Raw genomic sequence first — 55981 nt, forward strand, 5'->3', positions numbered from 1 at the left:
GCCGGCCTCTTCGGCGGCCTGGCCAGCGCCGGCGCCACCGTCCGCTCCGTGGTCAACATCAGAAGCGGCGGCCGCACCGCCGTATCGGCCGCCACGCACAGCGTCATCCTCCTCGCCCTCGTCGTCGGGCTCGGCGCCGTCGTGCAGTACATCCCCCTCGCCGTCCTCTCCGGCATCCTGATCCTCACCGCGATCGGCATGTTCGACTGGGAAAGCCTGCGCAAGGCGCATGTCTCTCCGCGCGGCGACGTCGCCGTGATGGTCGCGACGATGGTCGTCACCGTGGTCGTCGACCTGACCGTGGCGGTCGCCGCGGGCGTCGCCCTGGCACTCATCGTCCACGTCGTGAAGGAGCGCCGCAGAGCCTCGGTCGTCCACGACGGCGACGACACCTACCGCATCGAGGGCCCGTTGTCGTTCCTCTCCGTCGACCGGGTCTTCACCACCCTGCGCAACGACCGGCCGAACCTGTCGCTGAGCCTCAAGGACGTCAGCTACATGGACATGTCCGGCGCCAAGGCACTGCTGACCTTCATCGACCACTCCCACAAGTCCGGCGTCGACCTCGACCTGAAGGACCTGCCGCCGCACGTCGAGGACAGACTGGTAGCACTCGCGAACGACGAACAACGCGACAAGCTCAAGACCGTCGTCGCAGACGCCTAGTTCGGCTGCCGCTCGCGTCGGCAGGAGGAAGAGCGACCTGCGTGGGCTTGAGGCTGCGGCTCTGCCGCTGCCGAATCGCGGGCCGCGCCACCCTCGCCCGCGGTCCGACGAACAGGTTCAGACGCTGGGGCGGAGGATGAGCGGTGGACGGGATGGATCTGAGCGCGCAGGTAGGCGTCCAAAGCGCGCGCGGGATCAATGGCCATGGTGGTTCTCCTACAGTGATGGATGCCGTCAATGAGCCGTTCCCGAAGATGGCGGGAGCCGGGCCGGTCAGCACCGCAGGATGCGATAGTGAGCGCGCGCGGCCGCGAGGACGGCGCGCTCGTGCCAGAGGATCTTCGGCTGATGCGCAACACAGGGGTAGTTGTGGCATACGGGGGTGGGACACGCCCGGCTGGCCTGGACTCCAGAAGGTGTGCTGCCGCCCCGTGCGGTTCGGCAGGTGCGTCGCTGCGCGGGGACGAACGCGGCGCTCTCACCGAGGCACAGTTCGGCCGTCGCCGTGCCGCCACTTTCCACGGGCCCTGAGCGAAGCGCTACGGCGTGTTGCGCGCCGCTGAGCACGAGCAGCACGGAAGTCAGCACGACAGCGGCAGCCCGAACAAGGACCCGAACAGCAGCACAGCACCAGACACTCACTCGCTGAACGTTTCCCTACGGCTACCCGGGGCGCATCCAGGATGAGCGAGCGGATAAGCCAGACAGGTGAGTGACGAACAGCCTTACCCGGCTTCCGACTCCAAGGGCACACTTCACCGCGGACGAGTTCCGTGCTCCAAGCGCCCGTTCTTGCGTGCGCGTCGCCGAGGAGGTGGGCGTGAGAATCCCACGATCACGCCTTCGTCTCCGTCTCCGTCTCCGGCGTCCCCGAACCCCCTCTCGTACCAGGGGACTCGGCGCCTATCTCGGCTTGGATCCGCGTGGTGGCGTTGTCCAGAGACTGGCTGTTGACGGCAGCGGCAGCCGTCGCATCGCGGGCGACGACGGCCTGCAGCAGACGTTCCTGGTAGTGATCGAGAGAGTCGTCGCTGCCCTTCTCCAGGGCGGCGCGCACACCGACGACCTTGTAAGGGCGGCAGCGTTGCCACAACGAGCGGACGGTAGCCAGGAGTACGGGGTTGCCTGCCGCCTCGTACAGGATGGTCAGCAGTCCCTCGTCGTGATTGAGGTAGGCGACGACCTCCCCGGCCTCGATGGCTTGGCGCATCTGCGTGAGCTGGGCACGCATGCGGGCGATTCCGTCGCTGTCGATCCGCTGAGTGCCCAGCCGGGCGCCTTCCGATTCGAGCAGGCGGCGGACGGCGTAGACGTGGATGAGTTCGGCCAGGTCGAGCCCTTTGACGACGGCGCCCTTGTGCGGGACGCGTTCGGCCAGGCCCGCTTCTTCCAGACGACGGATCGCTTCGCGCACGGGCATTTCGCTGGTGCCCACCTCGGCGGCCAGGTCGCGGATGCGCAGCCGGGCTCCGGCGGGGAGTTCCCCGTTCATGATCAACTCGTGGAGCACCGTATAGACCTGATCCGTCATCGACGGCGACGGCTCGACGCGCTTGGATATCACCACCACCGCATCCTAAGCAGCCTCGACCCCGGCGATGTGGGGTTGCGTCAGTTGGTCAGCAAGTCCCTCAGCACGTCGGTCAGCGCTGCGGCGCCGCGTTCCGCGTCGGGGTCCTCCACGTGCTCGCTGGGGGCGTGCGAGGTGCCGGTCGGGTTGCGGACGAAGAGCATGGCCGTGGGGACGTGGGCGCTGAGGACGCCGGCATCGTGGCCCGCCCCGGTGTCGAGCACGGGGGCGTCCGGGAGCACCGCGCTGAGCCGGTCCCGCAAGGCGCCGTCGAAGTGGACGGTCGGGCTGAGGGATTCCTCGACGAGCTGGGCCCGGCACCCTTCGTCGAGGGCGATGGTTTCGGCGTGCTGGCGGATCGTGTCGACGACTGTGGCGGTGACGGCGTCGTCGGGGTGGCGTACGTCGAGCCACAGGTCCACGCGGGAGGCGATGACGTTCGTGCCGCCCGGTACGGGGGTGATCCGGCCGATGGTCGCCCGTGCCCGCGGCTGGGCCCGGGCGGTCTCCCGTACGGCGACGACGGTGCGTGCGGCGGCCACCATGGGGTCCTGCCGGTCGGTCATGAGGGTTGTTCCCGCGTGGTTGCCTTGACCGGTGATGGTGAGCCGCCAGCGCCCGTGCCCCAGGATCGACGAGCCGATGGCGACGGGGTGCCCCAGGTCGATCAGGCCACGTCCTTGCTCCACGTGGAGTTCGACGAAGGTGCCGATCCGTGCGAGGGCCTCCTCGTCCCGGCCCAGGTGGCGCAGGTCGAGGCCGTTTCGGGTGGCGACGTCGGCGAAGGTGTTGCCTTCCGGGTCGGTGAGCCGGCCGGCCTGGTCGGGGGATATCTGCCCGGTCAGCAGGCGGGAGCCGAGGCAGGCGACGCCGAAGCGGGAGCCCTCCTCCTCGGGGAAGACGGTGAGGGCCAGTGGGCGTGTGGCTCTGATGCCCGAGCGGCTCAGCTGATCCACGGCGACCAGTGCGGACGCCACCCCGAGCGGCCCGTCGAACGCCCCGCCGCCGGGAACCGAGTCGAGATGGCTACCGGTGACGACCGCGTCGCGCAAGGGGGCGCCGGTCGGGTTCCACCAGGCCCAGATAAGACCGTTGCGGTCGGTCTCGACGTCCAGGCCCCGCTTGGTCGCGTGGCTGATGAACCATTCGCGGAGGTCCAGCTCCGCAGTGGAGTACACGGGGCGGCTGTAGCCTCCGCGACGCATGTCGATGCCGACGTCGGCGATTTCGGCGAGCAGTCCGCTCACCGTGTCCGTGGGCGAAGTGGGAGGTGTGCGGTGGGGCATGGGGAAGCGCTCCTGAGGGAGGTTTCGCGGGGTTCGGTGCGGGGGTGCGTAGAGCGTCGTGCTGTCAGGCCGGGAGGGCGAATCGTTCCGGGCCCGGCGCGGAGCCGGTGGCCACGTCGGCGGCGATCTCACCGATGAGCGGCGCGAACTTGGCGCCGTGTCCCGAGCAGGGGGACACCAGGGTGATGCCGTCGGCGCTGTCGACGAGGAAGTCCTCGGTCGGGGTGTTGGTGAACAGGCAGGTGGTCTCGGCGTACGGAACGGGGACCAGGCCGGGCAGATAGCGCTCCACGTAGGCGACCACCCGGGCGCGGTTGGCCGCTGCCATCACGCCGTCCTGGTCGGCCGCGGAGGGAAGGACCTTGCCGCCGTTGAACTCCGCCAGCTTCTGGCCCCGGAAGCCTGCGTCGCGGCCACCGGGCAGGCTGTACGTCTCGATCTGTTCGGTCTTGTGGATGAACGTCGGCCAGATGGTGCTGGGCTCGTGGCCGTCACCGACTGGTGAGCCGTCCTGGTAGGGGAAGTGGTACGCCTGTTCCTGGCGGACCTCGAGTGTGGGTATGCGGGAGCGGAAGATCTCCGGCAGGGGGAGTTCGGCGAGCAGCGCGTGAAGCCAGCCGCCCGCGGTGACCACGATCTTGTCGGCGTCGAAGGTGCGGCCGTCGGTGGCGGTGACCCGGTACCCGGGGCCGCGCGGGGTGACGGAGCCGACGGGCCAGTTGGTGAGGATCTGCGCGCCGTGCCGTTTGGCCTGGTCGATCATGGCATGCACCGACTGCTCGGCGTCGATCACGCCCGCCGCGGGATGCCACAGGACGTCGGTGTCGAAGGTGATCTGCGGCCAGCGCTCGCGGGCCGCGTCGGCGGAGAGCAGTTCGTGTTCGATATCGGCCTGGTCAAGGACACCGGCCAGCAGGCGGGGCGTGCGCCGCGCACCGAAGTCGAGCGCGCCGGAGGGGGTGATGAGCCGCTGTCCGTGCAGCCGCTCCAGCTCGTCCCAGCCCTGTCGTGCGGTGACGACGAGGCCGGTGTAGAAGGGGTCGGGGTAGGCGTAGCGGAAGATGCGGGCGGACCCGTGGGAGCTGCCGTCTTCGGCAGCCGGGTGGGACCGTTCCACGAGGGTGACCTCCTGGCCGCGTTGGGCCAGGTGCCAGGCCGTGGCCGCGCCGGCCAGACCGGCTCCGATCACGAGGTATTTCGACGAACTCATGGTCGTGAACTCCTGACGTGAGAGTGGTGAGGGCGGGGTGCGGTCAGGTGTGGGCGGCCTGCGTCGCGATGCGCACGCGGGCCACGGTTGCTGCCTGGAGGCTGAGACGCGTTCCATCGTTGCCGGGGAGGACGGTGTCGAATCGCGCCAGGCGCCGGCCGCCGAGCGAGACGGTGCCGTCGAGCACCACCAGGGCGGTGGAGGTCGCGGATGTGACGGGCAGTTGGGCGTCGCCGCGAAGCAGGTCGAGACTGCTGCGGATGCCGCGTCGTGTCATGAGGTTGAGCGCCTGGGCCCGGCCGTGAACGGCGGTCGTGGCCACCTCCGATTCCCCCGCGAAGGAGATGACTTGGGTGTAGCGCAGGTTGTGGAGGGTCCCGTCGACGGACAGGTGCAGCGGCACGGGAGCCGCCGACAACAGATGGCGGTCCATCTCCGGAAACTTGGAGAAAGGGCCGGTCTCCTCTATGTCCGCGAGGCTCAGCCGCCACAAGGCCGTGCTGGCTGAATCTGTGGCGGGCTCGCGGTGGATCTCGCGGGTCCAGCCTCGTCCGTTGGCCCACCTCTGGGGTTCGAGCGTGGTCATCCGGATGACGCGTGTGACGTCGTTCGAGCCGTTCTCCGGCTGTCGGCATGCGGTGAACTGCAACGGCTTCTCCTTCTCGCAGGGATGGGCGTTGTCATACGGGCACGGCGACCTCCACGTGGCTGCAGCCTTCTCGTGCCGCGAGTGGCCAGGGAGTGAAGCCTTCGTCGGGCGCGTCCACGAAGACGCGGTGCCGGTGGGCGACGACACTGGTGGCCGGCTGTCCCAACAGCCGTGCCAGCACGTACACGGCGGCCAGGCTGGTGACGTCACGGATGGTGCCCAGCGGCAGCAGCGAGCGGGTCTCGGCGATCGCCTCGTGCTCACCGGCCCGCAAAACGACACGGGTGCCGGGAGAAACACCTTGTGCGGCGATGGCCACGGCGATGTTGTCGAGGTCGTCGGAACCGACAGCGGCGAGCGCCCGTGCGCGCTCCAGACGCACTCGCTCCAGAACGGCTCGGTCGCCTCCGTGACCCGCAAGGACGGGAATGCCCAAGGACCGGGCCAGGCGGATGTTCGGGGCTTTGGGGTTTCTCTCCACGCCGACGACGGGGATTCCCAGACCTTTCAACTCGCCGCAGAGCCGCAGTCCGACCTGTCCCATGCCGACGACGATGACGTGGCCGGAGCGGGGAAGCGTGCGCGGACCGATCAGCCCGACGAGCCGTGGGCTGAGCATGCGGTCGATGATGCCGGCGGTGAACATGGCGCTGAAGACGACCGTGCTGAGCATCAAGGTGCTGGCCAGGATCGGGTAGGCCGTGGAGTGTTCGGGCGCGGCAGCAGGTCCGACCGTGGCCACGACGCGGGCTGCGTCGAACAACGCCTGGGCCGGGTGGTGCCCCGCGGCGAGCAGCCACGTCAGGTCACCGAGCAGAGCGACGAGCATGCCCAGGAGGCCGATGAACATGATTCGTGTTCCCGCGTCGTGCGGACGCAATTGCCCGGCCAGGCGGCCGAACCGGGCGCGCCTACGCACCCGTTGCGGCGCCCAGGAATCGAGCTGTGGCACGCCGGTGTCCGACCACCGGACTGCCTGCGTGCGGCCGCCCTTCCGCCGCAGAGCGATCATGCCGGCGTCGACGCACGGCCCGGCCAGGGCCGGGGCGACCAGATCGGCGGGCGAGGTGACATGGCACTGGGGCAAAAGGCGCAGGAGTTCGTCGGCCACGGTCCGGTCGAATATCGTCACGGTGATCGGGACCTTGGGCGCCATGTGCGCCACGGCGAGGACATAGCGCAGTGCCGCGACGTCCTCGTGGACGAGGACCGCCACGCCGTCGAGGGCGGGGGCCATCGCCGCACGGAGTTCGTCGTCGCGAGGCTCCGTCAGGTGTTGGACCGGGTGCGCGTCTCCTCTCAGAGATGCGCACACGCGCCGCGCGAGGTTCGTTTCACCGATGACGATGAACGAACCGTCACCACGTGACACGGAGACGTGTGTCATGGCGTGGGTTCAGCCCCCGTCGTGCCACAGTCCTCCGAGCGATACGGGTCGCAGCCCAGACACCGGGGGGTGCCGCATGTGATGCAGCGGACCAGTTCGGTGCCGCAGTGACATGCGGGTGCTTGCGTCTTGGGCGGTGAGGTCATCGTGCTGCCGCCTCCTCCTTGAGCGTGGCCTCGATGCGAGAACGTGCACTGAGCAGTGACCGGCGGGTCAGATCCCCGGCCGTGTCGGGATCGCAGGCCCGAGCGGCGTTCACCAGCAATGGCTGGTAGGACCACAGTGACGAATCGAGTTCCTGACCGGCGGCGCTCGCTCCCAGGACCTTGTACGCACGGCACTGGTCCCACAGCGTCCGGATCGTTTCCAGCAGTACGGGATTTCCGCCGGCCGCGTACAGGGTCGTGAGCAGGGCCTCGTCGTGGTCGAGCGCATCGATGATGCGGCCCTGGTCGGCGGCCGTGCGCATCGCGGTGCACTCCCTGGCCATGGTCTCGACCCGCTGAGTGTCCAGACCGGCGACACCCTGCCGTGCCGCTGCGGTTTCCAGCAGGAGCCGCACGTCGTAGACGTGGATGAGCTCCTGCAAGGTGAACCCCTTGACGACGGCGCCCTTGTGGGGTTCGCGAACGGCGAGTCCGCTCTCCTCCAGACGACGGATGGCCTCGCGTACGGGCATGACGCTGGTGCCCATCTCCGCGGCGAGGTCCCGTACGCGCAGCCGGGTTCCCGCCGGCAAGGCACTGTTGACGATCGACTGGTGCAGCGCGGCATGGACCTGGTCGGTCAGCAACGACGGTTGAACGGCCCGGGCCGGCTGATGCATCGGGTGGTCCCGACCAGATCGGGGCCCGGCGCGAACCGCCATGTCAGCGACCCACCACGGAACGAAGGAAGAACAGGAGATTGGCCGGGCGCTCGGCCATCCGCCGCATCAGGTAGGGGTACCACTGGGTTCCGAAGGGGACATAGACCCGCACCCGATAGCCCTCGCGCACCAACTGCCGCTGCACATCGCGCCGCACCCCGTACAGCATCTGGAACTCGAAGTCCTCCTTGCCGACGCCAGCGGCTGCTGCGGCCTTCTTGGCGTGCTCGATACACGCGTCGTCGTGGGTACCGAACGCGGGATCGGGACAGTGGGCCAGGACCCAGTCCGTCAGGTGCTGGTACTGGGCGGTGACTTCCTTGCGATCACGCAGCGCCCTGGTCAGCGGCTCGTCGTAGGCGCCCTTGACCAGGCGCGGACGCGGTTTGATGTCGGTGAAGGAGTCCAGGTCCTCGGGGGTACGGCGCAGTGCGGCCTGGATGGCCACGCGGGTGTGCGGATGACGGGGCAGGGCCTCGCGGAAGGTCTCGAGGGTGAGCCGCCCCACTGAGCTGTGCTCCATGTCGACCTCTACCAGGACGCCGACCTCCTCGGCAGCCTCCAGGAGATGGTCAAGGTTCTTGGCGCAGGTCTCGGGGTCCACGGCGATGCCCAGCTGGGACAGCTTCACGGACACCGTCGTCCCGGGGGCCTGCTCGGCGATGGCATGCACGGTCGCGATGTACTGGTCGGTCGCGCGGGCCGACTCGGCGAGGTCCTCGACCTGCTCACCCAAAAGATCGAGGCTCACGTCGATGCCCTCGCGCTGCATCTGCTTCGCCACGCGGATGGCTTCGTCACAGGTCACGCCGGCGACGAAGCGGCTGACCAATCCTCGGGTGAGCGGGTGCCCGCTCACGAGGCTTTCCAGCTTCTTGTTCTGAGCTGCACGCAGCAGCAGGTGACTCATCACATCGATCCCCTGATCACGAAGGGTCGGAAGAGGTTTCGGCTTTGCGGGGACAGCAGTTGTCCGGAAGTGCCCGGCCGTGCGGGCGGCGGGGCAGGACCTGAGAAAGCACCGGCCGGTGCGCGTCTGACGCGACACCCAGGGGGCGCTGATTCAGGACCGTAGGATGTGATCACAGATCACACAACCCCCCGCCGATACGCAACTCGGAATTCTCATAAGCAATCTCGGGCTTTGCGAGGCGTGCCGGGCGCGGACAGCCGGCCCGTCGCGGTGAGGTCGGCCACCCAGCTGCAGCGGTTGATTCCGGCACCCAGGATAACTAGTCTGAAATTTCAGTTCAATGGTTTTTGCTTCAGGAGGAGCCATGAAGCGCACGGATCACCTAGCCGGCACTCCGTTCACGGCGGACGCGGCGGTCGAACTGCTGGCCGCGGCGCTGTTCTGCACGACCGTGCGCCCGGAGGACCGGCCCACGGCACCGGCCGTACGCCGCACGGTGTGCCGACGCCTCGGACCGGGGCGGATCGAGGCCGCGACCTGCCTCGCCACCTGGTCAAGGGCGTCGGCCCGGTCCGACTCGGACGGCTCACGGATGACCTGGTGCCGTCGCACCGTGACCGAGGCGTTCCCCGTCGGCCTCGCCATCCCCCCGATCCGCCGGAACGGTCCGGGGACGGCGCCATGAAGCCGGACCGGACCGAGAAGCCCAGCGCCGATCCCACGACGGCTGCCGCGCCCGGCATGACCGCCGATGCGGTCATCCCCGTACCGCGCGCCCCGGAAGGTCTGGCCGCCGTCCGTCGGCACGCCGCGGAGGTGCTACGGCAGTGGCAACTTCCGCCGGACCGAGCGGACGACGCGCTGCTGGTCACCTCCGAACTGCTCACCAACGCGGTCGCCCACGCCCTGCCCCCGGCGTCACTGCGCCTGTCGCGGCAGGGCGTGGACGACCGCGCGGTGCGGATCGAGGTGACCGACGCCGGCCCGGCCCCCGCGGGCAGCCAGAACGGCAGCCGGTTGCCGCCGGAGGAGAGCGGCCGCGGAAGCGTCATCATCGCCGCCCTGTCCGCGCGGTCGGGAACCAGGACATGGCAAGGCGGTGCCGCCCGGTGGGCGGAGATCCGCACATCCGCGCCCTGATCCGGGACGACACCGCCATCCCGCGGCACGCGGACCTCAACCCGCCTGCCGCTACTGCCCGTTGTGCGCTACAGCAGGGCACGCACCTCTGCGGAGAAGGCCAGCAGATGAGCCTGGGCGGCCTTCCGCGCCGCCTCCGGCTTGCGCGCGCAGATCGCCTCGACGACCTCACCCTGGGAGCAGGAGCGCGGCGTCCTCGGCCGCATCCGCTGGATCCCGTAGTGCCAGATCCGCAGGGCGAGGTTGGTGTACTGGTTCAGGCTGGATTCCAGGTAGGGGTTGTGGGCGGCGGCGTAGATCGCCCGGTGGATCTCGCCGTCGACAGAGATGTAGTCGAGCGACATGTCCGAGGCGTCCTCGAGCGTGCCCGCGAGCGCGGTCAGGGCGGCGCACTCCTCGTCGGTGGCGCGCTCCGCGGCGAGCGCGGCAGACAGTCCTTCCAACTCGATCCGCACCTCGGTCAGCCATCGCTCGTCGCTGATGCTGATGTCCGCGACGAAGGTTCCCCGGCGCGGGTAGATGACCGCGAGCTGCTCCAGCGTGAGGCGCTTGAGCGCGTCCCGTACTGGCGTCAGGCCCACCCCGAACCGTTGGCTGAGGACCTTCTCGTCCAGGGGATCGCCCGGCTGCAGCCGCACCGAGACGATCTCGTCCCGGATCCGCAGATACGCCTGGTCAGCCAGGCGCACGCCTCCGGCCGTGCCCGGCTTGCCCACGGCGGCTCCGCCGACGGCCCTGCCCACTTCAGTCGCTTGACGCATGTAGCCAGTGTAAGTACGGTCGCTCTAAAATTTCAGTACAACTTCTAGCCGACCGCCTCAGCGAGGCGGGCGGTGCACACCCCGGAACGAGCGAGGAAAGCAATGGCAAATCCGAACGCCAGCATCACGGGCAGCGTCCGCGTCCCCGCACCCGCCAATGAGCCCGTGCGCGACTTCGCGCCCGGCTCCCCGGAAGCGATCCGGCTGCGGACCGAGATCGACCGGATCGGTGGCCAGGAGCGCGAACTCCCTCACGTGATCAACGGCGAGCGACTCTTCGCCGGACAGCAGACCGCGGTGGTCTCTCCGCACCGGCACGCGCACGTCCTCGGCCACCTCACGTCCGCCGAGGACAAGCAGGTCCAGGCCGCGATCGACGCCTCGCTCGCTGCGCGCGGCGACTGGTCAAGGACCCCGTGGTGGGAGCGGGCCGCGATCTTCCTTCGGGCGGCCGACCTGGTGACCGGCAAGTACCGCGACGAGCTCCTGGCCACCACCATGCTGGGCCAGTCGAAGACCTTCCACCAGGCCGAGATCGACGCGGCCTGCGAGCTCGCCGACTTCTTCCGCTACAACGCCCACTCCGCGGCCGCCATCTACGACCAGCAGCCCACCTCGGACCCGGGCCAGTGGAACATGATGGACCACCGGGGACTTGAGGGATTCGTCCTGGCGATCACCCCGTTCAACTTCACGGCCATCGCGGGCAACCTGCCCTCCACCCCTGCCCTCATGGGCAACACGGTCGTCTGGAAGCCCTCCGAGAAGTCGGCCCTGAGCAGCGACGTCGTCATGCGGGTCTTCGAGGAGGCCGGACTGCCGCCCGGCGTCATCAACCTCGTCCACGGCGACGGGCAGTCCATCGCCCACCAGGCCCTGGCCAGCGAGCACCTCGCCGGTGTCAGCTTCACCGGCTCCACCGCCGTCTTCCGCGACCTGTGGCAGACCACCGCCCAGCACCTTCACACCTACCGCAGCTACCCCCGCCTCGTCGGCGAGACCGGCGGCAAGAACGCGGTCATCGCCCACCCCTCGGCCGATCTCGAGGCCCTCCTGGTCGCCCTGGTCCGCGGCGCGTTCGAGTTCCAGGGCCAGAAGTGCTCCGCGGCCTCCCGCGCCTACATTCCCCGCAGCCTGTGGGGGCAGATCGAAGAGCAACTCGCCGACACGGTCGCCCAGTTGCGGGTCGGTGATGTCATCGAACACGAGACCTTCGTCGGTGCGGTCATCGACGAAGCCTCCTGCACCCGCCTGGAGCAGGCCATCACCCGGGCCAAGGATCTCGACAGCCACCGCCTGCTGGTCGGCGGCAATGTCCGCCGCGAGACCGGCTGGTTCGTCGACCCGACCGTGTTCGTCACCGACGACCCCACGGCCTTCACCATGTCCCAGGAGTTCTTCGGCCCGCTCCTGACCGTGTACGTCTACGACGACGCGGACTGGAGCTCGACCCTCACTCTCGCCGACACCACCAGCCCGTACGCCCTGACCTGCTCCATCTTCGCCACCGAGCGGGCGGCGATCTCCGAGGCCCTGAGCGTCCTGCGCGACACGGCCGGGATGACCTACGTCAACGACAAGCCCACCGGGGCGCTCATGGGCCGGCAGACCTTCGGCGGCGGCCGCGCGTCGGGCACCAACGACAAGACCGGCTCCCCGCTCGCCCTCCAACGCTGGGTCAGCGGCCGCTACATCAAGGAAAACATGAACCCCGACCTGGATTGGACCTACCCCTACCTGGGCCCGGCCGGGAACTGACCCGGAGGACGAGATGAGCGCCCACGCACTCGACGACGCTCCACTGTCCCGGTTCCACAAGAAACTCACCCTGTACTCCTCCGGTGGCCCCTTCCTCGACGGCTACATCCTCAGCATCATCGGCGTCGCCATGGTGCAAGTCACCCCGCAGCTTGACCTGTCCGACTCCGCTCAGGGCCTCATCGGCGCCTCCGCCCTGATCGGCATCTTCCTCGGCGCGTTCGCCGGCGGGTATCTGACGGACAAGTTCGGTCGCCAGGTCCTCTATACGGTCGACCTGATCGCGATCATCGTCTGTTCGGTGGCCCAGTTCTGGGCCACCGACCCGGTGTGGCTGTTCATCCTCCGCCTGCTCATCGGCATGGCCGTCGGTGCGGACTATCCCATCGCGACCTCGCTGCTGGCCGAGTTCACACCCCGCCGCTACCGCGGACCGCTGCTCGGCGGCTTGATCGTCATGTGGTTCGTCGGCGCCGCCACGGCCTACATCGTCGGCGAGATACTCCTGTCCGTCGGCGACGACGGCTGGCGGTGGATGCTCGCCAGCGCCGCAGTGCCGGCAACCATCATCGTGCTGCTGCGCCTGGGCACCCCGGAATCCCCCCGCTGGCTCGCGAAGAAGGGCCGTACTCAGGAGGCCGAGCAGGTCCTCAAGCAGGTCTTCGGCCCGCGGGCCGGTCTCGCCGATCTGCCTGAGGAAGAACGCGAGAATGTCGACCTCAAGGCCATCCTGCGCTCCGGCTACGGCGGACGCATGCTCTACATCACGGTCTTCTGGACCTGTTCCATCGTCCCGCTCTTCGCCATCTACGCCTTCGGCCCGGCCATTCTCGACGCGCTCAGCCTCGAGGGCGGCCTGGCCAACATCGGCGAAGCCCTGATCACCGTCATGTTCCTCGTCGGCTGCGCCGCCTCGCTCCTGGTGGTCAATCGCATCGGCCGCCGCACGCTGGTCATCCACAGCTTCATCTGGTCGGGCCTTGCCCTGCTGCTGCTCGGCATCTTCCCTGACGCGCCCTCAGGCGTGATCATGACCCTCTTCGCTCTGTACGCCATCATCATCGGCGGTACCCAGATCCTGCAGTGGATCTACCCCAATGAACTGTTCCCGACCGAAGTGCGCGGCTCCGCCGTCGGCCTGGCCTCCTCCCTCAGCCGCATCGGAGCTGCCGTCGGGACCTATCTCGTCCCCGTCGCCCTCAGCAGTTGGGGCATCGGCGGCACCATGCTCGCGGCAGCCGCGATCAGCCTCGTCGGGGCCGTCGTCTCCATGGCCTGGGCCCCGGAAACCCGCGGTATGGCCCTGCACGAGGCCGCCGCACTGACGCCCGACTCCACCCCCGACTCCACGCCCCACTCAACGCCCGCTCCTCCGGTACGGGTGTGACGAGCCCCGGCCGATACGCCTACGTACCGCCACCACAGCACCTCTGAGAGCTCCTGCCCGGTTCAAGCGCCGTTGCCCGGGTGGGCGGGGCCTCTGGGACGCGCCGATACCCGAAGGGGCGCGTCCCAGAGGCCGACTGTCGCATCAACGGCGGCGTGCTCAGGCCCAGATGTCCCCGACGGTGAAGCCGTCGACGAACGGGTCGTCGGGGTCGAGTACGAGGGTGCTGTAACCGGAGATCCACGCCTGGCCGCCGATGGTCGGGACCACCCCGGTGTAGGGCCCGACCTTCACCTCCCGAATGAGTTCGCCGGTGTAGACGGTGCCGAGGACCCCCTCATGGCGGAAGGGTTCGTTGAGCTTGAGTGCGCCCTTGGCGTGCAGGGTGGCCATCCGCGCGCACGTACCGGTGCCGCACGGGCAGCGGTCGACCGAGCCGGTCCAGGTCGCGGGGTTGTCGAAGTCCACGGGGCCGCTCGCCATGGTCACCGCGTTCTTCATGTCGGCGGCCGGATTGTCGGTGGGGCCGGACAGTTGAGAGATCGTGATTCCGATCCCCGGGTAGTCGGGGTGTTCGACCTGCAGCTGATCCTGCGCGGCCCGGAGGATGAGGGAGGAGACACGGGCGATCTCGCGCCCGTGGGACGGGACCAGTTGGAGCCCGTCGAACTGGCGCGCGTCCGCGATCACGTAGAACATGCCGCCCCACCCGACATCGACGGTCACCTTGCCGAGCTCGGGGACGTCGATCACGGCGTCGAGGTGAGCGGCGAAGGCGGGCACGTTCTCGAAGGTCACTTGCTTGACCTTGCCGTCGCGGCACTCGGCCCTGATGCCGATGAGCCCGGCCGGAGCCTCAAGCTTGAATTCGGTGTAGGGCTCCTGCATCGGGATCATGCCGGTCTCCAACAGGACGGTGGCGACGGCGATGGTGTTGCCCCCACTCATCACGGGGTACTCGACCTGCTCCATGACGATGAAGCCGGCCGCGGCGTCCGGGTGCTTGGGCGGAACGATCAGGTTGCAGCACATGGGCGGGTAGCCACGGGGCTCACGCAGCATGAGCGACCGGAGCTGGTCGTCATTCTGCTCAAGCCACTTCATCTGCTCGTAGACGGACCCACCAGGGATGTTCGGGACTCCTCCGGTGATGACGCGCATCGGCTCGCCCGAGTGCGTCTCCACTGCGTGGATCATTCGCTTGAAAGACATGGTGGCTGCTTTCCTTTGCTGTTTTTTCTGCTTGCCACTGCGTCCCCTATGCGGAACAGCCGGAACGAACCGTCCTGATTGCGCACCACCGACTGGGGCTTGCGTTCTGGACGGACGGGATCAGCGCCCGTGGTTGTGCATGACGTGCTTGGTGCGCGAGTAGTCGTCAAGGGCGTAGATCGACAGGTCCCGTCCGTAGCCGGATCCCTTGAACCCGCCCCAGGGAAGTTCGCCGGCCAGCACGAGATGTGAGTTGACCCAGACGGTTCCGAAGTCCAGGCGCGCGGCGATGTCGTGGCTGCGGCGGGCGTTCTCGGTCCACACCGATGCCGACAGACCGAGAGGGACGTCGTTGGCGCGCCGTACCGCCTCGTCCTCGTCAGCGAAGGTCTCGACGGTGACCACCGGGCCGAAGATCTCCTCACGGGCGACCTCGGCCCCTTCGGGGACGTCGACAAGGACGGTCGGGGCCACGAAGTATCCAGGCCCGTCGAGGGCCCCGCCTCCTGCCGCCACTCGGACGCCTTCGTTCTTCGCACGCTCCAAGTACCCCGTGACACGGTCGAAGTGCGCCTTCGAGACCATGGGGCCGACCTCGACGTCGTCACCGGAGGTCGGCTCACCGACGACCAGGGAGCGGACCTCGCCGACGAGTTGCTCGACGAACCGCTCGGCGATCGATTCGTGGACGAGTACGCGGCAGGCGGCCCCGCACTCCTGGCCCGAGTTCCAGAAGCCGGCTTCGCGCAGTGCCGATGCGGCAGCCGCGAGATCGGCGTCCGGGAAGATCACGACCGGGGCCTTGCCGCCCAGTTCGAGGTGGACCCGCTTGAGGGTGTCGGCGGCGGCTCGGGCGACGGCGCGGCCGCTGGGGACCGAGCCCGTCAAGGCGATCATGTCCACGTCCGGGTGCTCGGCGAGCCCGGCACCGGCTACCGCGCCGTATCCGGTGACGACGTTCACCACTCCGGGCGGCAGGAGATCGGCGACGAGTTCGGCGAACTTCAGGGTGGTCAGCGGAGTCTGCTCGGACGGCTTGATGACCAGGGTGTTACCGGCGGCGAGAATGGGCGCGATCTTCCAGGCCGCCATGAGCAGGGGATAGTTCCACGGAGTGATCACTCCGATCACCCCGAGAGGCTCGCGCAGAATGACCGAGAGGTGATTCTCGGCGTAGTCACCGGCGGCCATGGAGGTCGTCGCGCGCAGTGCACCGGCCATGAAGCGGAAGGTGTCGATGGTCATGTCGATGTCGTCCCGTGACACCGCGAGCGGCTTACCGGTGTTGGCCGACTCCAACCTGACAACGAGGTCGGTGTTCTCGGCCAGTCGGTCGGCGATCGCGTGCAGCACTTCCGAGCGGTCCTTGGGGACCCGCCGCGCCCACTGGTCCTTGGCCGCGACCGCGGCGGCTATCGCTCGGTCGATGTCGTCGGGGGTTCCCTCGGGAATCCGGGCGATGACGCTCTCCGTGCTCGGATCGATGATGTCGATGACGCGCTCGGTCGATCCGTCGAGGAACTTCCCGTCGACGAAATGGCGGGCCGGAGGAAGGTCGGCCGCCGTGATCAGAGGCGGTACGTCCGCTGCGCGGCGCACCTTGGCGGTCGTGGGACCAGCGGCAGTGGTCATGATCAGTGACTCCTTGAGTGTGGTCGTGGAGCAGCCGGGTGGGGTGGAGCGAAGCCGGGTGGTGTGGGGCCGGTCAGTCGACTCTCCGGCCGACGCCGTGTAGTTCGGCCTGTTGGTAGACGCTCCAGGCCGCTGCCGCGTCCTGCACGCCGAGGCCGGCGCTGAGATACGTCATGATGTCGTCGTCGCTGCTGCGACCCGCCGCGGCACTGGTCAGCACATGGCCGAGTTCGAGGACTTCCAGCTCCGCTGTGTCGCCCTGCGCCCGGGCGGCGACGAGCGGACCGCAGTTCTGTCGCGCCGTCGGTTCGTGATCGACGACGACGTGGTGGCTGGCGCGGAGGACGTCGGGGCCGATCTCGCAACGGTGCCGGTCGAAGGATCCGACCGCGACGACCGTGGCACCGGGTCGGAGCTGACGCGCGGTGAACAGCGGTTCGGTGGCCAGCGTGGCGCAGACGACGACGTCGGCCTCGGCGATCGCGTCGCTCAGGGACTCCACCGGTTCGACGTCGAAGCCCTGCTCGCGCAGACGGCCGACGGGGACGTCGAGCGAGAACCCGGGCGGTGACCACATTCCGGTCCAGGCGTAGTCCCTGTCGCGGTGCAAAGCGGCGACGTGCGCCTGCCCCTGTACGCCGGACCCCAGTACGAGGAGACGGGCCGCGTCCTTCCTGGCCAGGGCCTGGACCGCGACCGCACTCGCGGCGGCGGTGCGCAGCGTGGTGATCGCTGTGCCGTCCATGAAGGCCAGGGGGACGCCGGTGTGGGGGTCGAGCACGGCGATCACGGCGTGGATGGTCGGCTGGTTCGTTTCCGCGTTCCCGGGATTGATGCTCCCGAACTTGCAGACAGGGCCGCTCGTACGGTCAAGGCGGGAGGCGTAGCAGAAGACGGTGTCGGGGTCGTCGGCGTAGCCGCCCAGGATCTTCTCCGGCTGCCACGCCTCTCCCCGCGCGAGAGCGATGAACGCCGCCCGCTGGGAGGCGATCGCGGTGTCGATGTCGAAGACGGAACGGACGTCGTGCTCGTCGAGGAATCTCATGATTGCGGCACCGTCCTTCAGCGTGCGGCCGACAGCTGCGGCAGTGTCTCGATCAGGGAGGAGATCCTGGCGGTGGTGGCGGCATCGAGGCCGAGCAGCGGCTCACGGGGCTCTCCGACGGGGAATCCGGCCGCGTTCAGGGCGGCCTTGACCGCCGGAATGAACGGAGCGGACATGATCGCGTCCATCAGCGGGTAGATCCGCGCCCACTCGGCCTGCGCGCGTGCGAGGTCGCCGTCGCGCAACGCGCGGTGGATCGAGACGAGTTCGGCCGGGATCACGTTCGCGGTTCCTGCCATGACGCCGGCGGCGCCTTCGGAGAGCGCCTGCAGAAGGAGGCTGTCCCAGCCGATGAAGGTGGAGATGACATCGCCGTGACGGTGGATCAGCTGCCCGGCCTGAGCCATGTCGGCGCTGGTGTCCTTGATGTACTGGATGTTCTCGACCTCACGGGCGAGCTGTCCGACGGTCTCCGGCGAGAGATTGACGCCGGTGGCCCCAGGCAGGTTGTAGAGCATGATCGGAATGTCCACGGCGTCGGCGACGGTGCGCAGGTAGCGCAGCGTCTCGTCGAGTGTCAGCGGCTCGTAGTACGGGGTGACCACCATCAGGACCGAAGCTCCGGCGGCCTGTGCGTGGCGGGACAGTTCGACGGCTTCCCTGGTGCTCACCGCGCCGGTCTGCGCGATGACCGGCACACGTCCGGCGACCTGGTCGATGACGGTCTCGACCACCTGGCGCCGTTCCGCTCCGCTCATCGCCGCGAACTCACCGGTGGATCCACAGGCGACGACGCCGTCGACCCCGCCGTCGATGCTGCGGTCGACCAGGCGGCGCAGTGTCTTCTCGTCGATCTGCCCGTCCGACGCGAACGGCGAGGCGAGTGCGGTCAGGACACCGCTCAGCTGTGACGACATTCTTGAGTCTCCTCAGGTGAAGCTGTGGGCAGGCATCCGCCGGGGCGTGGATGCCAGGCTCGTGGTGGCGCACCGGAGCTGCCGGGCTCCGGACAGGGCAGTTGGCTTACGACACAGGGCAGTTGGCTTACGACGCTGCGCCCACCGGCGCCAGGCCGTGCGGGGTGGTCTGCCGGTCGGTGGCCAGCAGGCTCTGGGCCTCCTGGGCGGCCGACAGGCCGGTCTGGATCGCGGTCTCGGTGTAAAGGGTGCCGAGGTAGTCACCGGCCAGGAGCACCCTTCCAGTGCGGCGGGTCAGCGTCTGCTGCAGCTGCCCGCGGCCGGGGAAGCAGTAGGGCGCGCCTGTGGGCAAGCGCTGGATCTCGGCCTCGACGACGTTGTCGGCGAAGCCGGGCAAGACCTGGTCCAGGTCATCGAGGTAGATCTGACGGATCTTGTCGTCGTCATACTCCAGCAGTTCGCGCGCCAGACTGCCCGGTGAGAAGGTCATCAGGCTGCTGCCGGGCCGACGTTCCGCTGCGTAACCGTGCACGATGTTCGACATGTTCAGCGCCACGCTGAAGGACCGCTTCGGCGTCGCGATGCCGTAGGCGTCGTCCCAGACCTGGCGCCCGGTCTCGTTGCTGAGGAACGCCGCGCTCACGTAGGGGCCGTAGACGATCTTCGACAGGGCCTCGCGTACGTCCCGGTCGAGATCGACGGCGACCCGGTGGCTGACGGTCGCGGGAGTGGCCAGGACCACGCAGCGCGCCTCGACCTCCTTCTCGGCGCCGCCCTCCCGGTAACGGACCACTACGGAGCCGTTCTTCTGGACGATCTCGTCGACGGACGCGTTCAGTTGCACCCGACCTGACAGGGCTGCGGCGATGCGCTCGGTGAGGGTGGACGGGCCGCCGAGGATGCTTTGGGAGAGGCCCGCACCGATGTTCCACACCAGGCTGAAGTAGCCGACACCGGCGCCGGCCGAGAGTTGGTCGATGTCGGCGGCGGAGCGGGTCACCGTGGGCTTGAACAGGGCCTCGGCGTCCTCGGGCAGGTCGCCGATGAAGTCCTTGAAGGAACGGTCGTTCATGAAGTCGTAGATCCGCTGCTGGCGTTGGGCTTCGGTCTCGCCCCGCCGTCGCTGCACGATACGGGCGTAGCGGGCCACGGACAGAGCGACCTTGGCGCCCGCCTTGACCATGCCGACGCGCGCCGACATCGGCATCGGAATGCGGAACGGGTAGCTCTCCACCCGGCCCTTGAGCAGCAGTTTGCCGTTCATCGACAGTCCGGCCAGCGAGCCGGGCACCGGTACGGAGTCAACTCCGGTGCTGTTCAGCAGCCACGACGTCGCCGAGTTCCCGCCGGCGTAGACGTGCCCGCCCCAGTTGAGCCAGTACGGTCCACGGCGCTCGGATCGGATGCGTCCGCCGACCCGTCCCTCCGACTCGAGCAGGAGCGTGTCCCAGTGTCGCAATCGCCAGCCGACGGCCAGTCCGGCGATGCCGCCTCCAACGATCACTACGTCCTTCACAGGTACCCTCCTGGACAAATTGCAGGTGAAGAGGTGAGCTGCTCGGTGAGGTTCGCCGCGCGTTGTCCCGTCGGCAGGCCGGCCGATACGGCAAGCAGGGCGCCGCCCGGTCCGCCCGGGCCCCCACCGGGGTGGGGGCCGTCGGCGTGCTTTGGGGCTATGCGAACCAGGAGTCGACGAGAGGCTTGTTCTCCGCGATCCACTCCTTGGCGGCTTCCTGCTCCTTGCCCTTGCCCTTCTCCTTCATCATCAGCAGCAGGCTGCCCAGTTGATCACTGTCGAACTTGAAGTTGTTCAGCCACTTGGTCAGCTTCGGGTTGTTCTTGGCGAACTCCTTGCTGGTGACCGCCTGGGCCTTGTCCGGCTTACCGAAGGCGCCCTTGGGGTCCTTCAGTGTCTTGATCGGGTACTTGCTGAACGCCCAGTGCGGCTTCCACAACGTGACCGCGACGGGCTTCTTGTTCTTGGTGGCGGACTCCAGCTCCGACAGCATGGCCGCGGTGCTGCCCTCGACGAGCTTGAAATCGTTCAGGCCGTATTCGGGCATGACGGACGTGCGGGTCAGCTTCATGAGGCCGGCACCCGCCTCGATTCCGACGATCCGGTTGCCGAACTCCTGGTTGTGCTTCTTGAGATCCTCGATGGTGTTGACGTCCTTCATGTGCTTCGGGACGGCGAGGACGGACTCGGCGGGCTCGTACCAGGTGGAGACGATTTCCAGCTTGTCCTTGTAGCGCTTCCAGTACGCCTCGTGCGTGAGCGGAAGCCAGGCATCGGTGTACAGATCCACCTGCCCGTTCGCCACGGCCGTGAAGGTGCTGGCGATGTCGAGCGACTGGACGTCGACCTTGTAGTCCCGCTCCTCCAGCAGTTCCTTCCACAGATAGGTGGTGGCGACGTTCTCGTCCCACCCGTCCACGACGGCGACGCTCACTCTTTTGCTGTCGGATTTGCTGTCGGACTCGCTGTCGCCGCCCGATCCCACGGAGGCGGTCTGGCCGCTGCACGCGGCGAGCAGCACCAGGAGTCCGGCGGTGCCGGCGGCGACGGCCAGTCTGTTCGTTCGGCGGATGTCACGGCTCATGTCGGTAACTCCCATGGGGTCAGGACGCGTTGGCGAGAGCGGCGGGACGGGCGGTCTGCTTGCGGCGGGAGGCCAGTGCGGAGCGCAGTCGGCCACGGCGGCGGCCTGGTGCGGCGAACGCGCCGGTGAAGCGGTCGAGGAAGATGGCGAGGATGACCACGGCGAGGCCGCCCTCGGCGCCGGCGCCGATGTCGAGGGTGCTGATGCCGCGCACGACGACGGAACCCAGTCCGCCGGCTCCGACCATGCCCGCGATCACCACCATGGAAAGGGCCAGCATGATCACCTGGTTGACGCCGGCCATGATCGAGGGCATGGCCATGGGGAACTGGACGTCCCGGAGCAGCTGGCGGGGTTTGGCGCCGAAGGCGAGGGCCGCTTCGACGACCTCCTTGTCGACCTGGCGGATGCCCAGTTCGGTGAGCCGGACCGCCGGGGGGATGGCGAAGACCGTGGTCGACACCACTCCGGGCACGACACCGACGCCGAAGAAGAAGACCGTGGGAATGAGGTAGACGAAGACCGGCAGCGTCTGCATGAAGTCGAGCACCGGCCGCACCGCGCTGCTGGCCCGGCTGCTGCGGGCCGCCCAGACCCCGATGGGGACGCCGATGGCGACGGCGATGACGGACGCGACGATGACCACGGCAAGGGACTCCATCGCGGGAAGCCACAGGCCCATGCCCTGGATGAGCAGGAAGGCGACCAGGGTGAACGCCGCGAAGCCCCACTTGCGGGTGGAGAGCGCAAGCAGCGTGAACACACCTGTCACCACGAGCGCGTGCGGAGCCGTGAGGACCGTCAGAACCGCGTTGATGAGGGTCACCATCACGCTCGAGATACCGTCGAAGAGCGGTCCGAGGTTCTCGGTGAGCCAGTCGACCGCGTCCGAGACCGGAGTGCCCAGGTCGATGTCAATCATGGCTGGCCTTCCGGGGGTTGGAGAGTGCCGCGAGCAGCGCCGCCTTGGGTACGACGCCGAGGAGTCTGCCGTCGTCGTCGGTGACGGCGAGGGGGACGGAGTGCCTGGCGACCAGCTTGCAGAGGTCCATGAGGGGGGTATCTGCCAGGACGTGCTGGAAGCCGTCGGTGAGACAGTCCCGGATGGCGGTCTGTCCGCTTCTGAGGGCATCACCGAGCTCGTCGTTGCCGGCGACACCGCGGATCACTCCGTCGTTGTCCAGGACGTAGACCGCGCCGGCGTCGACGTCGCCCAGTCGCTGGAGCACATCCGCGGGGCTGTCCGACACGTGGGCGGTGATGATCGGTCTGCGCATCACGGAGCCGGCGGTGATCACCCGGGACCGGTCGACGTCGGAGACGAACTCCGAGACGTAGTCATTCGCCGGCCGGGAAAGGATCTCCTCCCCCGTGCCGAGCTGGACGACACGACCGCCCCGCATGACCATGATCCGATCGCCCAGGCGCATCGCCTCATTGAGGTCGTGCGTGACGAAGACGATCGTGCGCTGCAGTTCCTGCTGCAGGCTCATCAGCAGGTCCTGCATCTCCCGGCGGATCAGGGGATCCAGGGCGCTGAACGGCTCGTCCATGAGCAGGATCTCGGCATCGGTGGCCAGCGCGCGGGCCAGGCCGACGCGCTGCCGCTGACCGCCGGACAGCTCGGACGGATAGGCGTCCGCCCGGTCACCGAGGCCCACCGTCTTCAGCGCCCACTCCGCGCGCTCCTTCCGCTCCGACTCCGAGATACCGCGGACCTGCAGGCCGTAGGCGGCGTTCTCCCGCAGCGTGCGGTGGGGGAAGAGCGCGAAGTGCTGAAAGACCATGTTGATCTTGTTGTTGCGCAGCTCGCGCAGTTCGGCGTCACGCATCTTCGACACACTGCGGCCGCCGACGAGCAGCTCACCCGACGTGGGCGGGATCAGCCGGTTCAGCATCCGCAGCAGGGTGGACTTACCGGAACCCGACAGGCCCATGATCACGAAGAGTTCGCCCGGTGCGACCTCGAAGGACACGTCATTGACAGCGAGGAACTTCTTGTCCCGTGAACGTCGGCGCCAGGGCAGCCCCTTGGATCCGGAGTCACCGACGAGGTCGAACGCCTTGGTGAGCCCCGCCGCTTGGATCACAGGACCGGGGTGTGGCGTCTCGCCATGGACAAGGGGAGGAGAATTCGTATGCAAAGACGTCGACATGTGGTTTCTCCGACAGGTGGGGAACGTAGTCGCTTCTCTGGGACGACACCTTGTGTGGAGGTGTGGGGGACGGCGCCCGCTGCGCGCGCAGATCGTGCTGGCCGAGGGCATCGGTGGTGTGATCGCCCTGCTCGGCGTGAACCGTAGGGGCCGGCAGCGTGGCCGCCCGATGGCTACGAAGTATGTGAAGGCCAGGGGCGGCCAACAATGCCCGCCCTGTCTCACCGGGCTTCGGGGCGCTTCTGAAGCAAAAGTTCGACTACAGTTGCCGCCATGGTCGGCCGCCCCCGTACCGCCGTGATCCTCACCGAGGACGAACGGGCCGCACTGCTGATGTGGACCCGCAGCCGAACCTGCTCACAGGCCCGGGCCCAGCGTGCGCAGATCGTGCTGGCGTGCGCGGACGAGCCCACCAATACCGCCGTGGCCAGGCGCCTCGGTATCTCCCGCGACATGGTCTCCAAGTGGCGTGCCCGGTTCCTCGCCGAACGCCTTGACGGCCTGGACGAGCAAGCCCGTCCCGGGCGGCCTTCCACGGCCGACGACGACACCGTGGCGCACGTTCTCGTCCGCACACTCACCCCACCACCGCCCGGTACCAGGCAGGCGTGGTCGACCCGTTCCATGGCGGCTGAGACCGACCTGAGCCAGAGCATGGTGAACCGGATCTGGCGGACGTACCGCGTTCAGCCGCGAGTGCCCGCCACGGTCGGGCCGCGCCGGGCGTGGTCCCTACCGGACCACGCCGAGGAGGTGGTCGGTCTGTTCCTGGCCCCGCCCGTGTGTGTGCTCGCCGTGACGGCCCGGACGGGGCAGAGCGGGGCCGTGGGCACCTCTGCGGCGACCGCCACGGGCCGGCTGTTCGGCCAGGACCGGCAGGTGCCCCACGTATTGGCCGTCGCCTGTGCCTTCGCGGCGCTGCGGGGCAAGCAGCGCACGCAGGACGCCCCCTGGACGGACCACCCCGCTCTGCGCGCGTTCCTGGAGCAAGTGAGGTCGGCAGCGGGGGCGGGGGCAACCGTGCACTTGCTGGCGCACGGCGTACCGGCGGAGGCATGCAGCGCACTCGGGCCGCCGGAGGCGGCCGTGCCCCCGCGCCTGCGCTGGCACCGCGCACCCGGCCCAGCGGCGTGGACCGACGAGACCCAGCGCCTTCTCGCCGCCGATGCCCAGCCCCCTCGCGAGGCCACGCACGACCTGCCCCGCCTCCGCGACGCGCTGCTGACCTGGTCCACCACCTGGGCCCCCTCCGCAGCCCCCTTCACCCGGGTCGCCGCTCCGCGCCCGACGTACGACATCCCGGCCATCTGCGGCCCTGACAACGACTCGAACGCCCACGACGCACGCGCACTCGGCGACCTGGCCATCGTCACGGCGACCCAGATCACATCCCCCGATGCTCCGCCCGGCGCCCCCAGCACCACCGACCCCGTCGTAGGTCTGCTGCGGGACGCTGTCCTCGCCGGTCCCTGCCGACCCCGCGACCGCGTCCGGGAGGCGCCGCTCGCGGCCCGCCTCGGCCTGTCACGCCGGGCCGTCCGCGCGGGGCTGCGGGCGCTGGCCGAGGAGGGCATGCTCGACCTGCTCCCGGGCGGCGCGACGGCCGTCCCCGCCGTCACGGTGAAGGACGTCCTCGATCTCTACGCCCTGCGTGCCAGCCTCGGTGCGTTGCTCATCCGGCGCATCGCCATGCTCGGCCGCGAGCACCTCGCCCCGGCCTCAGCGGCCCTGGCGGAGGTTCAGGCCGCTGCCCGGGACAATGATCACGTCCGCATGCGTGAAGTCGACCTGCGGTACCAGGACGCCCTCGCCCGTACCGCGGACCTGCCGCAGGCCGCCCTCACCTTCGAACGCCTCACGGCCCGCCTGCGTATGTTCGTCACGGTTCTGGATATGGACTACAGCACGGCCTGCGACATCATTGCCGACGAGGACACCGCCGTTCACGACGCATTGCGCGACGCCGACGGAAACGAGGCGGCCCGCCTGTGGCGGGTCAAGATCGAACGCTGCGTCCGCTACATGATCGCCCAACTCCCCGAGGACGACGTCGCCCCGCGCCTGTGGACCACCCTGGCGGGCAGGCCCCGCCTGCGCCCGGACGATACGCGGGGCGGCGCGCACTGACGCGGGGAGCCCTCGGCGAAACGCGCAGGAGGCGACCTCCAACTCTGCGGGCCCCAAATCGAGTTGGCGGTCACGGCCAGTCGGCGCTTCAGATGGCGTCGCGAAGGGCCCGTTCGAAGCCCTCGACGTGACTGCGGGCGAGCTGTGCCGCCTTGTCGGGGTCACCGGTGACGATCGCCTCGATCCACGGTTCACAGCGCTGCGGCCCACCCACCGGTCCGCTCGGTCAGCGTGCGGGCGCCGTGGCCCGACAGAGACAGGCCGTGCCTGCGCGCCAGATCGGCCGTCTCCTCGGGCCGGAGCGCCAGGTCGGCACCGCGGATCTCGGTCACTTCGCCGGTGGCGCGATACCGATGCAGCGGCAGCAGCGGCTCGGTACGGCTGACGAGGACCAGGCGCAGCCTCGCGCCCGCGTGGTGGAGTACGAACCACAGCTCGTCGGCGACCTCCGGCGCGGACACCCGCTGGAACTCGTCGAGAACGAGGAGCACCGGCTCGGCCCGGCCGTTCAAATGTGCCGCGAGCCGGGACGGCGCAGGACCTCCAGTACGTAGGCCCAGAAGACTCCCGGGGCGTTGTCCCCGGACTCGACCGTCAGCCACACCACCCGGCCCGGCAGGGGCGGCAGGCGGCTCTGCTCCTGGTTCTGGCACTGGCGCTGGCACTGGCGCTGGCACTGGCGCTGGCACTGGCGCTGGCGCTGGCCGACAAGGGTCACAGTCGGATGATGACCAGCGCCGTGTCGTCGGTGTTGCCGGTGGGTGGGAGGAGGTCGGCCAGGAGGGCGTCGGCCAGGGGCTCGGGGTCGGCCTGCCCGTGACGGACGAGGGAGTCGGCGAGCCGGGCCAGGCCGGTGTCGATGTCCTCGTCACGACGCTCGATCAGGCCGTCGGAGTAGAGGACCAGGGTGGCGCCCTCGGCGAAGGCGGTACTGGCCTCCGGCCGCGGGACGTGTTCGGGGCGCGCGCCGAGAGGCGGGTCGGTCGCCTGGTCGAGGAAGGTCACGGTGCCGTCGGGGTGGAGCAGGGCGGGTGGTGGATGGCCCGCGCTGCTGTACGTGAGGGTGTGGGTGCCCCAGTCGATGAAGGTCTTCACCACAGTGGTCGACTCGGCCCCGTCGACATGGCGGGCATACAGTCCGAGGGCCTCCAGCGCCCGGGCCGGGCCGTCGGCGACCCGGGCAGCCGCGCTCAGCGCGCTGCGCAACTGCCCCATGACGCCGGCCGCTTCCAGGCCATGGCCGACGACGTCGCCGACAGCGACCGCGATGCGGTCACCCGACAGGTCGACCAGGTCATACCAGTCACCGCACACATTCAGAGTGCCGACAGCGGGTTGGTAGCGGACGGCTGCCCGGTGGTGCCCGACCAGCGTGGGTGTGGGCAGCATCGCCGCCTGCAGGGCCAGGGCGACCTCGCGGTCACGCGCTTGTGCCCGGCGCAGGCGTTCGTTGACTTCCTGCAGTTCGCGGGAGCGAGTGTAGAGCTCGGCCTCCAGCACGCGGGCCCGGCTGCTGTCGCTGCCCGTGCCGCCGCGGGCACGGATGAGCTCGGTGACCTCCTCCACCCGGTGCACGATCAGCTCCACCCGCCCGTCCGGGCCCAGTACGGGTGCGTTGACCGGGCTCCAGAAGTGCTCCACCCAGTGGCCGGGCCGCGCAGGATCCTCGATGTCATAGCGCAGCAGCGCCATCGTGTCCCGCTCGCCGGTGGCCGCCGCGCGCAGCATCGACGCCCGGGTCTCCCGCATGCCGGCCGCTGCCGGTTCGTTGGGGTTCTCGGGGAAGACGTCGAAGATGTAGCGGCCCAGCAGCTGCTCGCGGGTGCGCCCGGCCAGCCGGAGGAAGTCTTCGTTGGCGTCGGCGTACACCAGGTCGGGAGTGAGCAGAGCCACCATGCCGGGCAGGGCGTGGAAGACGGCCGCGTAGTCGATCTGCGGTTTCCTCATGTGCTGCCCGCCTCGGCGCCGACCGTCAGTGTGCTGCTGCTCCACGATAGGAGTCACGCGCCATGGAGCCGGGCCACTGCTCCCCACGGGCCCCGGCAGTCACCTGGGCGGCCCCGTCATGCGGGTGGATGCCTGTGCCTGTGCCGCTTCCCGGAGGACGTCGGGATGACCGGCCTCCCGAGAGGCCGGTCACTGGCGTGTCGTGGCGATACGGATACGTTCCCCAGGCTCGATGAAGTGGTCGGCGTCGTACCCGCGGGTGTCGACCTGCCCCCCGGCTTCGCTCCTTCCTCACCCAGTACGCCGAAGACCGCCCACTGCTCGGAGAAACCCTGGAGAACTGGCTCCCGGAGATCAGGCCTGCGCTGCGCCTCGACCCCATGGACTCGGTCGCTGCTGGAAGAGCCGGACCCGGCCTTCGCCATCGTCGCCCCGTCGCAGGTACACAGTCGCGCGCCGTGAACGGAATGCGTCCGTCCAGCCACCGGGTTCCCTGCCCGTACGGACGCTGTGCGCAGACGTCGTCGCGGGCGTCGTCCCGCACGCCGAGGACGAGAGGACGCTTCATGCCCAGGATTCCCGTGCACACCGTGGACACTGCCCCCGAGCAGAGCCAGGAGGCGCTGTGCCGTCTGGAGAAGCAGTTCGGGAAAGTGCTCAACATTTATGGGGAGATGGCCCACTCCCCCGTCGTCCTCGCGGCGTATGCGGGGATGACTTCGGCGATCGACGAGCACGGTACCTTCGACGCCCGGACCCGGGAGGCAATCGCCCTGGCTGTCGGGGCCGTGGACGACTGCTCGTACTGCCAGGCGGCGCACACCCTCGGGGGCAAGGCGGCCGGGCTGAGCGAGGAGCAGACACTGGCGATCCGGCGCGGCGATGCCGCTTTCGACCCCGAACTGGACGCGCTGGTCAAGGTCGTACGGGAGGTCGCCGACGAGGTCGGCGAGGTCTCGGACGCCACCTGGGACGCGGCAATCGCAGCAGGGTGGACGCGTGAGCAACTGGCCGAGGCGTTCGCGCACGTCACCGTGAACCTCTACACCAACTACTTCAACTACTTCGCCCGCACCGGCCTGGACATCCCGGCCGCACCCCCGCTCGTGGGCTGAGCCACCGGGACTCGTCCATCCCCGGACGTCCTTCCTCGCGCCGGACCCGCCGCGCGTAAACGTACGACGACGGCGCGGCCCTCAGCAGCAAGCCGCCCCCGACTCCACCGCGCCCGTCGACGACGGCCCGGCGGGCGCGCACGGAAACAGGCCGAAGTGGGTTGTCTTGTCACCGGTGACGGTGAAGTGGGAGGCGTAGCGGGTGGCGGAGAGCATGTCGGCGGTGTTGCCGCAGACCAGCATGGGCTTGCCGGTGCGGAAGCGGTGGTGGTCGTCGAGGTCGAAGGCGTGCGGGTGTTCGGGGAGGGTGCCGCGGTAGACGGCGACCTGGCCGTAGTCCTCGCAGCGGTCCTCGAGGGGGAGTTTGAAGGCGCGTACGGTCTGTGAGGTGAAGGAGGCGAAGCCGATCTTCCGCTCGATCTCCGGGTCGTCGAGCGTCACCGGTGTCGTGGCCACGGTACGAGCGTCGAGGCAGCCCGTCCGCTCGATGAGGCGGCGGAAGTCCTCGGTGTACAGGGCTCCGGCGAGGCACTCGCCGACCAGGACCGGGTCCTCGAGGAGCGCCCTCGGCAGTCGCCGGTCGGCGAAGATGTCGGAGAAGTAGAGCTCGCCGCCCGGCTTGAGTACGCGGAAGATCTCGCCGAAGACGCGCGGCTTGTCCGGGGACAGATTCACCACGCAGTTGGAGACGACCAGGTCGACGGAGTCGTCCGCGATCCCGGCGGTGGCCAGATCCTCGACATAACCCTGTCGGAACTCGACATTGGCGTAGCCGAATTCCCTTGCATGCCAGTCGAGATGACGGCGCGCCACCTCCAGCTGCTCGTCGGTCATGTCGACGCCGATCACCCGCCCGGTCGGTCCGACCAACTGGGCGAGGACGTACGCGTCGCGTCCGCTGCCGCAGCCCAGGTCGAGCACGGTGGCCCCCTCAAGGGCGGGCGGGACGGGCGAACCGCAGCCGTAGTAGCGGTCCTTGACCTCCTCGTGCACCCGGGCGAGCGCAGCGGCGATGTGCGCGGGCGGGGCCGTGGTCGTACAGCAGGCGGAGGTCTTCAGGTCCGCGGAGGACGCGAGGATCTTGCCGTAGTACTCCCTGACCGCGTCCTCGACGGTGGCGTCGGGCACGGAGGAGTCGGGCACGGGCGTCGCGGGGGCGGCGGGGGCCACCTGAGATTCTTCGGTTACGTCGACCGTCATCGTTCTCCCCTGGTTCTGAGCCTGGTTCGCCTGCGGCAGACCGCCGCAGGCGTGTGTTGCGGGTCGGGAACCCGCTGTGCCGAGGTGGGCATTCCACGCCCACTCCACGCCCACTCCACGCCCACTTCACTCCCATTCCACGCCCTGCCCGAAGCTCGGCAGCGTCACTGTTCGCCGACCGGCGCGGCGGCCTCCGGCGTACGGGACCGCACGAGGCGCGCCGCCCACCAGCCACCGGCTGTCAGGACGAGCAGTCCGGCGAGGGCGAGCCACAGCTCGGGCGAGGTCGGGTCCCGCAGCGCTCCGCCCAGTCCGGTGTAGACGAGCGTGCCGGGCACGATGCCAAGGGCGGTGGCCGTCACGTAGGGCACGAAGCGGATTCCGGCCACGCCTGCGCCGTAGTTGATGAGGGTGAAGGGAAACAGCGGCACGAGGCGGACCACGAGTACGGCCAGGAAACCGCGCCGGGTGAGGAAGGCGTCCAGGCGCGAGAGGCGTCCGGTTCCGGCATAGCGGGCCACCGCTGGGCGTCCGAGCCAGCGGGCCAGGCCGAACGACAGGGCCGCACCGCCGGTGGCGCCCGCCAGGACAGTGGCCGCGCCCAGCGGGAGTCCGAACAGCGCACCGGCGGACGCCGTCAGGACCGATGCGGGCACGAACGCGGTCACGGCCAGCGCGTAGCAGACGGCGAAGACCATCGGGCCCCAGACGCCCAGCGAATCGGCCCACTCGGTGACGCTGCCGAGCAGCGTGCCGCCGCCGAGCGCGACCCAGCAGCCGAGCCCGGTGAGCAGTGCCGCGAGCGCAAGGAGCTTGCCCCAGGTTCCCCGGGATGACCGAGCCCGGCGGACACGCTCCGGCTCGCTCTCGGGCCCGCCTTCAGGTTCGCTGTCGGGCGATGAGGTCGGGGCGGGGCCGGGCCGAGTGCCGTGCGGGGTCATACGTGTTCCTGCCTCATGTGTGTTCCTGCCTCATACGTGTTCCTGCCTCATACGTGTTCTTTTGTGTTCCTTGTTCGGTGGACGCGGGACCGGTGCAGGTCAGCGGCGGGCGTACGGCGGCGACGCGGCGCAGCGGCAGTTCGAGCCGTCTGCCGGGGCGCGCCCATCGGGCGCGGCCTCGGCGAGCTCGCCCGTCGAGAGGTCGGTGCCGCGCGTCGGCCAGGTGGTACGGCCGCTCGGTGATACCGGGGCGCGTCGTGGTAGACGCTGAGGTATCGGCGCCGGTGCCGCTCGTCCATCGGGCCGCTCCTTCACTTCGCTGTCCCCACCGGGCACTTCGCCGTCCCTACCTGGCACTTCGCCGTCCTTACCGGACACTTCGCCGTCCCCGCCCGGCCGGTCGTACGCACACCCCGCTCGGCCGGGGTGAGGAACCCGCTCCACCCCCCCTGCCCATTCCCCCCATGAGTACCGGCCCACCGAGCACACGCCCCGGACAGGCCCAGGACAGGCCCAGGACACGCCGGAGTCATAACCGCCGCCGCACCCCCTCCCTCCCCGCCGAAAATTCGTGCGGGGAAGGGAAGGCCCGAGCCGTGCCGGTGGGTTTCCCTCACATGCCAGGGATCCGCCCCGGGGCCGAACGGTCCCCGGGCCGACCGCCGAAGCCCCGGAGAGCGCTGGAGAAGAACCCCATCCATGAGCACATACGACTTGGCGGTCATCGGCGGCGGGAGCGCCGGGCTGACGGCGGCGCGCACCGCTGGGCGGTTCGGCGCCCGCACTCTGCTCGTCGAGCGGGACCGCCTTGGCGGGGACTGTCTGTGGACGGGGTGCGTGCCCAGTAAAGCGCTGCTGCATGTGGCGGCCGAGGTGCGGGCCGCCCGCGGTGTGGGGGCCTTCGGGCTGCGAGCGGCGTCCGGGCCCGCCGATCTGGCGGCGGTCTTCGTGCAGGTGAAGGAGGCGATCGCGGCGATCGAGCCGCACGACTCGGCCGAGTCACTGGCCCCGCTGGGTGTGGAGGTGGCGTCTGGCCCGGCCGTTTTCACCGGGCCGCGCACGCTCACCGCTGCCGGAAAGGAGACCTCCTTCCGGTACGCGGTGATCGCCACCGGCTCCTCGCCCACCCTGGTGCCCGTTCCGGGGCTCGCCGAAGCGTCCCCGCTGACCAGCGACAGTGTGTGGGACCTGGCCGAGCTGCCGGACCGTCTGGTGGTGCTCGGCGGTGGGCCGATCGGCTGCGAGTTGGGGCAGGCGTTCGCCCGGCTCGGGTCCCGGGTGACGGTGGTGGAGGCCCTTGAGCGGCTGCTGCCGCGCGAGGAACCGCAGGCCTCGCAGGTGGTGCGCGCGCACCTGGAGGCAGCGGGCGTGACCGTGCTGACCGGGTACCGCGCGGTGAAGGTGGCCAACGGTGCGCTGCACGGTCCTGGCGGGCAACTGCCGTACGACGCACTGCTCGCCGTGACCGGCCGCCGCGGCAACACCGCAGGGCTCGGTCTGCGGGCGGCCGGGGTGGAGCTGGATGAGCGCGGGCAGATCACGACGGATGACCGGCTGCGGACAAGCAACCCGCGGATCTACGCGGCCGGGGACGTGACCGGCAAGTCCGCGTTCACGCATCTGGGTGGTGTGCAGGGCGGGGCCGCCGCGACCGACGCACTGCTCGGTGTCCGGCGGCGGATCGGCTACGACGCGGTGCCCTGGGTGACGTTCACCGACCCCGAGGTGGCCCGGGTCGGGCCGACCGCCGCCGAGGCGCGCTCCACGTACGGCGACAAGGCGCGGGTGCGCACGCTGGAGCACGACCGGGTGGACCGGGCGGTCGCGGACGGCCGTGCCGACGGCTTCACCACCTTGGTGCTCGGCCCGCGCGGCCGGATCGTCGGTGCCACGGTCGTCGCCCCGCGCGCCGGGGAGACGATCGCGCATCTCGCGGCCGCGGTCCGCCTCGGCTGGACGCCCGCGCAGTACGCCAGGACGGTGCACCCGTATCCGACGTACGCGGACGGCCCCTGGCATGCCGCGCTGCTCGACGTCTACGCGCGCCTCGAGCGAGGGCGGGGCGTCACCGGCGGGCTGCTCGCACTGCGGCAGAAGGTGCGGCGATGATCCTCCGCCTGGTCCTCGGGGCCGTGTTCGTCGCGATGGCGCTCGGCCAGCTCGTCTCGTTCGGTGCGATGCCGGGCATTCTCGACGCGTACGAGCTGACGGGTGGCGCGGCTTCGACGGCCCTTGCGGTGGCGCTGATCGTGGGCGAGGCGGTGGCCGGGGTGTGGTTCCTGGCCCGGCCGCGCTCGACGGCCGCCGTGCCGGTGTGGTGCTACACCGCGGTGAGTGTGGTGCGGGCCGCCCTCGCCGTGCAGGCGTACGCCCGTGGCCTTGTCCTCGACAACTGCGGCTGTTTCGGGCGGTATGCGACGCAGCGGCTCGGCTGGTGGGTCCTGGTGGAGGACGGGCTGCTGCTGCTCTACGCCTGGCTGCTCCTTCGCCGTACGCGAAGAGACCCGGTCGCCGCCGGGCCGGACCCCGCCCCCGCCGATCCCCGTATGCCGACCGGTGGCTCCGTAACCACCACCTCCGCACCCACCTCCGCGCAAGGAACCGCCGCACCCGGAACCTCCGCGCACAGAAAGCGGGAACAGAACTGATGGGACTCGTGGCGGCTCTGCGGGCCGTGGAACGTGCCACCCGCCCTACGTGGGTGACGAGCGACTCTGGGAGGAGCAAGGAGTTAAAGGAACCAGGGGAGGAATGCCGTCGCGCCCTGACAGCGGGAGAGCGGAATGCCGCTGCGGACCTGGCGGGTTTCCCTGCCACGCGACAGACGAGGACTCACGACGGACGAGGACTCACGACCGACGAGAACCGGGAGGCATGGGCGATGAGTGACCCCGCGGCGGCGCGGACGGTGTCGGCCGTTCATGTGTACTGGCGCCCGGGCTGCCCGTACTGCATGGCCCTGCGCCATGGCCTGAAGCGCACCGGACTGCCCGTGACCTGGCACAACATCTGGGAGAGCGACCAGGACACCGCCTACGTCCGCTCCGTCAACCAGGGCAACGAGACCGTCCCCACGGTGAACATCGCCGGTAAGCCGCTGACCAATCCCAGCGCCCGCCAGGTCCTCGCCGAGGTCCGCACCCGCGCCCCGCATCTCCTTCCGGCCGACAGCGGCGCCCCGAAGCGCCCTTGGCAGTTCTGGCGACGCCGCGGCGGGGCGGCCTGAGCGCTCCGGAGGATCGGCGGAGGGCTCGGGCCGGGCACGTTCACCTCCCGGTCGGTGCGGGGGTGCGGCCGACGCTGGCGATGGCCTGGAAGAGCAGGCTCGGCCGGCCTCCGATGGAGTTGATGAAGATGGTGGTGACCGAGGCGGCCATGGCGACCATGGCCCACACCGGGTGGACCAGGCCGGTGGTGGCCAGCGGGATGCCGATGCCGTTGAAGGTGAACGCCAGGGCCACGTTCTGTTTGACGCGGCGGTAGGAGCCGCGGCTGATCCTCCGTGCCGCCAGGACGAGGGATACGTCGCCGCCGCGCAGAACGATGATGTCGGCGGACTCGGTGGCGATGTCGGCGCCGCTGCCGAGCGCGATACCGACGTCGGCCTGCATCAGGGCGGGCGCGTCATTGATGCCGTCACCGACCATGGCCACCTTCGCCCCGCGCGCCTGGAGTTCACGCACCAGCTCCGCCTTGCCGTCCGGGAGGACTTCGGCGCGGAACTCGGTGATGCCCAGCTGGCGCGCGATGTGCGCGGCGGTACGCGGGTTGTCTCCGGTGACGAGGACCGGTTCGATGCTCTCGGCCCGCAGCGCGGCCACCGTGTGCCTCGCCTCCAAGCGTGCGGTGTCGGCGAGGGCGAGCACGCCCAGGACCTCGGCATCGCGGCTGACGGCGACCACGGTGTGGCCCTCGCGCTCCAGTTGGTGGATTTCGTCGGCCAGTGGGGTCACATCGATGTGGGCGTCCGTGAGCAGAGCGGGGCGCCCGACCCGGATCCGGTGGCCGTGGACGGTGGCGGTCACGCCGAAGCCGGTGGTGGACGTGAAGTCCCGGGCCTCGGGCACGGTCAGGCCCCGGCGGGTGGCGCCCGCCGTGAGGGCGCGGGCCAGAGGGTGTTCGGAGTGCGCCTCGGCCGCGGTTCCGGCCAGGCCGAGGAGCTCGTCCGGGTCCACTCCCGCCACCGGCTGTACGGCGGCCAGGGCGGGGCGGCCTTCGGTGAGGGTGCCGGTCTTGTCGAGGGCCATGTGCGTGACCGCCCGCAGGGTCTGGAACGCCTCCCCCGTACGCATGATGATCCCCAGATCGGCGGCCTCGCCCGCGCCGCGCACGATGGCCAGCGGGGCGGCGATGCCGACCGCGCAGGGGTAGCCCATGACCAGAACGGTCAGGGCGGCGAACACCGCCCGCCGCACATCCACCCCGTCCCCGGCGAAGGCCGCGGTTCCGGCCAGCCAACTGACCAGCGCGAGCGCGGAGATGGCTAGCACCGTGGGGGTGTAGATCCGCAGGACGCGGTCGACCAGGTGCAGAATGCCGGGCTTGAGCGCGCGGGCGTCCTCCACATGACGTACGACCTGGGCGAGGAAGCTCTCCGCCGCCGGTGCCGTGGTCTCGATCAGGAGCGTGCCGGTGCCGTTGAGGGAGCCGGAGATCACCGCGTCGCCACGGCCGCGCTCCTGCGGGATGGGCTCGCCGGTCACCAGCGAGACGTCGACGGCCGAGTAGCCCTCACTCACCCGGCCGTCGACCGGGATGCGCTCGCCGGGCCGCACCCGCACCAGGTTCCCCACGCACACCTGCTCGGCGGGGAGTTCGGCCTCGCCACCGTCCCGGCGTACCCGGGCCAGATCCGGCTGGAGGTCGAGCAGCTTCTTCACCGCTTGGCTGGAGCGGGTCTTGACCAGGAGCGACAACCACTCGGAGAAGATGTGGTAGGTGGTCACCAGGACGGATACGGCGAAGAACGCGGCCGTCGGATAGCCGGAAAGCAGCCCGGTCAGGCCGATCACGCCGCCCGCGATACCGGCGAACGCCCCGATCTCGAGCAGCACATGCTGGTTGAGGATGCCGCGCCGGGCCGCCTGATAGGCCATCCGCAGAATGTGCGGGGCGATGACCACGACCGAGGTCAGGGCGAGGGCCCCGGCCAGCCAGTCGATCAGCGTGCCCGCGAGCACTCCCGCGCCCCGCAGCACCAGAGCGGCCACGCCGGGCGCCACCACGCCCAGCGCCCCTGCAGCCGCCTTGCTGAGCCCCGCCGGGCGCAGAATCGCGAAGGCGACCGGCACGAACAGCGCCACGACCGAAGCGGGCACGAGCACCGACCAGACACCGGTGACGGTGGCGATCAGGCCGATGGCGCCGAGGGAAGCAGTGGACGCGGCGAGCAGCCGTACGCCCTCCCGCACCAGGCGGCCCTCTTCCTCCTCGAACGGGCGTGCCTTGCGGGGGTCGTTGAGGTCGTAGCCGATATCGCGCAGGGTGGCGGCGATCTTCTCGGGGTGGATTCGGGCCGGGTCGTAGTCGACCAGGGCCTGCTCGTGGGTGAGGCTCACGGCGACCCGGTGGATGCCGTCCAGTTTCCCTACGGCCTTCTCGATGGTGCCGGTGCACAGCGAGCAGTGCAGGCCCGAGATCCGCGCCCGGATCCTCGCCCGCCCCGCGACGGAGCCGGTCTCCTCGGCCCACAGCGCGTGCTCGTGTCCGGGCGCGGGCTCGGTGCGGATCCGGGTGCTCATGATGGGGCCTCCGCACGGCCGCACCGGCCGGTGACCTGGAATCCGGCCTGCTCGATGCGCTCGGCCAGCGCGTCCAGGGTGACCTCGGTGGCGTCGAAGGCCACCCACACCAGTCCGGTGCGGTGATCAGCAGTGCTCTCGCGTACGCCGTCGAGCCGGGAAAGGACCTTGCCGATGCGCTCCTCGCACCCCGTGCAGGTCATGCCCCGCACCTGCAGCACAAGCTTGCGCGGCGTGGTGTCGCTCATGGCTCCTCCAGTACTTGCTCCGGTACTTGCTCCGGTACTTGCTCCAGGGCTTGCTCCCGGGCGCTATCGCCCTGGTCGGGCTCCCGTTTCCGCTTCTGCCGGGAGCGTAGAACCTTGCCCGAGGGGGAAGGTCAAGAGCAGAGGTGAGGCGCGGGAGGTGCAGCTCGATGAAGGGCGTGACCGTGGGAAAGGCGGCCGAACTGGCCGGGGTCAGCCGCAAGGCCATCCGCCTGTGGGAAGCCAAGGGCCTGCTCCCCGAGGCCGAGCGCACCGAGGCCGGATACCGGCTCTTCGCCGAGGCCGATCTGGACGTACTGCGCTTCATCCGCCGCGCCAAGGCCCTCGGCCTGACCCTCGACGAGATCAACGACATCCTCGACCTGCAGCGCGGCGGCGCCCAGCCCTGCGGCCGGGTCACCGAGATGCTCGACGCCCATCTCGACCAGATCAATCGCACCCTGGCCGAACTGCGCCAGCTGCGGCGCGCGCTGCTCGCCGCCCGCCGCACCGCGCAGACGGTCCGCCGCTCGGGCGGTGAGGCGGTGGTGTGCCAGATCATCGAGAGGGGCACGGGCGACGACGACCCGAGCCGCTGACCGGGCCCCGGTCAGCCCCCTCCCCCCCCCCCGCTAGCCCTCCCCGCGCCGTCGCCGAGTGCCGTCCCGCACGCCGGACGAGTGAACTCCGCCCGATGCAGGAAAACGGTGCCGCCAACAGGGGTTACCCGTGCGAACGATGAAGCAGCCGAACGATGAGCAGCGGTACGGGCAGCGGCACGGGTACGAGGGAGCACACACACCTTGAGCGACAGCCAGCGCGGGATCATGTCACGGCGGGGGCTCCTCACCACGCTGGGCGGCGTCGGAGCCGGTGGCGCCCTGATGGGGGTGGGCGGCTGGGCGCGGGCGGGCCTGAACGATACGCCCATGGCCACCTCCGGCATCGGGGCGCCGCTGCGGGATCTGCCGGAGGTCCGCAGCCGGAGCGGGCTCCTCGACCACACGCTCACGGTGGCGGCGGCCCGGCCCGCGGTCGGCGGACGCCGGCTGCATCTGGACACGTACGACGGCCAGTTGCCCGGCGTACTGCTGCGCATCCGGCCCGGCGACCAGGTCCGTCTGGAGCTACGCAACCGGATGCTGCCGACCGGAGTGCCGCTCAACGCGCTCCCACCCGTCTGCGCCGACGAGGCCCAGGCGCAGGCGCGCGACCACGGCGTTCTCGACGGCGCGCCGCACTGCCTGCCCGAGGCCGTCCACGGCCTGGCCGAAGATCACACGGTGCCGCAGCAGGCGATCACCACCAACCTGCACACCCACGGTCTGCAGGTCTCCCCCGCGGGCCCCGCCGACAATGTCTTCGTCCGCGTGGGCCCGCTCGGCTCCCACCAGTACGTGTACGCCGTCCCGGACGACCACCCCGCGGGCCTGCACTGGTACCACCCGCACCACCACGGCTCCACGACCCACCAGGCCTGGTCCGGGCTGGCGGGCCCGATCGTGGTCGAGGGCGATCTCGACGCCGTGCCCGAGATCGCCGATATGCGGGAGCGGACCATCGTCATCAACGCCCTGCGGATCGACGGAAACGGGGAGAACCCCACCGCCCTCGTCCTGCCCACCGGCGGCGACGACCCGTTCACCACCGTGCCCGCCGTACCGACCGACATGCTCTTTCCGCTCAACGGCCAGCTGCGCCCGGTGGCTTCGATCCGCCCCGGCGAAACGTAGCGCTGGCGCGTCCTGAACGCCGCCCCGCACCGCTCGCTGTGGCTGCATATCGAAGGCCACGCCGTGCACCAGATCGGGCAGGACGGCATCCCCTTCTACCGCCCCAAGCGAGTCCGTTCGATCATGCTGGCGTCCGCGAACCGGGCCGAATTCGTGCTGCGCGGCGGCGAGCCCGGCACCTACCGGATCTACGCCCGCGGCTACGACCAGGGGCATCCCGGAGGGGTCCGCCCGGACATCGAACTCGGCACTCTCGAGGTGACGGGCCGTCCGGCATCGGGTCGCATCCCGCGGCAGCTGGTGCGGCCGCCGCGCATGCCCGACCTGCCGGTCACCCGGCGCCGCACCCTGACGTTCTCCGGGGACATCTCCGGGAAGTACGGTGCCGGGGTCCGTTTCCTCATCGACGACAGGCTGTACGACCTGGACCGCATTGATCAGGAGGTGGAGGCCGGGACGGTGGAGGAGTGGCGGATGGTCAACGACGACGTCTTTCAGCACCCGTTGCATGTGCACGTGAATCCGTTCCAGGTCGTCGACGTGAAAGGCATCCCGCCCGGGGACGCCTCCTGGCAGACCGACCCGGACATCTGGTGGGACACGTTCCGGCTGCCGCCCAACGGCGAGTTCACGCTGCGCACGTACTTCCGGCCCGATGCGGTCGGCAAGACCGTCTTCCACTGTCACGTCCTTCCGCACGAGGACAACGGCATGATGGGCAACCTGCTCATCAATCCGCCCGGAACCCCGGGCCGCCCCTCCCACACCACCCCGTCCCGGTGACCCGGATGAGCCGCTCCCCGCGCCGCACCACGTTCGTGGTGACCGCCCTGCTCGCGGCCCTCGCCGCCCTCTCGGCCACCACCGCCATGGCCGCTCCCGGCCCCGGCCCCGGCCCCCGGCCCACGGACGGTTCGGCGTACGCGCCCACCGCACCGGGCACCAGCGCGGTCACGGCGGATCCCGGCACCCGCAGCCACCCGTATCTCTTCACCCAGGCACACCGCGACAACCTGTGGTGGTGGAACGGCACGTGGCTGCCCCAGTCCGTGCCGGACGGCGCCCACGTCCAGGTCCAGCTACCCGGCGGACCGGCCCGCTGGCAGCCGTACGCCGGACCCGGCTGCCGTACCGAGGGCACCGTCCCCGGTCTGCTCTCGCTGCCGTCCGCCCGCACCACCTATCTCGGCCAGGCACCCACCCTGCCCAACGAGGGCCGCATCGACGGCTACAGCGATCTGCAGCGCTTCGATTACACCGTGCACGGCCAGGGCATCGCCCGCATCTGCCTGCGGCCCGACCCGATGCTGACGCACCCCCAGGACATCGGCCTGGGCAACGGCAAAGCCGACCCGTACGTACTCAGCCTGCTCGTCGGTATCCCACAGCTCAGCCTCTCCGCACCCCTCTAGGCGGCGGCCGGTAGCCAGCAGCCGCGACGAGTGCCGCCCGGAACGGCGGACGCGCGCTCAGCGCGCACGCGCGGTCGCCGTGGTCTCGTCCCGGCGGACCGTCGAGTTGGGGCAGCAGTCATCGGGCCCGGCCAGGCCGAGGCGGCGACGGCGGTGGCAGCGCAGCGCCCGACCGGCCGCGATACCCATCACCAGCGCCCCGATGGCGAGCAGCCACACACTGCCGAGGAGAGCACCGGTGATCACCACGGCAAGGCCCGGCACGATGAGCGGGCCGCCGCAGCCGCACACGGTCCGCGAGGTGGCGGCCAGTGTGGCGAACGCGCCGGACGGGGCGGGGACTTGGTTCGGCATGGCTCCTCCAAGGCTCCTCCGAGGCTCCTCCAAGGGGGCGCCGATTCAGCGGCCCGCGCCGGGGCTCCGAAAGAACGCGCCCCTCGACGCGGCTCTCGCATGTCGCGTCGCGTGGCTGAGCCGTGGCGATGCCCTCGACTTCACCGGCTTCCCCACGCACCGGAAACCCGCCCAACGACCGGCGTCATTCCGTGCGCCGGTACGGAAGGGCGAGGTGAGGCGATGAAAGGGGGAGGCCGGGCGCGGCGTGGAATGCGGTGGATGGGTCGGCGGGTTCCCGGCCCGTGGGAGAGGACGTGCCGCGAGCTCCTCGGCCCAGAATTCGCAGGGGGATCGTCCCAGAACCAGACGTGTGGCGACTGGTGTCGGGCCGAGGTCATAGCGATGGAGACTACCGGGCCAGGCGCTCATCCCGAGTGCGGCGGCGAGGCCAGTGCCGTCCACGACGGACGTGTCGTTTGCTGGTCCGGGACGCTGTGCGTGGTGGGCTGGGGTGGCCGGGTGCTTCATAGCCGTCCGGAGAGACCACGTGGGTGTCATGGGCGCCCAGGGCGTGGGCTTGGCGGGTGCGAGGCCCGCCGCTCGCGGGGCGTTGCGGGCCTATCCGGATGTCTGCGCCACGTAGACCGTGTTGGTGGCCGTGCCCCCTTGCAGCGGGTTGGCGAACTCCACGACGTGGGCGTCCGATGCGGCGAAGACCTCCGCGAGGGCCGCGCCGAATTCGGCGTCCGGCGGGTCGTTCGACCACAGGGCGAACACGCCGCCGGGGTGGAGGTGGTCGGCCAGGGCGCGGAGTCCGGCCGGGCGGTAGAGCGCGGCGTGACGCGGGTGCAGCACGTGGCGCGGTGAATGGTCGACGTCGAGGAGGATGGCATGGAAGCGCCGTCCCGGCTCCTGCGGGTCAAGCCCCGCGGCATCGGCGGCCAGGGCGAAGAAGTCGCCGTGGATCAGGCGGCAGCGTGGGTCCGAGGTCAGGCCGGGCCCGAGGGGTACGAGGCCCTTGCGGTGCCACTCGATGACCTCGGCCAGGGCGTCGACCACGACCAGGGAGCGGACGCGCGGGTCGTCCAGGGCCTCGCGGGCCGTGAAGCCGAGGCCCAATCCGCCTACGGCGACGTCGAGTTCGGCGCCCGGCAGCGGCGCCAGGCCCAGGCGGGCGAGGTCCTGCTCGGCGGTGGTGAAGAGGCTCGACATGAGGAACTCTTCGCCGAGTTTCACCTCGTGCACGTCGTGGCCCGTCATCGGGTCCCGGCGGCGCCGCAGGCTGAGGTCACCCATGGGCGTCGGACGCCAGTCGATCTCCTGGAAGCGTGTGCTCATCTGTGCGCCTTTCGCGGGCATGGCGGGGGCGGCCTTGGCGAAGTGGTCGACGTGGGCGGGGTGTCAGGCGTCGATTGGGCGGGGTGTCAGGCGTCGATGATGACGGGGATCACCAAGGGCTTGCGGCGGTGCGTGCGGTACGCCCAGTTCGCCACGGCGCGGGCGAGGAGCTGTTCGAGCTGGTGCGCGTCGCCGACGCCCTCTTCGGCCGCGGTGGCGAGGGTCTTCTCGATCACGGGGATGACCGGTTCGAAGGTGGCGTCGTCGTGGACGAAACCGCGGGCCAGGAAGTCGGGGGGCTCGGTGAGCGCGCCGGTGTCGGCGTCGACGAGGGCGACGACGGTGACGACGCCTTCCTCGGCGAGGGTGAGGCGGTCCTTGAGGGAGGCTTCGGTGGCGCCGCCGACCTCCATGCCGTCGACGTAGACATTGCCGGCGGGCACCTTGCCGGTGATCCTTGCGTGGCCGTCGACGAGGTCGACGACGACACCGTCCTCGGCGATCACCACACGGTCGGGATCGACGCCGGTACGGATCGCCAGGTCGGCGTTGGCCCGCATGTGCTTCCACTCGCCGTGGACGGGCATCACGTTGCGGGGCCGCACGATGTTGTAGCAGTAGACGAGCTCGCCCGCGCTGGCGTGGCCGGAGACATGCACCTTGGCGTTGCCCTTGTGGACGACGTGGGCACCCCAGCGGGTCAGGCCGTTGATGACGCGGTAGATGGCGTTCTCGTTGCCGGGGATGAGGGAGCTGGCGAGCAGGACGGTGTCGCCCTTGCCGACGCGGATCATGTGGTCGCGATTCGCCATGCGGGACAGGGCGGCCATCGGTTCGCCCTGGGATCCGGTGCACACCAGGGTGGCCTTGTGGTCGGGCAGCTTCTCCAGCTCCTTCGTGCTCACCACCAGGCCGGAGGGGACCTTGAGATAGCCCAGTTCGCGGGCGATGCCCATGTTGCGCACCATGGACCGGCCGACGAACGCGACCTTGCGGCCGTACTCGTGCGCGGCGTCCAGGACTTGCTGGATGCGGTGCACATGGCTGGCGAAGCTGGAGACGATGACCCGGCGCGGGGCGGTACGCATGACCTGGTCGATGGCGGGGGTCAACTCGCGCTCGGAGGTGGTGAAGCCGGGCACCTCGGCGTTGGTGGAGTCGGTGAGGAACAGGTCGACGCCCTCCTCGCCGAGGCGGGCGAAGGCCCGCAGATCGGTGATCCGGTCGTCCAGCGGGAACTGGTCCATCTTGAAGTCGCCGGTGTGCAGCACCATCCCCGCACCGGTGCGGATCGCGACCGCGAGACCGTCCGGGATGGAGTGGTTGACCGCCACGAACTCGCAGTCGAAGGGCCCGAATCCACGCCGGTCTCCCTCGCGCACCCGCACCGTGCGGGGCGTGATGTGGTGCTCCTTGAGCTTGGCCTCCAGGAAGGCGAGGGTGAGCTTCGAGCCGACGACGGGGATGTCGCGTCGCTCGCGCAGCAGATAGGGCACGCCCCCGATGTGGTCTTCGTGGCCGTGCGTCAGAACCAGGGCCACGATGTCGTCCAGGCGGTCCCTGATCGACGTGAAGTCCGGCAGGATCACGTCCACGCCGGGCTGGTTCTCCTCGGGGAACAGGACCCCGCAGTCGACGACGAGCAGCTTGCCGGCGTGCTCGAAAACGGTCATGTTGCGGCCGACCTCGCCGAGGCCGCCCAGGGCGACGACCCTCAACCCCCCTTCGGCCAGTGGCGGGGCGGGCTTCAGCTCCGGATGCGGATGACTCATACCCTCACGTTACCGGAGAGTCGCCCCGGGTTGATCCACAACCTCTCGGATCCGTCACCGGAGGCCGGTCAGTCGCCCTCCGGAACGTCCGGCATCAGGTGCCACAGAGACGACAGCGACCGCATCCGTACGCGCAGGGAGAGGCGTTCGAGCAGCGTCACGACTTCCAGGCGAGCCCCGGACTTCCGTGCAGCGGCGGCCAGTTCGTCCCTGCCGATCCAGCCGGACCCGAATGCCGAGCACACGCACGCACTGACCTCACGCCGCGTCACCACCGACATGTCCACCCTCCCATCACCCCTCAAAGCCTACCGTTACGTGAGGGTAGACTTGGAGGGGTCCCGAGCAAAGCGGGCGGAGGCAAGACGCAGGTCGACTCGAGCAAGGTGGCGACCCCGGCCATGAGTGATGGAGGACCAACCCGGGGCCGCCGCGCCGACCGGACCTGCCTAGGGGCGACCGACGCGCAAACTCTATCGCAACGGAAGAGTCCTGGGGCATCCCGGCCGAGCCAGTAGGCACTTCGCACGTCGATAACACTCCCGCTAGGTTAGAGATGCGTGTCGGTGACGCAGTCACGGATCCCGCTCCGGGCCACAGGGGCGGGAACCGGTCGGCGGATCCGAGGCGGCCGCAGGCGGCTGCCGTCCGCGAGACCGCAGCCCTGCCCTGACCGCAGCCGGTCTCGCGGGCCCCACCCCGTCCCGGACGTGACCCCTACACCCCCTCACCACGCACCCAGCACCCAGCACCCAGCACCCAGCACCCCGAGAGTGCCCCAAGGAGCCCGCATGTGCGCGGCTGGAACCGCACGGACCGGGAGCGGGCCCGCGCACTGCGGGAGCGCCTGTCCCATCACGCTGTCGACACCGTCGAGTTGAGCCCGGTGCCGGAGGCGGAGGAACGCCATCGCACTCCCGGCGGACGGCGCAGGCCGCGGGTCGATCTGCTGGTGCACGCCGGCGGCTCCCAGGGCGAGCAGGCCCGGCGGGCGGCAGCCCTGTGGCGGCTGCCGCTGCTCATCGAGCGCGAAGACGGCGACGGTGAGGGCGGGCTGAACGCCTTCGGCGCGCACCGCCGGGCGGCCATCGGAGTGCGTCTCACCGGCGGCGGTTTCGATGTCGCCGTGCGGGAAGTGACACTCGTATCGCTGCAGCCCCAGGCCGGTCATGCGCACCTGATTCTCGACAACGAGAAGGTCACCGCCCCCGCCGACCGGCCCTTGACGGCCGGCCTGACGCCGGACGGCATGCTGGAGGTGCGCGGCGACACCTTCGGGGCACCCGCCGGGTGCGGCGCATGCGCTATGAACGCCCGTGGGGCATCTGCCGCCTTGACGTCGACGGCACCCCGGCCCACGACGTGCGCGCCCCGCTGCGCCTGGAAGCCCTGCCCGGCTGCCTGCATCTGCTGCACCCGTGAACGGAGCGGAACGCCGTCGGGGGTGTGGCCCCGGGTCGCACGGGGGAACGAACGCCGGGGCCGCGGTCGGCGCTTCACCAGTCTCACGCGCCGACCGGCCGCATCCTAACCTCACGCAGCGTCAGGATGTGACCAGGGAGGCGTACCTCTCGACTGCCGCTCAACAGACCTTGATTCAGGCCCTGGAGATCCGCAGGCGACTTGCACCAGAACTCTACCCTTGCGTTAGAGTAGTGTTGCTCGCCGACCCCGTCGGCCTGCTTCCGCAAGCCGTTCCCGGGCCGTGGCCGCCTGTTGCGCCTCGGCCACCGCTCGGGGGCGGCGCCAGGACCTGCCGACCGGACCTGGCCCCGGGCAACCTCGCGCAACGGTGCGCGAAATCCTCGCGCAGCTCCCCGACCGCCGCTTCGTCCGCCTCCAGCAGCCTCCCGGCGGCTCGGCGCACCCCTTGAAAAAGGGTCGACGCACCCTGGGACGCGGCTTAGGATCTTTGTGCGGTATCGCAACGCCGTCACCGGCTGGGTGAGGCGCGGAGGTACCCCTCTGAGATGCCCATGGAGGCATTCCAGCATGGCAGTTGATCTCAACCACACCATCGTTCTCTCCCGCGACCGGGAGCAGTCCGCCCATTTCCTGGCCGACATCCTCGGCCTCAAGGTCGGTGAACCCGCGGGCATGTTCCTGCCCGTCACCACCAACAACGGCGTCACCCTCGACTTCGCCACCGTCGAGCTGGACTCCTGGCCCATCCTGCACTACGCGTTCCAGGTCACGGAGCAGGAATTCGACGCCGTCCTCGACCGGCTCATGAAGGCCGACGTCACCGTCTACGCCGACCCGCGCGCGCAGCAGCCCGGGCGGATCAATCGCAATGACGGCGGCCGCGGCGTGTACTTCCTGGACCCGTCCGGTCACGCGATGGAAGTCATCACCCGCCCCTACGGCAGCGACCCGGATTCGGAACTCAACGGCGTGACAGAAGAAGTCCCCGCGGGCGGCTGAGCACGACCCAGAACCCGGCCTCGCGTGCGGCAGCCGCCCTGCTGACGTTCGGTCAGCCCTCCGCGCCGAGCTTGCGGCGGAGGGTAGTGGCGAAGTCCTCGGCGGCCAGGAGCTGGGAGCGCAGGGTCTCGCAGCGGGCGTCGGCGACCTTGCGGTAGGAGTCGAGGCGCTCGCGCAGTCGTTCAAGGTTCTCGCCGGCGGGCGGGTCGTCGGCGGCGGCGAGGCGGGCGGTGATCTCCAGCAGGTCGCGCATCTCCTCCAGAGTGAAGTCCAGCGGCTTCATCCGGCGGATCACCATGAGTCGCTCGACGTCCGCCTCGGTGTACAGCCGGAAACCCCCCTTGCTGCGGGCGGACGGGGTGACGAGGCCGACCTCCTCGTAGTGGCGGATGGTGCGCAGCGACAGACCGGTCCGCTCGGCCACTTCACCGATCTGCATCTGCCGCTCGGTCATCTCCCGCGCCTGCCCTTCGTTGTTTCCGACGCATTTTGAATGTGTGACCTGGCTCATGTCACGTGAGGTGAATCACAGGGCCTCGAAGCCTGTTCACCTGCATTTCACAAGCCATAAGTCGCACTCTTCCCTCACGTCAGGGTAGAGTCTTCTACGTACTCAACCTCCGCCGTACAGCCGTGCGGCAGAGGCGGATCCGCCGCACCAGGCGCCCCGACCGGGCCCGGGCGGCACCTGAAGACTTCCGGGCAATGATGCCCGACCCGGCGGCCCGCACAGGCCGCCACCCCTTCGGCAGGGCCCCCGACGTGGCCGGGCCGCCGAAGACCCCGGCCCCGGTTACCGGGGCGGGATCGCGCACGAACGCGCAGGTGATCTCCGGTGACGTCCGGCGACGCGTGCGCCTGAACGGAAACGGTTGCATGTCCTCACCGCAGTCCTCCTCCCTGTCCGCGCGGCTGTCGCGCCCTGACTGGCTGGCGTCTCCGAAGGTCTTCCGTACCGAGGTGCTCGCCGGTCTCGTCGTCGCGCTCGCGCTGATCCCCGAGGCGATCTCGTTCTCGATCATCGCCGGGGTCGACCCGGCCATCGGCCTGTTCGCCTCGTTCACCATGGCCGTGGTGATCTCGATCGTCGGCGGCCGCAAGGCCATGATCTCCGCCGCCACCGGCGCGATGGCCCTGGTCATCGCCCCGCTCAATCACGAGTACGGGCTCGGCTACCTGATCGCCGCCGTCATCCTCGGCGGACTCATCCAGATCACGCTCGGCGCGCTCGGCGTCGCCAAGCTGATGCGGTTCGTGCCGCGCTCGGTAATGGTCGGCTTCGTCAACGCCCTCGCCATCCTGATCTTCATGGCCCAGGTACCCGAGATGAGCGACGTGCCCTGGCCCGTCTACCCGCTCATCGCAGGCGGCCTGCTGCTCATGGTCTTCTTCCCGAAGATCACCACCGTGATCCCGGCCCCGCTGGTCTCCATCGTCATCCTCACCGTCATCACCATCGCCGCGGGCATCGCCGTGCCGACCGTCGGCGACAAGGGCGAACTGCCCTCCTCGCTGCCGGTTCCGGGCCTGCCGGACGTGCCGTTCACGATGGACACGCTCACCACCATCGCGCCGTACGCCTTCGCCTTCGCACTCGTCGGCCTGATGGAGTCCCTGATGACCGCCAAGCTCGTCGACGACATCACCGACACCCACTCCAACAAGACCCGCGAGTCCATCGGCCAGGGCATCGCCAACATCGTCACCGGCTTCTTCGGCGGCATGGGCGGCTGCGCCATGATCGGCCAGACCATGATCAACGTGAAGACGTCCGGCGCCCGCACCCGGCTCTCCACCTTCCTGGCCGGTGTGTTCCTGCTCATCCTCGTCGTGGTGTTCGGCCCGGTCGTCTCCGACATCCCCATGGCCGCACTCGTCGCCGTCATGATCATGGTGTCCGTCGCCACCTTCGACTGGCACTCCATCCAGCCGAAGACCCTGAAGCGGATGCCGCTGGGCGAGACCACGGTCATGGTCGTCACCGTCGCGTGCGTGGTGGCCACCCACAACCTCGCCATCGGCGTCGTCGTCGGCTGCATCACCGCCATGGTGATCTTCGCCAAGCGTGTCGCCCACCTGGCCCAGGTCTCCGGCGTCGTCGACCCCGACGGCAAGCAGGTCGTCTACGCGGTCACAGGCGAACTCTTCTTCGCCTCCTCCAACGACCTCGTCTACCAGTTCAACTACAAGGACGACCCCGACGACGTGGTCATCGACCTGTCCGACGCCCACATCTGGGACGCCTCGTCGGTGGCCGCCCTGGACGCCATCGAGACCAAGTACGCCGACCGCGGCAAGAAGGTCACCATCATCGGCCTGAACCAGCCCAGCGCCGAGATGCACGACAAGCTCGCGGGACAACTCACCGCCGGGCACTGACGCCCGAGCCGGTGACGGACCGGCCGCCCTTCCCCGACCACGGACTCGCGGGGAGGGCGGTCTTCCGCGCGCGGACCGGGCCGGGAATCATGCCCTGACAAGCCCCGGACCGGGCCGCACGCGACGCTGCCGCCTGCGGCCCGCCGTGAAGAGGACCGCTGAGGAGGGACACTGCGCCGCACCACCCGGAGCCCGCGCACCACTCCCGCCGCCATCGCCGCGTCCACGGGCCGACGCTTCCACGGCTGGCGGATCGTCGGTTACAGCGCCCTGGCCATGGCGATGACCGCCCCCGGACAGACCACCGGCGTCTCCGTCTTCATCGACCCCGTCATCGCCGACCTGGGTGTCAGCCGTACGCAGGTCTCCACCGCGTATCTCATCGGCACCCTGGTCGGGGCGTGCGCGATGCCGCTCGTGGGCCGGGCCATCGACCGCTACGGGCCCCGGCGGGTCATCGGCGTCGTCGGGGCCGTCTTCGGTGCCCTGCTGGTCTCGCTCTCCCTGGTCACCGGGATCGTCGGGCTCACCGCCGGGTTCATCGGTATCCGCATGGCCGGGCAGGGTGCGCTGTCACTGGTGGCGACCACGACCGTCGCGTACTGGTTCGACCGGCGGCGCGGACTGGCGCTCGGCATCACCAGCGCGATCGGCACGGCCGGTATCTCGCTCGCGCCGCTGCTCATCGAGCGGCTCGTCTCCGCGTACGGGTGGCGCCAGGCGTGGGCCGTCGAGGGGGTCGCCGTCTGGCTGGTGGTCATCCCGCTCGCGCTCTTCGGTATCCGCAACCGGCCCGCCGACGTCGGCCAGCACGTCGACGGCATCGCCCCCGCCTCAGCGTCCGCCGCCGACGCCCCGCTGTCCGGCTGGCCGCTGCGCCGCGCGCTGCGCACCGGAGCCTTCTGGGCCATCGCCGCCTGTCTGGCCGCGAGCAGCATGCTCACCACCGGCCTGAACTTCCACCAGATCGCCCTGCTCGGGGAACGCGGCCTCACTCCCGTCGAGGCCGCCGCCAACTTCCTGCCGCAGACGGCCGCCGCGCTCCTGGCCACCCTCGCCGCCGGCGCGATCATCGACCACGTCTCCCCCAAGGTCGTCCTCACCGGCGCCATGGCGATCCTCGCCGCGGCCGTGTTCAGCGCCCGCCTCGTCGAACCCGGCTGGACCGTCATCGGCTACGGACTCCTGCTCGGCGCCTCCAGCGGACTGCTCCGCGCCGTCGAATCCGCCGCCTACCCCCGCTACTTCGGCACCGCCCACCTCGGCGCCATCCGCGGCACCGTCCACACCATCACCATCGGCGCCAGCGCCTTCGGCCCCTTGGCCATCTCCCTCGGCCACGACCTGACCGGCCACTACGGCACCGCGCTCATCGCCCTGGCCGCACTCCCGCTCGCCGCGGCCCTCGCCGTCGTCCTCACCCGCGAACCGGACCCCACACCGCCCGGCACCACCGCCTGAAGGACCGCTCACTCACACCGGCTGCCCGCGGCGGCCTGTTCCACGTCCCGGGCCCGTACCGGGCCAAGCCCCAGGAGATACGCCGTCCCGCCGAGCACCGCGCGCACGCAGCCCCGTGGCACGTACCAGGGCGAGTGGACGCGGACTTGGGACAGCGGTGCGCTTTCCATCTCCGCACCCCAGCTGTTCAACAACGTCAACCGGCCCTCGGCGACCCGCACTTGCCGGGCGAGCGTCACCCGCCGCCACCCTCTGCGGACCGGCACGTCCTGCTCCTCGAACTCCCGCTTCACCATCTCCCCCACCCCCGGAATCCACGCCTCACACGCGGAACCCATGGCCGCGTTTCCACGGCTCGGCCGTGCGCCCGGCGACGTCCGCCCCCGGGCTCGACGTCAGCGCAGCCCTGCGACCGGGTCGGAGCCGAGCCAGCCGCGGGCGCCCCAGAAGTCGACGGCCCGGCAGATGGTGCTCAGGGCCCGGCGGGCGGCGTTGGCGTCCGGGTCCGGCCAGTGACCCTCGCACCACTCCACGAGCGCGTCCGCGGTGGCGGCGTCCTCCAGCGTCGCGGGGCGCCACGCATCCACTGGGCGCGGCACTTGAGGCAGGTGATGCGGATGTCGCCCTCGTGCGGCTCACCCCGCAACTCCTCGCTCTCGCCGCACGACGGGCACTCCGTCATGCCTGCCATGCCCTGTCCTCCTGATTCTGCCCGTGGGTTGGGGTGTCTTGTGCGGGTACGTGGTGCTGGCCGGGCCGGGACGGTCAGTCGTGGGCGGCGATCAGGTGGTCCAAGCGGGCGTCGGGAAAGGCCCGTTCGAAGGATCCGGCCTGCCAGCGGTCCGGGAACAGCGCGAGGACCGCCTTGTCCCGTACGCGGGTGAGGGCCTCGCCCTTGACCAGGCGGGAGCGGTTCAGCGCCTCCGCCCCGGCGGTGTCGGTGGCCCGCGCCAGGTGGTAGGGCAGGGTCTCCAGGCGTACGGGGGCGGAGAACTCCCCCGCCATCCGCGCCGTGACCACGTCGAACTGCATCGGCCCGACGGCCGCAAGCACGGGAGCCTGGTCGCCCCGCAGGTCGGAGACGAGGACCTGGACGACGCCCTCCTCGTCCAACTGCGCGATGCCGCGGCGGAATTGCTTCGAGCGGCCGATGTCGACGGGCCGGGCGACGGCGAAGTGCTCGGGCGCGAACGTCGGCATCGGCGGGAAGACGGCGGGCCGGTCCGCGTAGAGGGTGTCGCCGACCCGCAGGGCGGCGGCGTTGACCAGGCCCACGACATCGCCGGGGTAGGCGGTGTCGACCATGGAGCGGTCCTGGCCGAAGACGCTGTGTGCGTACTTGGTGGCGAAGGGCTTGCCGGAGGCCGCGCGGGTCACGGTGGCGCCGCGCTCGAACACGCCCGAGCAAACCCGCATGAACGCGATCCGGTCCCGGTGCGAGGGGTCCATGTTGGCCTGCACCTTGAACACCAGGCCGGAGAACGGTGCGTCCACCGGCCGCGTCCCGCCGCTCTCCACCTCCCGGGCCCCCGGCGCCGGAGCCAGGTCGACCACGGCGTCGAGCAGGAGACGTACCCCGATATTGGAGATCGCGGCCCCGAAGAACACCGGCGTCGTACGGCCCGCGAGGAACTCCTCCTGGTCGTGCTCGGCGCCGTCGGCGCGCAGCAACTCCAGTTCCTCGACGGCCCGTTCCCAGTCGGCGCCCTCCTCGGTCGAGGCCCGCTCGACAGGCACCGCTTCCTCCAGGGCTTCCTGAGCGCCGCCGGGGGTGCGGGTGTAGCGCAGCATCCGCTGCGGATCGCGTACGTCGATCAGGCCGCGCAGATAGCCGGAATCGCCCACCGGCCAGGTCACCGGCGTCGGCTGGAGCCGGAACTCCCGCTCGATCTCGTCGAGGAGCTCCAGGGCCTCACGGCCGGGCCGGTCCCACTTGTTGATGAACGTGATCACCGGGATGCCGCGGTGCCGGCACACGTCGAACAGCTTGCGGGTCTGCTCCTCCAGGCCCTTGGCCGCGTCGATGAGCATCACCGCGCAGTCCACGGCGGCAAGCACCCGATAGGTGTCCTCGGAGAAGTCCGCGTGCCCGGGGGTGTCCAGGAGGTTCAGCACACAGCCCCGGTGAGCGAATTGGAGGACGGCGGAGGTGACGGAGATCCCGCGGGCCTTCTCCATCTCCATCCAGTCCGACGCCACCCCGCGCCGCCCGGACTTGCCGTGCACCGCGCCGGCCGAGGTGATCGCGTGCGCGTGCAGGGCGAGCGCCTCGGTCAGCGTGGACTTGCCCGCGTCCGGGTGGCTGATCACCGCGAACGTCCGCCGCCGGGCCGCCTCGGCCGCGGCCCGCCGCGCGGTGTCGTGCGCGCCGGTCACCGGGCGGCCTCCGGCAGCGTGTTCGTCGCCTCCATCAGGCGGGCCAGCTGCCCGTGCAGCGAGTGGGCGAACTCCTCGGCCGCCGCCAGCTCCCGGCGCAGCGCCTCGCAGCGCGCGTCCGCCTCGACCCAATACGTACGCAAACGTGCCACCAATTCCTCATACACTCGCTCATCGGCGTCCGGTGCCGAGCGGCCCGGCTCCGGCAACTGCTCCAGAACGCCCAGCAACGCCCGGACGTCGTCCAGACTGAACCCGAGCGGCCGCATCCGGGGCACCATCGCAAGGCGCCGCACATCCGCCTCCGTATAGAGCCGGAAGCCCCCCGAACTGCGCTCGCTGGGGGCGACGACGCCGACCTCTTCGTAATGCCGGATGGTGCGCAGGGACAGACCCGTGCGCGCGGACACCTCGCCGATCTGCATCAGCCGCTCGTCCACGGCCCACCACCTTGCCTCGGCTGCTCTGCGAACTACAAACCTACCTTGACGTTAGGGTAGGTTTACAAGTGTGGGAACGAGGGCAGCCCCGACAGGCCGCCGTCGTCGTCAAGCGGTGCCGGGCACCAGCCCCGTCGGTCCGGCACCGCCCCCGCACGCTCAGTTCGCGGTGCCGCAAGAGCCCTCCATCCCGCCCGACAGGAGAGCAACGTGACGGATGATCCCGCCTTCCCGCACATCGCACGCCCCGACGCACCTCTGCCCGTCATCGGCTCCACCTACGCGGGCAGCTCCAGGCAGCAACGACGCCTGGTGGACGGAGAGTTCGACGCGATCGCGCGAGGGCCGTGGGCCGATGGTCTCGCGGCGGTCACCTGGTTCCGCAGCATGGACGGCACCTCGGTCCTCAGCTGCGCACAGTGGGCCAGCACCGCGGCGCATGACGTGTACCTGCGGGCCCACGGCTTCACGGCGCCGCTGGCAGGCCCCACGGGCTACCGGCTCCACTCCAGCCTCGCCCACGACAACGAGACCCGCGTCACCGGCTGTCTGGTCACCGCCGCCTTCGACGTGGACGGACCCGAGCGGCAGCACCACTTCGTCGAGGCCGTCACCGCGGCCCAGCAGGACGACTCAGGGCACCCCGGGGCAATCTCGGCCCATTTCCTGCTCAGCCACGACGGCACCCGCGTACTGCTCTACACGGAATGGACCAGCGCCGAAGCACACACCGAGGCCGGGGAAGCCGGTGACCACGACAAGGGGCACGAGATCTTCTCCAGCACGCCCGGCGTGCGCTTCACCCACGGCAACCGTTACGACGTGTACCGCGCGCTGAGCCGCCCGTAAGCCGAGTACGGGCATCGGCCGACCGCTACCGGCCGGGACCGGTCCGCTCCAGGCGCCGGAAGAGGTCGCCGAGGCCACGCTCCAGAAGGCGGAAGGCATGCTCGGTCTGGCGCACCGCATCGGGGTAGACCGCGTCCGGGGACTCACCGGCGGCGGTGCGGCGGGAGTTCTCCGCGAACAGGACGTTCTGGGTGCCGAGGAGCTGGGCGGCCACCAGGCGTGCGGTGAACTCCGAGCTCTGCTCCTCGATCAGCGCCTGGGCCAAGAGGTCCTGGCTCAGCCCGTCGTACTGCAGGCGGCGCGCGACGAGCGCGGGGGTGGCGGTGATCAGGCGGGCCAGGCGCTGGATATCGGGCCGGTCGGAGAGGCCGGTCATCGGCTGCCGTTCGGCAAGAGCGGTCAGGATGTACGCGCGCATGGCGCCGTGCGGGGTCTGGCCGGGTTCCCGGTCGCATACGACGGCGGCGGGCTCGGCGGAGCGGGTCTTCGAGCTGCTCGACGCGGACGAGGAGCACCCGGACCCTGTATCCGCTTCCGTATCCACATCCACATCCACGGACGGCCAACCGGAGAGGGTCGCGGGCCATGTGGCCTTCGACAGCGTGTCGTTCCGCTATCACCAGGACGAGCCGCTGATCGACGACCTGCCCCTCACGGTGGAGCCGGGACAGACCGTCGCGATCGTCGGCCCCACGGGAGCCGGAAAGACCACCCTGGTCAACCTGCTCCTGCGGTTCTACGACCTGGACACCGGCCGGATCACCGTGGACGGCACCGACATCACGGCCGTACCCAGGAACGAACTGCGCCGGACCATCGGCATGGTGCTGCAGGACACCTGGCTCTTCGAAGGCACCATCGCCGACAACATCGCCTACGGCCGCCCGAAGCCACCCGCGAGGAGGTCGTCGCGGCAGCCGGCGCCGTCCACGCCGACCACCTCATCCGCACCCTGCCCGACGGCTACGACACGCTGCTCGACGGGGACGGCGACGGCGGCCTCAGCGCCGGGGAACGCCAACTGATCACCATCGCCCGGGCGTTCCTGGTCGAACCGGCGATCCTCGTCCTCGACGAGGCCACCAGCTCCTCGACACCCGCACCGAAATGCTCGTCCAGCACGCCATGGCCTCACTGCGCCAGGGCCGCACCAGCTTCGTCATCGCCCACCGCCTCTCCACCATCCGGGACGCCGACACCATCCTCGTCATGGACACCGGACGCATCGTCGAACACGGCAGCCACCAGAAGCTGCTGGCGGCCGACGGCGCGTACGCCCGGCTGTACGCCGCCCAGTTCGCCCACGATCTTGGTCGGCCCAGGAAGCTCAACCGCACCTGACGGTTGGGGTTGTCGACGTTCGTGTCCACCAAACTCCGTTAGGGCAACCGCCAGCGTAGCCGCCAAGTCGGCGCTATCCGATGCTCACTTCGTTCGGGACGAAGAGGTCGTGGGTTCAAATCCCGCTACCCCGACAGTGAAACACCAGGTCAGACCCGGTGCTGAGAGATCAGCACCGGGTCTGATTTGCTGTGCGGCCCCGTTTTGGGCGCCAACTTCGAGTTGCAGGCTCCCAGTCAGCCGACTGCCACTCAGCTCCGCCTCAGCCACCCGACGGCCCCAGTTCACCAGCTCTCCGTTCATGACATGGCCCTTGCCCAACATCACTCATGGCAGTCCAGCGCCTCTGCGTCGGCCGATTCACTGCCCCCATTCTCCGAACGCTTGATCCCCGTGAGTTAGAGCGGTGAATTCGGCGACTACGGGTGAGGGTGCGTGGCGGATTCGCAGTCGGGCTCCGCCTCAGGGCAGGGGATGATCCGTGCCTCCATGGGGATGGTGGAGGTGATGCGGGGAGCTCGGGATACTGCCATCGGCCTGTCCGGCGGGGCTCGGGCGGCAGCATGGGCGACCTGGGAGCCTGCTGCTCACAGAACTACCTCGGCCTGGGCCAGGAGCTTCCCGAAGTGGTCGGCGAGACAGCCTGGTACGACCGGTACGCGCCCGGCGGTCGCAATGAGCGGTTCCGCGGGTCGGTGGACAAGGTGCGCGATGTGGCCAGCTCCTGGCGTCACGCCAAGAAGCTGATGCTGAACTTCCTCGAAGACTCGCAGACGTACGCATCCACGGCGAACAAGTCCCACTGCGGGGAAGCCGCTGACGCCTTCGACCGCTACTTGCGGAACTGCGTTGGCTTCGGCACCCCACCAGAGCAGGCTCAGCAGGACGAGCCACTGGTGGCGAACCTGGTGGCCGCGTGCAGCCAGCTGGCCAAGGCGTGCGAGCGGTACGCCGACCACATCGAGGCCGCCCTGGAGAAGATCGTCCATCACGACCTGGACATCTTCGAGTTCGACGCCCCTGGGACGATCCGATGTTCGGGGGCAGCGGCTACGACGGCGGCCTGCTCGACGCTGTCCTGAGCGATCCGTACATCCACCGGCTGCGGAATGTCGCGCACGCCCTCGACGCCTCCCAGGGGCGCGTGAGGCTGCCCGGCGGCGGGACGACCCCCGCTTCCCCGCACCCCCGTTGCTGCTCCTCCCGCTCGTACCGGTTGCTCCGGCGCCGCTGCTGCTCGCCTCCTGCACCGAACAGCCCCCACAGCATCGCGCGCCTGAGGAGGGCCGCGCCTTCTACGATGCCTCGGAGGAAGCGGTGTGCTCCTTGCCACCCGGCTCCTTGACGGCAGCGGTTCGTCGGTGTCGGCCCCATCTCTGGTGGAGTCTAGGCGGGGACACGGGCGTGCCGGATCGGGGCTCCGGCCCGGTGGAGGCTGGTGAGTGCCTGCCGGTAGGAGGTGATCAGTCCGGCCTCCAGGTAGTCCACGCCCAGTTCCTCGCAGTAGCGGCGGACGATGGTCTGGGCCTTGCGCAGGTGAGGGCTGGGCATGCTGGGGAACAGGTGGTGCTCGATCTGGTAGTTCAGCCCGCCGAGCGCGATGTCGGTGAACCAGCCGCCGCGCACGTTGCGTGAGGTGAGCACCTG

The 55981-nt window shown here is 69.9% G+C and carries 53 protein-coding genes and 3 pseudogenes (1 of these 56 cut by a window edge); 21 read left to right on the top strand and 35 right to left on the bottom strand.

The genetic code is table 11. The features are described from left to right. A partial coding sequence (locus ACWD10_RS19985; protein WP_451092714.1) for a SulP family inorganic anion transporter occupies positions 1 to 666 on the top strand: 666 nt, incomplete at its 5' end. An 835-nt stretch (positions 667 to 1501) separates the two neighbouring features. Here ACWD10_RS19985 and ACWD10_RS19990 read toward each other — a convergent pair. From ACWD10_RS19990 to ACWD10_RS20020, 7 genes are all read right to left on the bottom strand, one after another. Next, positions 1502 to 2233, bottom strand: a complete 732-nt coding sequence (locus tag ACWD10_RS19990; protein WP_451092716.1) for a GntR family transcriptional regulator — start codon at positions 2231 to 2233, stop codon at positions 1502 to 1504. Positions 2234 to 2277: 44 nt separating this feature from the next. Continuing rightward, positions 2278 to 3522, bottom strand: coding sequence for an allantoate amidohydrolase (locus ACWD10_RS19995; protein ID WP_451092718.1), 1245 nt, complete (start codon positions 3520 to 3522; stop codon positions 2278 to 2280). Between the two features lie 64 nt (positions 3523 to 3586). Beyond that, complete coding sequence (locus ACWD10_RS20000; RefSeq protein ID WP_451092720.1) at positions 3587 to 4732, bottom strand: FAD-dependent oxidoreductase; 1146 nt, start codon at positions 4730 to 4732, stop codon at positions 3587 to 3589. 43 nt (positions 4733 to 4775) lie between these two features. Continuing rightward, positions 4776 to 5381: a HutD/Ves family protein gene (locus ACWD10_RS20005; protein ID WP_451092722.1), complete on the bottom strand. Its 606-nt coding sequence runs from the start codon at positions 5379 to 5381 to the stop codon at positions 4776 to 4778. A 31-nt stretch (positions 5382 to 5412) separates the two neighbouring features. Further along, positions 5413 to 6753 (bottom strand): potassium channel family protein, encoded by a 1341-nt coding sequence (locus tag ACWD10_RS20010; protein ID WP_451092724.1) that lies wholly within the window; start codon positions 6751 to 6753, stop codon positions 5413 to 5415. Between the two features lie 157 nt (positions 6754 to 6910). Continuing rightward, on the bottom strand, positions 6911 to 7594 hold the full coding sequence (locus tag ACWD10_RS20015) for a GntR family transcriptional regulator (protein WP_451092726.1): 684 nt from the start codon (positions 7592 to 7594) through the stop codon (positions 6911 to 6913). A 43-nt stretch (positions 7595 to 7637) separates the two neighbouring features. Continuing rightward, complete coding sequence (locus ACWD10_RS20020) at positions 7638 to 8546, bottom strand: proline dehydrogenase family protein (protein ID WP_451092728.1); 909 nt, start codon at positions 8544 to 8546, stop codon at positions 7638 to 7640. A 367-nt stretch (positions 8547 to 8913) separates the two neighbouring features. Here ACWD10_RS20020 and ACWD10_RS20025 point away from each other — a divergent pair, with 367 nt between their 5' ends. Beyond that, entirely contained in the window at positions 8914 to 9234 is a 321-nt protein-coding gene (locus ACWD10_RS20025; RefSeq protein WP_451092730.1) for a hypothetical protein, read from the top strand. Beyond that, positions 9231 to 9689: an ATP-binding protein gene (locus ACWD10_RS20030; RefSeq protein ID WP_451092732.1), complete on the top strand. Its 459-nt coding sequence runs from the start codon at positions 9231 to 9233 to the stop codon at positions 9687 to 9689. The genes ACWD10_RS20025 and ACWD10_RS20030 overlap by 4 nt, the downstream gene beginning before the upstream one ends. Positions 9690 to 9757: 68 nt before the next feature. Here the strand turns inward: ACWD10_RS20030 and ACWD10_RS20035 are convergent, their stop codons facing one another. Further along, entirely contained in the window at positions 9758 to 10450 is a 693-nt protein-coding gene (locus tag ACWD10_RS20035; RefSeq protein ID WP_451092734.1) for a GntR family transcriptional regulator, read from the bottom strand. Between the two features lie 123 nt (positions 10451 to 10573). Here ACWD10_RS20035 and pruA point away from each other — a divergent pair, with 123 nt between their 5' ends. Continuing rightward, a complete protein-coding gene (pruA, locus tag ACWD10_RS20040) occupies positions 10574 to 12208 on the top strand; it encodes an L-glutamate gamma-semialdehyde dehydrogenase (protein ID WP_451093014.1) in 1635 nt (544 codons plus the stop codon). Between the two features lie 13 nt (positions 12209 to 12221). Beyond that, positions 12222 to 13595 carry an MFS transporter gene (locus ACWD10_RS20045; protein WP_451092736.1) on the top strand — a complete coding sequence of 458 codons (1374 nt, stop codon included), beginning with the start codon at positions 12222 to 12224 and terminating at the stop codon, positions 13593 to 13595. 159 nt (positions 13596 to 13754) lie between these two features. Here ACWD10_RS20045 and ACWD10_RS20050 read toward each other — a convergent pair whose 3' ends face one another. The 8 genes from ACWD10_RS20050 to ACWD10_RS20085 all read right to left on the bottom strand — a co-directional run bounded on the left by ACWD10_RS20050 (position 13755) and on the right by ACWD10_RS20085 (position 23028). Next, complete coding sequence (locus ACWD10_RS20050; protein ID WP_451092738.1) at positions 13755 to 14807, bottom strand: proline racemase family protein; 1053 nt, start codon at positions 14805 to 14807, stop codon at positions 13755 to 13757. A 120-nt stretch (positions 14808 to 14927) separates the two neighbouring features. Next, positions 14928 to 16439 carry an aminobutyraldehyde dehydrogenase gene (locus ACWD10_RS20055; protein ID WP_451092740.1) on the bottom strand — a complete coding sequence of 504 codons (1512 nt, stop codon included), beginning with the start codon at positions 16437 to 16439 and terminating at the stop codon, positions 14928 to 14930. A gap of 73 nt (positions 16440 to 16512) precedes the next feature. Continuing rightward, the gene (locus tag ACWD10_RS20060; protein ID WP_451092742.1) at positions 16513 to 17484 is read right to left on the bottom strand and encodes an ornithine cyclodeaminase family protein; all 972 of its coding nucleotides are present in this window, start codon (positions 17482 to 17484) and stop codon (positions 16513 to 16515) included. 17 nt (positions 17485 to 17501) lie between these two features. Next, a complete protein-coding gene (gene dapA / locus ACWD10_RS20065; RefSeq protein WP_451092744.1) occupies positions 17502 to 18401 on the bottom strand; it encodes a 4-hydroxy-tetrahydrodipicolinate synthase in 900 nt (299 codons plus the stop codon). A gap of 127 nt (positions 18402 to 18528) precedes the next feature. Then, entirely contained in the window at positions 18529 to 19917 is a 1389-nt protein-coding gene (locus tag ACWD10_RS20070; RefSeq protein ID WP_451092746.1) for a protoporphyrinogen/coproporphyrinogen oxidase, read from the bottom strand. 157 nt (positions 19918 to 20074) lie between these two features. Then, positions 20075 to 21001, bottom strand: a complete 927-nt coding sequence (locus tag ACWD10_RS20075; RefSeq protein ID WP_451092748.1) for a glycine betaine ABC transporter substrate-binding protein — start codon at positions 20999 to 21001, stop codon at positions 20075 to 20077. Between the two features lie 19 nt (positions 21002 to 21020). Beyond that, positions 21021 to 21923, bottom strand: a complete 903-nt coding sequence (locus tag ACWD10_RS20080) for an ABC transporter permease (protein WP_451092750.1) — start codon at positions 21921 to 21923, stop codon at positions 21021 to 21023. After that, positions 21916 to 23028: a quaternary amine ABC transporter ATP-binding protein gene (locus ACWD10_RS20085; RefSeq protein WP_451093016.1), complete on the bottom strand. Its 1113-nt coding sequence runs from the start codon at positions 23026 to 23028 to the stop codon at positions 21916 to 21918. The genes ACWD10_RS20080 and ACWD10_RS20085 overlap by 8 nt, the downstream gene beginning before the upstream one ends. Before the next feature lie 402 nt (positions 23029 to 23430). Between ACWD10_RS20085 and ACWD10_RS20090 the strand changes: the two genes are divergently transcribed. After that, positions 23431 to 25284 carry a helix-turn-helix domain-containing protein gene (locus ACWD10_RS20090; protein WP_451092752.1) on the top strand — a complete coding sequence of 618 codons (1854 nt, stop codon included), beginning with the start codon at positions 23431 to 23433 and terminating at the stop codon, positions 25282 to 25284. 88 nt (positions 25285 to 25372) lie between these two features. Here the strand turns inward: ACWD10_RS20090 and ACWD10_RS20095 are convergent. The 3 genes and pseudogenes from ACWD10_RS20095 to ACWD10_RS20105 all read right to left on the bottom strand — a co-directional run. Next, positions 25373 to 25474: pseudogene (locus ACWD10_RS20095) on the bottom strand (GntR family transcriptional regulator); the annotation flags it as partial. A 4-nt stretch (positions 25475 to 25478) separates the two neighbouring features. Continuing rightward, a pseudogene (locus ACWD10_RS20100) lies at positions 25479 to 25891 on the bottom strand (helix-turn-helix transcriptional regulator); the annotation flags it as partial. A 107-nt stretch (positions 25892 to 25998) separates the two neighbouring features. After that, positions 25999 to 27231 carry a PP2C family protein-serine/threonine phosphatase gene (locus ACWD10_RS20105; RefSeq protein ID WP_451092754.1) on the bottom strand — a complete coding sequence of 411 codons (1233 nt, stop codon included), beginning with the start codon at positions 27229 to 27231 and terminating at the stop codon, positions 25999 to 26001. Between the two features lie 566 nt (positions 27232 to 27797). On the opposite strand from ACWD10_RS20105, the gene ACWD10_RS20110 reads away from it, so the two are divergent. Beyond that, the gene (locus ACWD10_RS20110; RefSeq protein ID WP_451092756.1) at positions 27798 to 28346 is read left to right on the top strand and encodes a carboxymuconolactone decarboxylase family protein; all 549 of its coding nucleotides are present in this window, start codon (positions 27798 to 27800) and stop codon (positions 28344 to 28346) included. A gap of 81 nt (positions 28347 to 28427) precedes the next feature. Here ACWD10_RS20110 and ACWD10_RS20115 read toward each other — a convergent pair whose 3' ends face one another. Together ACWD10_RS20115 and ACWD10_RS20120 are read right to left on the bottom strand one after the other, a co-directional pair. Continuing rightward, entirely contained in the window at positions 28428 to 29546 is a 1119-nt protein-coding gene (locus ACWD10_RS20115) for a methyltransferase domain-containing protein (protein WP_451092758.1), read from the bottom strand. A gap of 164 nt (positions 29547 to 29710) precedes the next feature. Beyond that, entirely contained in the window at positions 29711 to 30487 is a 777-nt protein-coding gene (locus ACWD10_RS20120; RefSeq protein ID WP_451092760.1) for a TVP38/TMEM64 family protein, read from the bottom strand. A 699-nt stretch (positions 30488 to 31186) separates the two neighbouring features. Here ACWD10_RS20120 and ACWD10_RS20125 point away from each other — a divergent pair. From ACWD10_RS20125 to ACWD10_RS20135, 3 genes are all read left to right on the top strand, one after another. After that, positions 31187 to 32596, top strand: a complete 1410-nt coding sequence (locus ACWD10_RS20125; protein WP_451092762.1) for a dihydrolipoyl dehydrogenase family protein — start codon at positions 31187 to 31189, stop codon at positions 32594 to 32596. After that, entirely contained in the window at positions 32593 to 33135 is a 543-nt protein-coding gene (locus ACWD10_RS20130; protein ID WP_451092764.1) for a MauE/DoxX family redox-associated membrane protein, read from the top strand. The genes ACWD10_RS20125 and ACWD10_RS20130 overlap by 4 nt, the downstream gene beginning before the upstream one ends. A 233-nt stretch (positions 33136 to 33368) precedes the next feature. Beyond that, entirely contained in the window at positions 33369 to 33713 is a 345-nt protein-coding gene (locus tag ACWD10_RS20135; RefSeq protein ID WP_451092766.1) for a mycoredoxin, read from the top strand. A 40-nt stretch (positions 33714 to 33753) separates the two neighbouring features. Here the strand turns inward: ACWD10_RS20135 and ACWD10_RS20140 are convergent, their stop codons facing one another. Continuing rightward, positions 33754 to 36228: a heavy metal translocating P-type ATPase gene (locus ACWD10_RS20140; RefSeq protein WP_451092768.1), complete on the bottom strand. Its 2475-nt coding sequence runs from the start codon at positions 36226 to 36228 to the stop codon at positions 33754 to 33756. Beyond that, positions 36225 to 36476, bottom strand: coding sequence for a cation transporter (locus tag ACWD10_RS20145; protein ID WP_451092770.1), 252 nt, complete (start codon positions 36474 to 36476; stop codon positions 36225 to 36227). Before ACWD10_RS20145 ends, ACWD10_RS20140 begins: the two co-directional genes overlap by 4 nt. 167 nt (positions 36477 to 36643) lie before the next feature. On the opposite strand from ACWD10_RS20145, the gene ACWD10_RS20150 reads away from it, so the two are divergent. The 4 genes from ACWD10_RS20150 (at position 36644) to ACWD10_RS20165 (ending at position 39618) form a co-directional block, all read left to right on the top strand. Next, positions 36644 to 37072 carry a MerR family DNA-binding protein gene (locus ACWD10_RS20150; RefSeq protein WP_451092772.1) on the top strand — a complete coding sequence of 143 codons (429 nt, stop codon included), beginning with the start codon at positions 36644 to 36646 and terminating at the stop codon, positions 37070 to 37072. 204 nt (positions 37073 to 37276) lie between these two features. Then, the gene (locus ACWD10_RS20155) at positions 37277 to 38206 is read left to right on the top strand and encodes a multicopper oxidase domain-containing protein (RefSeq protein WP_451092774.1); all 930 of its coding nucleotides are present in this window, start codon (positions 37277 to 37279) and stop codon (positions 38204 to 38206) included. Between the two features lie 63 nt (positions 38207 to 38269). Then, positions 38270 to 38989: a multicopper oxidase family protein gene (locus tag ACWD10_RS20160; protein WP_451092776.1), complete on the top strand. Its 720-nt coding sequence runs from the start codon at positions 38270 to 38272 to the stop codon at positions 38987 to 38989. Then, positions 38986 to 39618 (top strand): hypothetical protein, encoded by a 633-nt coding sequence (locus ACWD10_RS20165; protein ID WP_451092778.1) that lies wholly within the window; start codon positions 38986 to 38988, stop codon positions 39616 to 39618. Before ACWD10_RS20160 ends, ACWD10_RS20165 begins: the two co-directional genes overlap by 4 nt. Positions 39619 to 39675: 57 nt before the next feature. Here ACWD10_RS20165 and ACWD10_RS20170 read toward each other — a convergent pair whose 3' ends face one another. The 5 genes from ACWD10_RS20170 to ACWD10_RS20190 all read right to left on the bottom strand — a co-directional run bounded on the left by ACWD10_RS20170 (position 39676) and on the right by ACWD10_RS20190 (position 44235). Next, positions 39676 to 39972, bottom strand: a complete 297-nt coding sequence (locus tag ACWD10_RS20170; protein WP_451092780.1) for a hypothetical protein — start codon at positions 39970 to 39972, stop codon at positions 39676 to 39678. A gap of 600 nt (positions 39973 to 40572) precedes the next feature. Beyond that, positions 40573 to 41292: a spermidine synthase gene (locus ACWD10_RS20175; protein ID WP_451092782.1), complete on the bottom strand. Its 720-nt coding sequence runs from the start codon at positions 41290 to 41292 to the stop codon at positions 40573 to 40575. A gap of 86 nt (positions 41293 to 41378) precedes the next feature. Further along, a complete protein-coding gene (locus ACWD10_RS20180; RefSeq protein ID WP_451092784.1) occupies positions 41379 to 43064 on the bottom strand; it encodes a ribonuclease J in 1686 nt (561 codons plus the stop codon). A 68-nt stretch (positions 43065 to 43132) separates the two neighbouring features. After that, a complete protein-coding gene (locus tag ACWD10_RS20185) occupies positions 43133 to 43345 on the bottom strand; it encodes a hypothetical protein (protein WP_451092786.1) in 213 nt (70 codons plus the stop codon). 446 nt (positions 43346 to 43791) lie between these two features. Next, positions 43792 to 44235 (bottom strand): hypothetical protein, encoded by a 444-nt coding sequence (locus ACWD10_RS20190; RefSeq protein WP_451092788.1) that lies wholly within the window; start codon positions 44233 to 44235, stop codon positions 43792 to 43794. A 128-nt stretch (positions 44236 to 44363) separates the two neighbouring features. On the opposite strand from ACWD10_RS20190, the gene ACWD10_RS20195 reads away from it, so the two are divergent. Continuing rightward, complete coding sequence (locus tag ACWD10_RS20195; protein WP_451092790.1) at positions 44364 to 44486, top strand: hypothetical protein; 123 nt, start codon at positions 44364 to 44366, stop codon at positions 44484 to 44486. Between the two features lie 570 nt (positions 44487 to 45056). Then, positions 45057 to 45488: a VOC family protein gene (locus ACWD10_RS20200; RefSeq protein ID WP_451092792.1), complete on the top strand. Its 432-nt coding sequence runs from the start codon at positions 45057 to 45059 to the stop codon at positions 45486 to 45488. A gap of 52 nt (positions 45489 to 45540) precedes the next feature. Here the strand turns inward: ACWD10_RS20200 and ACWD10_RS20205 are convergent, their stop codons facing one another. Next, positions 45541 to 45942 carry a MerR family transcriptional regulator gene (locus tag ACWD10_RS20205; RefSeq protein ID WP_451092794.1) on the bottom strand — a complete coding sequence of 134 codons (402 nt, stop codon included), beginning with the start codon at positions 45940 to 45942 and terminating at the stop codon, positions 45541 to 45543. 422 nt (positions 45943 to 46364) lie between these two features. Between ACWD10_RS20205 and ACWD10_RS20210 the strand changes: the two genes are divergently transcribed. Together ACWD10_RS20210 and ACWD10_RS20215 are read left to right on the top strand one after the other, a co-directional pair. After that, a complete protein-coding gene (locus ACWD10_RS20210; RefSeq protein ID WP_451092796.1) occupies positions 46365 to 47867 on the top strand; it encodes a SulP family inorganic anion transporter in 1503 nt (500 codons plus the stop codon). Positions 47868 to 48143: 276 nt separating this feature from the next. After that, positions 48144 to 49328, top strand: a complete 1185-nt coding sequence (locus ACWD10_RS20215) for an MFS transporter (protein ID WP_451092798.1) — start codon at positions 48144 to 48146, stop codon at positions 49326 to 49328. Positions 49329 to 49336: 8 nt separating this feature from the next. Here ACWD10_RS20215 and ACWD10_RS20220 read toward each other — a convergent pair whose 3' ends face one another. The 4 genes from ACWD10_RS20220 to ACWD10_RS20235 form a co-directional block, all read right to left on the bottom strand. Further along, positions 49337 to 49666 (bottom strand): hypothetical protein, encoded by a 330-nt coding sequence (locus ACWD10_RS20220; RefSeq protein ID WP_451092800.1) that lies wholly within the window; start codon positions 49664 to 49666, stop codon positions 49337 to 49339. 57 nt (positions 49667 to 49723) lie between these two features. Next, on the bottom strand, positions 49724 to 49927 hold the full coding sequence (locus ACWD10_RS20225; RefSeq protein ID WP_451092802.1) for a hypothetical protein: 204 nt from the start codon (positions 49925 to 49927) through the stop codon (positions 49724 to 49726). A gap of 166 nt (positions 49928 to 50093) precedes the next feature. After that, a complete protein-coding gene (locus ACWD10_RS20230; protein ID WP_451092804.1) occupies positions 50094 to 51704 on the bottom strand; it encodes a peptide chain release factor 3 in 1611 nt (536 codons plus the stop codon). Further along, a complete protein-coding gene (locus ACWD10_RS20235) occupies positions 51701 to 52144 on the bottom strand; it encodes a MerR family transcriptional regulator (RefSeq protein ID WP_451092806.1) in 444 nt (147 codons plus the stop codon). The genes ACWD10_RS20230 and ACWD10_RS20235 overlap by 4 nt, the downstream gene beginning before the upstream one ends. Before the next feature lie 210 nt (positions 52145 to 52354). On the opposite strand from ACWD10_RS20235, the gene ACWD10_RS20240 reads away from it, so the two are divergent. Beyond that, positions 52355 to 52993, top strand: coding sequence for an antibiotic biosynthesis monooxygenase (locus tag ACWD10_RS20240; protein ID WP_451092808.1), 639 nt, complete (start codon positions 52355 to 52357; stop codon positions 52991 to 52993). 25 nt (positions 52994 to 53018) lie between these two features. Here ACWD10_RS20240 and ACWD10_RS20245 read toward each other — a convergent pair whose 3' ends face one another. Then, positions 53019 to 53411, bottom strand: a complete 393-nt coding sequence (locus ACWD10_RS20245; RefSeq protein WP_451092810.1) for a hypothetical protein — start codon at positions 53409 to 53411, stop codon at positions 53019 to 53021. A gap of 40 nt (positions 53412 to 53451) precedes the next feature. On the opposite strand from ACWD10_RS20245, the pseudogene ACWD10_RS20250 reads away from it, so the two are divergent. Continuing rightward, positions 53452 to 54334 (top strand): annotated as a pseudogene (locus ACWD10_RS20250) (ABC transporter ATP-binding protein); the annotation flags it as partial. Positions 54335 to 54897: 563 nt separating this feature from the next. Then, positions 54898 to 55416 carry a WXG100-like domain-containing protein gene (locus tag ACWD10_RS20255; RefSeq protein WP_451092812.1) on the top strand — a complete coding sequence of 173 codons (519 nt, stop codon included), beginning with the start codon at positions 54898 to 54900 and terminating at the stop codon, positions 55414 to 55416. 304 nt (positions 55417 to 55720) lie between these two features. Here the strand turns inward: ACWD10_RS20255 and ACWD10_RS20260 are convergent, their stop codons facing one another. After that, positions 55721 to 55981 carry the 3' end of a fatty acid desaturase family protein gene (locus ACWD10_RS20260; protein ID WP_451092814.1) on the bottom strand. It continues 786 nt past the right edge of the window, so the window shows 261 of its 1047 coding nt (coding positions 787–1047); the start codon falls outside the window, past its right edge; the stop codon is at positions 55721 to 55723.

This window comes from Streptomyces sp. NPDC002851 (genome assembly GCF_053591935.1).

What these genes read in the sequence shown, in the direction of transcription:
- ACWD10_RS20245 (WP_451092810.1), bottom strand. Translation starts at nt 53,411, where the DNA reads ATGCGCGCGTACATCCTGACCGCTCTTGCCGAACGGCAGCCGATGACC.
- ACWD10_RS20060 (WP_451092742.1), bottom strand. Translation starts at nt 17,484, where the DNA reads ATGAGATTCCTCGACGAGCACGACGTCCGTTCCGTCTTCGACATCGAC.
- ACWD10_RS20045 (WP_451092736.1), top strand. Translation starts at nt 12,222, where the DNA reads ATGAGCGCCCACGCACTCGACGACGCTCCACTGTCCCGGTTCCACAAG.
- ACWD10_RS20195 (WP_451092790.1), top strand. Translation starts at nt 44,364, where the DNA reads ATGCGCTATGAACGCCCGTGGGGCATCTGCCGCCTTGACGTCGACGGC.
- ACWD10_RS20220 (WP_451092800.1), bottom strand. Translation starts at nt 49,666, where the DNA reads ATGGGTTCCGCGTGTGAGGCGTGGATTCCGGGGGTGGGGGAGATGGTG.
- ACWD10_RS20000 (WP_451092720.1), bottom strand. Translation starts at nt 4,732, where the DNA reads ATGAGTTCGTCGAAATACCTCGTGATCGGAGCCGGTCTGGCCGGCGCG.
- ACWD10_RS20190 (WP_451092788.1), bottom strand. Translation starts at nt 44,235, where the DNA reads ATGACCGGCCTGGGGCTGCAGCGATACGAGTGTCACTTCCCGCACGGC.
- ACWD10_RS20075 (WP_451092748.1), bottom strand. Translation starts at nt 21,001, where the DNA reads ATGAGCCGTGACATCCGCCGAACGAACAGACTGGCCGTCGCCGCCGGC.
- ACWD10_RS20150 (WP_451092772.1), top strand. Translation starts at nt 36,644, where the DNA reads ATGAAGGGCGTGACCGTGGGAAAGGCGGCCGAACTGGCCGGGGTCAGC.
- ACWD10_RS20020 (WP_451092728.1), bottom strand. Translation starts at nt 8,546, where the DNA reads ATGAGTCACCTGCTGCTGCGTGCAGCTCAGAACAAGAAGCTGGAAAGC.
- ACWD10_RS20205 (WP_451092794.1), bottom strand. Translation starts at nt 45,942, where the DNA reads ATGACCGAGCGGCAGATGCAGATCGGTGAAGTGGCCGAGCGGACCGGT.
- ACWD10_RS20050 (WP_451092738.1), bottom strand. Translation starts at nt 14,807, where the DNA reads ATGTCTTTCAAGCGAATGATCCACGCAGTGGAGACGCACTCGGGCGAG.
- ACWD10_RS20255 (WP_451092812.1), top strand. Translation starts at nt 54,898, where the DNA reads ATGGGCGACCTGGGAGCCTGCTGCTCACAGAACTACCTCGGCCTGGGC.
- ACWD10_RS20185 (WP_451092786.1), bottom strand. Translation starts at nt 43,345, where the DNA reads ATGTCGGTGGTGACGCGGCGTGAGGTCAGTGCGTGCGTGTGCTCGGCA.
- ACWD10_RS20180 (WP_451092784.1), bottom strand. Translation starts at nt 43,064, where the DNA reads ATGAGTCATCCGCATCCGGAGCTGAAGCCCGCCCCGCCACTGGCCGAA.
- ACWD10_RS20015 (WP_451092726.1), bottom strand. Translation starts at nt 7,594, where the DNA reads ATGCATCAGCCGGCCCGGGCCGTTCAACCGTCGTTGCTGACCGACCAG.
- dapA (WP_451092744.1), bottom strand. Translation starts at nt 18,401, where the DNA reads ATGTCGTCACAGCTGAGCGGTGTCCTGACCGCACTCGCCTCGCCGTTC.
- ACWD10_RS20120 (WP_451092760.1), bottom strand. Translation starts at nt 30,487, where the DNA reads ATGACCCCGCACGGCACTCGGCCCGGCCCCGCCCCGACCTCATCGCCC.
- ACWD10_RS19995 (WP_451092718.1), bottom strand. Translation starts at nt 3,522, where the DNA reads ATGCCCCACCGCACACCTCCCACTTCGCCCACGGACACGGTGAGCGGA.
- ACWD10_RS20210 (WP_451092796.1), top strand. Translation starts at nt 46,365, where the DNA reads ATGTCCTCACCGCAGTCCTCCTCCCTGTCCGCGCGGCTGTCGCGCCCT.
- ACWD10_RS20135 (WP_451092766.1), top strand. Translation starts at nt 33,369, where the DNA reads ATGAGTGACCCCGCGGCGGCGCGGACGGTGTCGGCCGTTCATGTGTAC.
- ACWD10_RS20030 (WP_451092732.1), top strand. Translation starts at nt 9,231, where the DNA reads ATGAAGCCGGACCGGACCGAGAAGCCCAGCGCCGATCCCACGACGGCT.
- ACWD10_RS20025 (WP_451092730.1), top strand. Translation starts at nt 8,914, where the DNA reads ATGAAGCGCACGGATCACCTAGCCGGCACTCCGTTCACGGCGGACGCG.
- ACWD10_RS20140 (WP_451092768.1), bottom strand. Translation starts at nt 36,228, where the DNA reads ATGAGCACCCGGATCCGCACCGAGCCCGCGCCCGGACACGAGCACGCG.
- ACWD10_RS20200 (WP_451092792.1), top strand. Translation starts at nt 45,057, where the DNA reads ATGGCAGTTGATCTCAACCACACCATCGTTCTCTCCCGCGACCGGGAG.
- ACWD10_RS20170 (WP_451092780.1), bottom strand. Translation starts at nt 39,972, where the DNA reads ATGCCGAACCAAGTCCCCGCCCCGTCCGGCGCGTTCGCCACACTGGCC.
- ACWD10_RS20055 (WP_451092740.1), bottom strand. Translation starts at nt 16,439, where the DNA reads ATGACCACTGCCGCTGGTCCCACGACCGCCAAGGTGCGCCGCGCAGCG.
- ACWD10_RS20130 (WP_451092764.1), top strand. Translation starts at nt 32,593, where the DNA reads ATGATCCTCCGCCTGGTCCTCGGGGCCGTGTTCGTCGCGATGGCGCTC.
- ACWD10_RS20105 (WP_451092754.1), bottom strand. Translation starts at nt 27,231, where the DNA reads ATGAGGAAACCGCAGATCGACTACGCGGCCGTCTTCCACGCCCTGCCC.
- ACWD10_RS20175 (WP_451092782.1), bottom strand. Translation starts at nt 41,292, where the DNA reads ATGAGCACACGCTTCCAGGAGATCGACTGGCGTCCGACGCCCATGGGT.
- ACWD10_RS20125 (WP_451092762.1), top strand. Translation starts at nt 31,187, where the DNA reads ATGAGCACATACGACTTGGCGGTCATCGGCGGCGGGAGCGCCGGGCTG.
- ACWD10_RS20090 (WP_451092752.1), top strand. Translation starts at nt 23,431, where the DNA reads ATGGTCGGCCGCCCCCGTACCGCCGTGATCCTCACCGAGGACGAACGG.
- ACWD10_RS20145 (WP_451092770.1), bottom strand. Translation starts at nt 36,476, where the DNA reads ATGAGCGACACCACGCCGCGCAAGCTTGTGCTGCAGGTGCGGGGCATG.
- ACWD10_RS20035 (WP_451092734.1), bottom strand. Translation starts at nt 10,450, where the DNA reads ATGCGTCAAGCGACTGAAGTGGGCAGGGCCGTCGGCGGAGCCGCCGTG.
- ACWD10_RS20110 (WP_451092756.1), top strand. Translation starts at nt 27,798, where the DNA reads ATGCCCAGGATTCCCGTGCACACCGTGGACACTGCCCCCGAGCAGAGC.
- ACWD10_RS20115 (WP_451092758.1), bottom strand. Translation starts at nt 29,546, where the DNA reads ATGACGGTCGACGTAACCGAAGAATCTCAGGTGGCCCCCGCCGCCCCC.
- ACWD10_RS20215 (WP_451092798.1), top strand. Translation starts at nt 48,144, where the DNA reads ATGGCGATGACCGCCCCCGGACAGACCACCGGCGTCTCCGTCTTCATC.
- ACWD10_RS20080 (WP_451092750.1), bottom strand. Translation starts at nt 21,923, where the DNA reads ATGATTGACATCGACCTGGGCACTCCGGTCTCGGACGCGGTCGACTGG.